Origin of the sequence: Aquilutibacter rugosus, from assembly GCF_036541335.1 — a bacterium.
GTDB classification, from domain to species: domain Bacteria; phylum Pseudomonadota; class Gammaproteobacteria; order Xanthomonadales; family Xanthomonadaceae; genus Aquilutibacter; species Aquilutibacter rugosus.
In genome coordinates, this window is the sequence record NZ_JAZHBO010000002.1 from 224,666 (window position 1) to 282,336 (window position 57,671).

Here is a 57,671-nt window from a genome sequence, read left to right on the forward strand (position 1 = left end):
TGGTGCTGCCATCGCCGATACGCTGGCTGCGCAGGGCGCGACGGTTTACGGTACAGCCACGTCGCAAAGTGGCGCCGATGCCATTACTGCCCGCTTTAAAGCCAACGGTGTGCAAGGCGAGGGTCGCGTGCTGGATGTGGGCGACGGCCCTGCCATCGAAGCGCTGATTGATGAAATCAATAAGGCCAGCGGCGGGATCTCGATCCTGGTCAACAATGCCGGTATCACGCGCGACAACTTACTGTTGCGTATGAAAGACGAGGACTGGCAGGCCATTCTCGATACCAACCTCACCAGCGTTTACCGCTCCAGCAAGGCCGTCATGCGCACCATGATGAAGGCGCGCAAAGGTCGCATTATCAATATCGCTTCGGTGATTGGTGTGACCGGTAATGCAGGTCAGTCGAACTATGCCGCGGCTAAGGCCGGCATCATTGCCTTCAGCAAATCGCTGGCTAAAGAGATCGGCTCGCGCGGCGTGACTGTTAACGTGGTGGCACCGGGCTTTATTGCGACAGACATGACCAAGGATCTGCCCGAGGACAACCGCAAGGCGATGGAAGAAACCATTGCTCTGGGGCGCCTAGGCGAGCCGGCGGATATTGCCAACGCCGTTGCGTTTCTGGCCTCGCCGGCCGCGTCGTACATTACCGGTGAGACCCTGCATGTCAATGGCGGCATGTACATGTCCTAACGAATTCCTAACGTAGTTAGGGTTCAATGGATTCAAACGAACGTTTCAATCCGGTGTGTGTAGCGAACTTGCCGGATTCCTTTAGACTATTCGCTGAAACATCCCATTTCGGGAGGAGAGAGAAAACATGAGCACTATCGAAGAACGCGTCAAGAAGATCGTCGTCGACCAACTGGGTGTCAAGGAAGAAGAAGTGACCAACACCGCTTCGTTTGTTGATGACCTGGGCGCCGACTCGCTGGATACCGTTGAACTGGTTATGGCCCTCGAAGAAGAATTCGAATGCGAAATCCCTGACGAAGAAGCCGAAAAGATCACTTCGGTGCAGGGCGCCATTGATTACATCAACGCACACGTCAAGTCGTAAGAGCTTTGATGCTGTTCAAGTCGGGGCCGCGCTTTGCGGCCCCGATTGTTTGTGCCTGCGGTAAAATCTGTCTGTAAGGAAACCTCGGAGTTCTGTATGTCTAACCGTCGCGTCGTCGTCACCGGTCTGGGTACCGTGTCGCCCCTGGGCAATGACCTTGCTTCCACCTGGCAGGGCATTCTCGATGGCCGTTCCGGCATCGGCCCCGTCACGCATTTCGACACCGAGGGTTTTACTACCAAGATTGCCGGTAAGGTAAAGGATTTCGATCCCACCCAGTGGATCAACAGTAAAGATGCCCGCAAGATGGATGAATTCATCCACTACGGTGTCGCCGCATCGATCATGGCGCTGCAGGACGCAGGGCTTGAAATTACCGATGCCAACGCTGAACGGATCGGTGCCATCATCGGCTCGGGTATCGGCGGCATTGTCGGTATCGAGGAAACCACTGGCAAATATCTCGATGGCGGTGCGCGCAAGATCTCGCCGTTCTATGTGCCTTCGACCATCATTAACATGCTGCCGGGTCAGGTGTCGCTGATCACCGGCGCCAAAGGCCCGAATTTCTCGGCCGTTTCGGCCTGTGCTACATCCAACCATTCCATCGGTATGGCCATGCGCATGATTCAGTACGGCGATGCCGATGTCATGATTGCCGGCGGTGCCGAACGCGGATCCTCGCCGACCTCCATGGGCGGCTTCTGCGCCATGAAGGCCATGTCCACCCGCAACGACGATCCGACCACCGCTTCGCGTCCCTGGGATGAGGGCCGTGACGGCTTTGTGCTCGGCGACGGTGCCGGCATTCTGATTCTCGAAGAGTACGAACACGCCAAGGCACGCGGTGCCCGTATTTACTGCGAGCTTTCCGGCTTCGGTGCTTCGGCCGACGCGTATCACATGACCGCACCATCCGAAAACGGCGAGGGTCCTGCGCGCTGCATGGCGGCTGCCATCAAGGATGCCGGTGTCTCGCCCGATCAGATCGGTTATCTCAATGCCCACGGTACTTCTACGCCGCTGGGCGATCTGGCCGAGACGCTGGCCATCAAGCGCGCCTTTGGCGATCATGCCTACAAGATGATGGTTTCGTCGACCAAGTCCAATACGGGCCACCTGTTGGGTGCTGCCGGCGGTATCGAGGCCATTTTCTCGGTCAAGGCGCTGGAAACCGGCATTATTCCGCCGACGATCAATCTGCACAATCCGTCCGAGGGCTGCGATCTGGACTACGTGCCGCTGACTCCGCGCGAGGCACAAGTCGATGTGGTGATGTCCAACGGCTTCGGCTTCGGCGGCACCAACGGCACCCTGATCTTTAAGCGCATCTGAGCGCCGACATGCTCGCGCACTGCGAGACGCTGACCCAAGACTTCGATCTGTTGCGTCTGCAGCAGTTGAATCCGCAGCGCTATCCGGTGCTGTTCGAATCGTCGGCCGTGCAGGAGCGCATCGGCCGTTACGATTTTCTGCTGGTCAGCAACGGTGAGCATTTCACGCTGGCAGCCGACGGGTTGCTGCGTGACGCTGCCGGTACCCAACAGCCCGATGCCGATTTCTTTGCGCTCCTGAACCGCCTGTACGGCGAACTGCCGGATCTGACCTTGCCCGATCCGACCTTGCCGGCCTTCACCGGTGGCTATGGCATCTACATGGCGTACGAGCTGGCGGCTCAAGTGGAGCCGATCCTGCAGTTGCCCGCTGCGCCTTCGCAGTTGCCGGTGGCCTATGCAGTGCGGGTACCGTGGCTGCTTGTGCGTGACCGTGTCGAAGGCAGTTGCCGCCTCATTGGCGACCCTCGTTGTGCCGACCTGAAAGCGCAAATCCTGCAGGATCTGCAGACCGAGCTGCCGGCCTTGCCGTCGCTGCCGACCGTTAAGGCCCTGCACGAAGACGGCGGGGAACGTTTCACGCTGTCCGTGGCACGCATTCTCGAGTACCTGCGCGCAGGCGATGTGTTCCAGGTCAATCTCTCGCGCGAATGGCTAGCGGAATTTGCCAATGCGGTGGAGCCCGCTGCACTGTTCACGCAGTTGCGTGAGCACAACCCGGCGCCATTTGCCGGCGTGTTTCATATGCCCGGCGGTGCGGTCGTCAGTGCCTCGCCAGAACGCTTAGTGAGCGTGGCCGAAGGCGTGGCCCAGACCCGCCCCATTGCTGGCACCCGCGCACGCCTTCCCGATGCCGATGACGAGGCCGTCAAACGCCAGCTCATCGAACATGCCAAAGAACGTGCCGAGCACGTCATGCTGATCGATCTCGAACGCAACGATCTGAGCCGCATTGCGACGCCCGGTTCTGTTGAGGTGGATGAGCTGATGGTGATCGAGACGTATCGGCATGTGCATCACATTGTCAGTAACGTACGGGCAACGCTGCGCGCGGATGTGCAGCCCGGCGATGTGCTCAAGGCCACATTCCCCGGCGGCACCATCACCGGTTGCCCCAAGGTTCGCTGCATGCAGATCGTGGCGGAGCTGGAGCAGCGCGGTCGCGGCGCCTATACCGGCGCCATGGGCTGGATGGGTCGCAACGACGGCATCCGTCTGGACACCAACATCTTGATCCGCAGTGCCACCGTAGAGGGCAATACCGCGCGGTTCCGTGCGGGTGCCGGCATTGTCATCGACTCGCAACCGCAGGCGGAGCTGGCCGAAACGCGCGCTAAAGCCCGTGGCATGCTGCATGCTCTGGGCGTGCGGGAACCGTAGCCGCTCTCGCTATAATGGCCTCAAGCCCCAACGCAGAGTTCCTGTGAGTCGATCCAATAATTTCAAATGGCCACTGCTGATCGCCTTGGCCGTGGTACTGGCTGCCTTTGCGTGGTTGTGGTTCGGCTTTGCCGATCGCCCCTTGCCGAATGTGCACAGAGACGATTCGATCGTGCTGGACAGCGGTGAGGGCCTGGGCAGCGTGACCGAAAAGCTCGCAGCCAAAGACCAGTTGCACGGTGCGTCCTGGCAATGGCGTTTGCTCGGCATGCAGACGGGTGCGGCCGGCAAACTCAAAGTCGGCGAGTACGAACTGGAACCCGGCATCACACCGCGTCAGCTGCTGCTCAATATGCGCGACGGCAAGATCATCGTGCACAAAGTCACGCTGGTCGAAGGCAAGACATTCCGCGACTTCCGCCGCACTCTCGACGCCAATGCCGTGTTAAAGCACAACACCAAGGGACTCGATGACGCAGCCATCATGGCCAAACTCGGTGCATCGGGCGTACATCCCGAGGGCCGCTTCCTGCCCGATACCTACGTGTTTCACCGTGGCGATACCGACCTGGATCTGATGAAGCACGCCATGACCGCCATGACTACCGCGTTGGATGAGGCATGGCAGAGCAGGGCAGCCGACGTCAATTTGAGCTCTAAGGATCAGCTGCTGACCTTGGCATCCATTGTCGAAAAGGAAACCGGTACGCCGGAAGAGCGGCCCGAGATCGCCGGCCTGTTTCTGGGCCGCTTAAAGACCGGTATGCGCCTGCAGACCGATCCGACGGTCATCTATGGCATGGGTGCCTCGTACAACGGCAATATCACCAAGGCCGATCTGCTACGCGACACGCCGTACAACACCTATACCCGTACCGGCCTGCCGCCGACTCCGATTGCCATGCCGGGCAAAGCCGCACTGCAGGCGGCCGCACAACCGGCGTCCACGGACAAGGTCTATTTCGTCGCAATCGGTGATGGCAGTGGCAAGCACTACTTTGCCAAGACCTATGCCGAACATCAGGCCAATGTCGCCAAGTACATCCGCACGCAACGCGAGACCAATGCACGTCGCGCGGCGGAGGCTAAGTAATGCTACAGACCCTGCCACGGATGATCTCGCTCGAAGGCGGTGAGGGCGCCGGCAAATCCACCGTCATTGCGCTGATCACCAAGGTACTGCGCGAACTGGGCGAATCGGTAGTGCAGACGCGCGAACCCGGCGGTACGCCGTACGCCGAAGACATTCGCCAACTGTTGCTTGCCGATCACATAGAGGCACCGGCCAAAGACGTCGAGGTCCTGCTGATGTTCGCAGCTCGCGCGCAGCACGTACGCAAGCTGATTCTGCCCTCCATAGCGCATGGCGCGTGGGTCGTGTGCGATCGGTTTACCGATGCCAGTTTCGCGTATCAGGGTGCTGCCCGCGGTATTGATCTGCAAAAGCTCGAATTGCTCAATCAGCAGTTTGTAGGCGTGCAGCCGGGCCTGACCTTATTGCTCGATGTGGATGTGCCCGTGGGCCTTGCGCGGGTCGATGCACGAGGCGACCGCGATCGCATCGAAAAAGAACCGGCCGCATTTTTTGAAGCCGTGCGCCAAGGCTATCTGACACGCGCACAAGCCGAGCCGGAACGGATCCGTGTGATCGATGCCAATCGCGATCCGCAAGTCGTTGCCGATGAGGTGCGCGAGATTGTGACCGCCTACGCCCAGCGGCATTTGTCCGCATGACACTGGCACCGTGGCAATCGTCTGTGCTGGAGCGCAGTGTTCAAGCTCTGGCCGAAGGTCGATTGGGTCATGCGCAACTGCTCGTCGGTCCGCCAACCCTAGGAACGCTGGAGACGGCTCGGGCCCTGGGTGAAATGCTGTTGTGTACCGGCGCGAGTGAGCAGGGGCTGTCGCAAGCCTGCGGTCGCTGCAAATCGTGTCTGCTGCTTGCTGCCGGTTCGCATCCTGACTGGCACGAAATCACCTTCGAAGATAACCCCCAAGGAAAGAAACGCAGCGAGATCACCGTGGATCAGTTGCGGGCATTGCGGGACAAACTGCAGTTGAGCGCCCAGCTTGGGGTTGCGGTCGTAGCAGTGATTCACCCCGCTGACGCCATGAATCACTCGGCCGCCAATACCTTGCTCAAGACACTCGAGGAGCCGCAGCCCGGGCGTTACTTGCTGCTGGTTGCAGACAGTCTGTCCCGTCTGAGTGCAACCATTCGCAGTCGCTGCCAGCGCACTGAGTTTAGACTGCCGACTTCGGTCGCATCGCTGCAATGGCTGCAGGAACAGGGTGTTGATGCGGCACGTGCCGGTTCGGCCTTGCAGGCGGCGCGCGGCAATCCGGGCCTGGCATTGGAATGGTTGCAGGACGAAGAGATTCTGCCATTGCGTGAGCAGGTGCGAACAACCCTGCAGGCGCTAGCTGTCGGCAAGGGCAAGCCCGAAGAAACAGCGGCCAAGTGGGCGGATTCGAGTCAACTGCCAATGATCCTGGAATTTGCCGCCGACTATGCGCTCGAGCAGCAACGGGCGGCCATCGCGAATGGCGAGGCTACGGTGAAATCCGCGACCACGATCGCCGACTGGTTCGATCGTGCTAATCAGACACGCAAATTACTTTCGACCACGGTACGCAAAGACCTGATGATCTACGAGCTCCTGTTGCGCTGGTCCTCCTTGTGAGAATGAATCGGCTCTCGGGTGCCGATTTCGCAATTCGCTAAGTGCCGGGAGCCGACTTCGATAATTGCGATAGACTGGTCCCAATGCTTCCGGTTCAGGTGATGCAATGCGATGGGGTGCGAACGCAGTGTGTGTCTCTTGGGGTCTATTAAAGGTGTCCGGGCGGAAGTGCAGGCGAGCAATGGCGGTCTTCCTATTGTTGACGGCCGCACCCGATTCGGCCACGCTCAATCTTGTTATAGGGATTCAGGCCAAAAATAGGTCTTGAATCCGAAACTTCCCGCACGATCCATCCGCTAGCGTGATTTCTAGCCGTCCTAGCGCAGCGCTGCAGAGTCCCAGCCGGCACGCGGTGCGAAACGGGCGCCGTAGCGCGCTTCGAGTTTCTTAAGACGAGCCAACACCGAGTCCGCACCCGTCTCGCGGATGTATTGAATCGGACCGCCACGGAACGGCGCAAAGCCCGTACCGAAGATGACGCCGGCATCCAGTAAGTCGGCATTCTCAACGACGCCATCATGCAGACACGCAACCGCCTCGTTCAATAGCGGCAGAATCAGCCGATCTTCGAGATCGGTGGGGATCGCATAGCCATCGGGCATGTCCGGTTTCACGGCCTTGCCGTCTTTCCATTCGTACAGGCCTTGGCCGTCTTTCTTGCCGCGTGCACCCATGGCCGGCGGAGTGGCCAGCGAGGCGGGAATCGGCAAGCCCAGGAACGGTGCGAGTTCGTTGCCCACGCCCGATGCCACATCGAGACCGACGGTATCAATCAGTTCAATCGGTCCCATCGGCATGCCGAAGTTCATGGCCGCCTTATCAATGACCTTGCCCGGAATGCCTTCGGCAAAGGCGGTAGCGGCTTCGAGCATGTAGGGGAACAGGACGCGGTTCACGAGGAAGCCAGGAGTACCCTTAACCGGCACGGGCAGTTTATCGATGGCCTTGCAGAAAGCTGCCAGGCGCTGCTGCGTTTCCGCGGAGACGTGTTCATCGCGCACGATTTCGACCAGCGGCATCAAGGCCACCGGGTTGAAGTAGTGCAGGCCGGCAAACTGTGCAGGGCGGGTCAGGCCTTCGCGCAATTCGGCGAGCGGAATCGAGGACGTATTGGTTGCAAGAATTGCAGTGGGTTTGAGTTGCGGTTCGACCGCGGCGTACAGACCGCGCTTGGCATCGGGGCGTTCGACAATCGCTTCGATCAGCAGATCGGCAGAGCGCACACCGTCACCGGCAAGATCGGATTGCAGACGGGCTGCCACGGCAGGGCGCTTGGATTCGTCTTTGACTTTCTTGGCGAACAGTTCGGTGGCACGCTCCTGTGCTTTATCCAATGCACCCTGATCGCGATCGTTCAAGGTCACATCAAAGCCCTTGTACGCAGCCCACGCCGCAATGTCGCCACCCATTACACCGGCGCCGACCACGTGCACGTGACGAATCCCGGAGTCACCGCCACCTTGGGCCTTGAGTCCTTCCTGCAGAAAGAACACGCGAATGAGATTGCGCGCCGTAGATGTCGAAGACAGTTTGACTACTGCTTTCTGTTCGGCTTTCAGCAAGTTGCGCGTGCTGCCGCCGGAGTTGGCCCAGGTATTGATCAGCGCATACGGCGCCGGGTAATGATCTTTGTTGGCCTTGCGAGCGACCTGACCGATCAGCGTGCCACGAAGTGCTTTACGTGCGACGGCAGTGTTGGTGGCCCAGGCCAGGGCGCGCTGTTTGAGCGGGCGTTCATAGCCCTTGAGTGCGAGCTTGGCGGCTTCATCAATCAGATTGGGTGCATCGGTCACGCGATCGACCAGACCCATGGCACGGGCGGCAGAAGCGCTGACGGTGCGACCGGTCAGCATCAGATCCATTGCAGCGGGTGCACCGATCAGGCGCGGCAAACGCACGGTGCCGCCCCAGCCGGGGACGATGCCCAGTTTGACTTCGGGCAGGCCAATGCGTGTCGAAGAATCGTTCGAGGCCACACGGTAACGGCAGGCCAGTGCCATCTCGGTACCGCCGCCCATGCTAAAGCCATGGATGGCAGCTACGGTCGGGTACTTGGCTTCGGCAAGGCGCTGAAACACGTTCTGCCCACGAGCGATGGCATCGGCGGTTGTGCCCAACTTGTCGAACTCGGCGAATTCCTTGATGTCTGCGCCGGCCACGAAACCTTTGCCCTTGCCCGAAGCGATCACGAGACCCTTAGGAGCCTCGAATTCCAGGCGTTCCAGAATGCCATCGAGCTCGACCAGCACCTCCTGGGCCAGCGTGTTGACACTGGCACCAGCGCGGTCAAAGTAGAGAACCAGGACGCCATCGGCGCGTAGCTCAGGGCGCCAGTTGCGTAGGGTAAGGCCGGCGAACCATTCAGTAGTGCTGGATGCAGCTGCCATTTAACTTCTCTCAGTTATGGTGGAAGAGTGGGTTGACTCTGATTTTTCAAGGATACCGCAAGGTATGGAACTTTTCCCTGATTCATCGGTCTTATTCAGGATTGCCCACGCTTCCGCCCTTACGCACTAATGACGAAATGGATCCCGTAACTCAAGCCACTTCCACTGACGAAGACATTGCTCTGGTTGCCCGCGCGCAAGCCGGTGATAGCGCCGCCTTCGATGTGCTGCTGCGTAAATATCAGCACCGCGTGCTGGGTGTGATCGGCCGTTATGTCAAAGACTGGTCTGAATGTCAGGATGTCGCGCAGGACGTGTTCGTGCGCGTGTATCGTGCGCTGCCGGGTTTCCGCGGCGATTCCAGTTTCAGTTCGTGGATTCACCGGATCGCGGTCAACACGGCCTTCAATCATCTCGATGCGCGCAAGCGGCGTCCGCCCGGGACCGATGTGGATTTCGCCGACGCGGAACTTTCGCACGGACTCGATGGTCATTATCTCTCGAGTGGTGAATCACCTGAGCAGGAGGCACTTCGGCAGGAGCTGGCACAAGTCCTCAATGCGCAACTGGCGCAATTGCCGCCGGATCTGCGCTCCGCTCTGATGATGCGCGAATTAGATGGCCTTAGTTACGAAGAAATTGCACAGCAAATGAATACGCCCATTGGTACCGTGCGTTCCCGCATCTTCCGAGCCCGTGAGGCGATGGATGCAGTTTTGCGTCGTCATCTGCACGGCGACTTGGCGCCGCGTGATCGTGAGTCGGGCAATCGTAAGCGGGAGCAGCTGCCATGATGACATCTACCAATTCCACTGCAGATTCCATCTCCGATCAGGAACGCCTGAGCGCCTGGCTCGATGGCGAACTCACGGGTGATGCGGCGCGGTTTTTCTCCAAGCGCGTCGCCCATGATCAGGACTTGCTCGACACCGCTCAGCGCTGGTCCTTGGCTGCCGAGCTGCTGCGTGAGTCGGCCGGCGATTCGCGTTCGGCAGCGCCGCATGGTTTTCTTGATCGCGTCCGTGTGGCCATTGATCAGGAGCGTGTACTCAGTGCCGATTCCGATGCGGTCCATGCCGAGCGCTTTACCGGTCAGCAGTTCACGCGCACTTCGTCTCGCGCCGCTGCGGTCGTCGCCGCTGCATTGCCGTCGCGTCGTTGGCGAGTTCCGGCCTCGCTGGCTGCTTCGGTCTCGGTCGTGGCAGTTGCCGCGTTGCTGATGCGGTTTGGTTTGGGCGGTACCGATTCGCCGGTGACCACCCTGGCCCTGCAGCAAGCCACGTTGCCGCAAGTCAAAGCAAATAACGCAGAGACTCGCCGTGACAACGCGCAGCGCAATCGTCGCTTGGCTACAAACAGCGGTCGTAATACCCCGCGAATCGCTGGGTTGACGGTAGATCGCCGTCTGCAGATTCCGGCGCCGCGGCGTGATGCCATGGCCGCAGCAAGTAGCGTCGCCATTGCAACGCCGGTTGTGGCCGATTCGGTCAGCACGCCACGGCGCACATTGTCGGTGCCGTTGAGTCGTGCGCTCAAGGCCAATGCGGTGGCCAGCTCCAATGATCCCTTCGGTCTGGGCAACACCACCGATGACCGTATCCTGTCGGGTAAGCCCTGGCCCTCCGCATCCGGTGCAGCGTCCGGCGTCATGAACGCATCGTTCTCGACGGCGCCTTCGCAATCTGCATCGCCATGGGGTGATCCCATGAGTCTGGGCCTTAGCGCCGGCGCTAACTGATCTTTGTTTCATTGTTCTACAGAGGATGTAACTCCATGACTGCTCCTACACGTACCACCGCATTGGCGTTGGCGCTCGCCATGATTTTGCCTGTCGCCTGCAGTGCACAGCCCTCCGAACCCATCGCCAAGCCGGCCAACGCGGCCGCTCCGCTGGTCACCGGTCTGCCGGACTTTACACGTCTGGTGCAGCAGGTCTCGCCGGCTGTGGTGAGCATCAACGCAGAGATTACGGCGCGCCCCGCGCAGCAAATGCCCAATCAGGAAGTACCCGAAATCTTCCGTCGCTTCTTTGGCGACCAGCTGCCGCCGGGGATGTTCGGTAATGCCCCGGAGAGCCGCGATCGCATGCCTTCGGCCCGTGGTGTGTCCATGGGTACCGGCTTCTTCGTCTCGCGCGACGGGTACCTGCTGACCAATGCCCACGTGGTCAATGGTGCCGGCAAGGTCACCGTTAAATTGGCAGACCGCCGTGAACTGCCGGCCAAAGTCGTTGGTGCCGATGAACGCTCGGACGTGGCACTGCTAAAGGTCGAGGGCAATGACCTGCCGTTCCTGCAGCTGGCTGATTCCGCCGGCGTCAAAGCCGGTCAGTGGGTGGTAGCCATCGGTTCACCGTTCGGTCTCGAGCAGTCGGTGACTGCGGGCGTCGTGTCGGCCGTCGGTCGCAATACGCAATTTGCAGAAAATCAGTACGTGCCGTTTATCCAGACCGATGTGGCAATTAACCGCGGCAACTCGGGCGGTCCCTTGCTCAATGTGGCCGGTCAGGTGGTCGGCATCAACTCGCAGATCTTCTCCAATAGCGGTGGCTATATGGGCGTGAGCTTTGCGATTCCGATTGATGTGGCCATGAATGCGGCCGAACAGCTGCGCAGCACCGGTCGCGTGGCGCGTGGTCAACTCGGCGTACGCATCCAGCCGCTCGATGCCGATCAGCTCGCCGCCCTGAAACTCAGCAAGGCTCAAGGCGCACTGGTCGCCGATGTCGAGCCGGGCAGTGCAGGGGCCAAGGCCGGTCTGTTGCCGCTCGATGTGATCACCGCCGTGAACGGTCAGCAAGTTGGCGATGCCGCTGCCTTGCCGGCCATCATCGGCGGCATGCGTCCGGGTGCCCAGGTCCGTCTCGATATCATCCGCGACGGCAAGCCGCGCCAGCTCAATGCCACCTTGAGCGAGCTGGTTTCGCCTGGTGAGCGTACCGGCGCCACCAATGGCGCAACCGGTTCCAAGGGGGCAACGGCGCCTTCGAGTGGGAACCGTCTGGGCGTGATCGCCGACGATCTGCCGGCCGGGTTCCGTGAGCGCAATGGGATTCCGTCCAATCAGGGTGTCGGCGTGGTTCGCGTCGTGGGGCAATCGGCGGCCGATGCGGGCCTGTCCGGCGGCGACATCGTGCTCATGGTTGGTCGTGAGAACGTCGCTTCGGTAGCGGCGCTGAACAAGGCGCTGGCGGCCTATGGCAAGGGCGAGACGGTCATGGTGCGCGTCCTTAGCCCGCGTGCTGGCAGTCGCTTTGTCGCCATCACTCTGGATTAAGCCCTGTGACGGGTGTCGGGCGCGCTGCCCGGCACCTGTCAGGGCCGGGGTAGGTGGCGGATATGCGATAATTGACCGTTTCCTAAGGCCCTTTCTGGCGCACTGACGTCAGGCTCACTCCCGCATGCAGCAAATTCGAAATTTCTCCATCATTGCCCACGTTGACCACGGTAAATCGACCTTGGCCGACCGCATCATTCAACTATGCGGGGGCCTGCAGGACCGTGAGATGGAGGCGCAGGTGCTGGACTCCAATCCAATTGAGCGCGAGCGGGGCATCACCATCAAGTCGCAATCGGTGTCGCTGCCGTACACCGCGCGCAATGGTCAGACCTACTTTCTGAACTTCATTGACACGCCGGGCCACGTCGACTTCTCCTACGAGGTCTCGCGTTCGCTGGCCGCCTGTGAGGGCGCTCTGCTTGTGGTCGATGCCGCTCAAGGTGTCGAGGCGCAATCCGTTGCCAACTGCTACACGGCAGTGGAACAGGGCCTCGAGGTGGTGCCCGTTCTCAACAAGATCGATTTGCCCACGGCCGATATCGAGCGCGCCAAGGAAGAAATCGAATCCGTTATCGGTATTGATGCCGAAGACGCCGTCGCCATTTCCGCCAAGACCGGACTGAATGTGGTCGAGGTGCTTGAGGCGATCGTGCATCGGATTCCGCCGCCGCAACCGCGCGATACCGACAAGCTGCAAGCACTGATCATTGACTCGTGGTTCGATAACTACCTGGGTGTGGTGTCGCTGGTGCGCGTCATGCAAGGGCAGATCAAACCCGGTGACAAGCTGCTGGTCATGAGCACCGGTCGTACTCATCAGGTTGATCATGTCGGCGTGTTCACGCCCAAGCGCAAGGTCCTTGATGCCCTGCGTGCCGGCGAAGTGGGTTGGGTTACGGCTTCGATCAAGGACGTGCACGGTGCACCGGTGGGCGATACGCTGACACTGGCTTCCGATCCCGCGACCTCGCCGTTGCCCGGTTTCCAGGAAATGCAGCCGCGCGTGTTCGCCGGCCTGTTCCCGGTCGATGCCGAGGATTACCCGGATCTGCGTGAGGCACTCGAAAAACTACGCCTTAACGATGCCGCGCTGCGTTTTGAGCCCGAAAGCTCCGAGGCGATGGGCTTTGGTTTCCGCTGCGGCTTCCTGGGCATGCTGCACATGGAGATCGTGCAAGAACGTCTGGAACGCGAATACAACCTCAACCTGATCACCACCGCACCGACGGTGATCTACGAGGTGCTCAAGACCGACGGCACCATTCTCCCCATGGATAACCCGGCCAAGTTACCGCCGGTCAACATGGTCGAAGAGATCCGCGAACCCATCATTCGCGCCAACATCCTGACACCGCCCGATTACGTCGGTGCCGTTATCAAGCTGTGCGAAGAAAAGCGCGGCGTCCAGGTCGGCATCACCTACATGTCCTCGCAAGTGCAGATCAGCTACGAACTGCCGATGGCCGAAGTGGTGCTCGACTTCTTCGACAAGCTCAAGTCCGTCTCGCGCGGTTACGCCTCGCTTGACTATGACTTTGTGCGATTTGAGCCGGGTCCGTTCGTCCGAGTGGATATTCTGATCAACGGCGAAAAAGTCGATGCCCTGTCCCTCATCGTGCACCGCTCGCAAGCCGACCGTCGTGGTCGGGATCTGTGCGACCGGATGAAGGATCTCATTCCGCGGCAGATGTTCGATGTCGCGATTCAGGCCGCCATCGGTGCGCAGGTGATTGCCCGTACCACCGTCAAGGCGCTGCGTAAGAACGTGCTGGCCAAGTGCTACGGCGGCGACATTACCCGTAAAAAGAAACTGCTTGAAAAGCAGAAAGAGGGTAAGAAGCGCATGAAGCAGGTCGGTCGCGTCGAAATCCCGCAGGAGGCCTTCCTGGCCGTCCTGAATATGGACAGCAAATAATTATTTAGGAACGATCTGATGATCTGGTTCGAAAAAATTCTGGTCACTGTCACGCTGCTCAGCGGTCTGATCTGGCTGCTGGACAAGCTGGTGTTGCGTAAGCAGCGCGGCGAGCCCAACGAGTTGACCGGTGAAAATCCGGAGCCGTGGTATGTGGATTACGCCAAGGCCTTCTTCCCGGTACTGCTGGTAATTCTGGTGGTCCGCAGCTTTATCGTGGAGCCGTTCAAGATTCCATCGAACTCGATGATGCCGACGTTGCTCACCGGCGATTTCATCTTCGTCAATAAATTCAAGTACGGTTTGCGTCTGCCGATCACCAACAAAAAGTTCGTGACACTGGCTGAGCCGCAGCGCGGTGACGTGGTCGTGTTCCGTCCGCCGCACAAGCCGAATGAAGACTGGATCAAGCGGGTTGTGGGTCTGCCGGGCGATCGCATTGCTTACAAGGACACGGTGCTGACGATCAACGGCAAGCCGATGGCGTATAAGGAGCTGGGTCCGTATCAGGCCTTCGGTTCCGGTATGCCGGTCAACGGCTGGGATGAAAAGATCGAGAATCTCGGAGGTGTGGAGCACCCCATCCTCGAGGCTCCCATGCCGCCGGGCGTGGACCCGGGTAATGGCGAATGGGTTGTGCCGGCCGGTCACTACTTTGTGATGGGCGATGACCGCGACAACAGCGAAGACACCCGTTTTTGGCAAGGACAGTTCCTGCCGGAGAGCAATCTGCGCGGCAAGGCCATGCGGATCTTCTTTAACTGGGATGGCGGTTTGAACACCGACCGCTTCTTTAAGGCGATTCCGTAAGGCATGGCTAACGCATTGCGCCTGGCGCATACCTTTCGCGACGGCGAGCTGTTGCAGAAGGCTTTACGTCATCGCAGTGCCGGGGCGCCGCACAACGAGCGCTTTGAATTCCTGGGTGATGCCTTGCTCAACGCGATCATTGCGCAGGAGCTGTTCAGGCGTTTTCCAAAAGCAGATGAAGGCGCCCTGACGCGCGCTCGCGCAGAACTGGTGCGGGAATCGGCTCTGGCCGGCGTGGCGCAGACCATCGATCTGGCCGGCCATCTGCAGTTGGGCCCGGGCGAATTGAAGTCCGGCGGCCACCGACGGGCCTCCATTCAGGCCGATGCCGTCGAAGCGATCATTGCAGCGGTGTTCCTGGACAGTGATATGGCGACGGCGCATGCCTTCGTGCTGCATTACTGGGAGCCGTTGCTGCAGGCGCTGCCGCCGATCTCCAAGATCGTGAAAGACCCCAAGACGCGCCTACAGGAACTGCTGCAGGGCCGCGGTCACGAGGTTCCAACCTACGAGCTGGCCGGTGAAACCGGGCCGGATCACGCGCGCGAATTCTCCGTGCGCTGCATCATCCCTCAGTTCAGTATCGAAACGCAGGGCGAGGCCTCATCGCGCCGCGCCGCCGAACAAATCGCTGCCGACATGGCGCTAACGCGCCTGCTCGAACGCCTGTAACTATAATCAGACCTATATGAATACAACTCCCTTTCGTGCCGGCCATGTGGCCGTCATTGGCCGTCCCAACGTCGGCAAGTCCACACTGACCAATGCACTGGTCGGCGCGCATGTGGCCATCGTGTCACCGCGGCCGCAGACCACTCGCCATCGTCTGATCGGTATCGCCTCGTATTCCGAGGGCCAGATCGTCATGGTCGATACCCCGGGCTTGCACCGTGATTTCGGCTCGGCCAACGCCACCGCCATGCACAAGTGGATGAATAAGGCGGCCCGTGGCGCTCTCGATGGCGTGGATGCGGCCTTGCTGGTCGTTCGCGCCGGTCAATGGGAAGAGGCCGACGAGTATGCATACCAGGCGCTGCAACGCGAAAGCCTGCCGGTGATGCTGGTGATCAACCAGGTCGATCGCATCGTCGATAAGGACCAGCTGCTGCCTTACGTGGCCGAGGTTACTAAGGATCGCGAGTTCGCCGCTGTGGCGCTCATCTCGGCGCTTAAGCGCAAAGGTCTGAAGGAGCTGACACGCGACATCCTCAAGCTGCTGCCGGAACAGGAAGCGATCTATCCGGAAGACGAAATCACCGACAAGTCGCAGCGCTTTCTGGCGGCCGAAATGGTCCGCGAGCAGGTCATGCGCCAGTTGGGTGAGGAGTTGCCGTACGCCACCACGGTCGAAATCGAATCGTTTGAAGTCGACGGCACCATGCTGCGCATCGGCGCTGTGATCTGGGTCGAACGCAACGGTCAGAAGGCCATCGTGATTGGCAAGGGTGGCGAGCGCCTTCGTGATATCGGTACGCAGGCACGTCTGCAGATGGAGCGTCTGTTTGGCACTAAGGTTTTCCTGCAGACTTGGGTTCGCGTGCGCGAAGGCTGGTCCGGTGACGAACGCGCCCTGCGGGCGTTTGGCTATCACGATTGAAGATCAGCGACGAGCCGGCCTTCGTTCTGCATGCCCGAGCGTGGCGTGAGAGCAGCCTGCTGGTCGAAGTGCTATCCGCAAACCATGGCCGCATCGGCATGGTGGCACGTGGGGTGCAGAGTCCTAACAGGCAGGCCTTAAGAGCGGCGTTGCAGCCGCTGCAGTGGCTACGGTTGGATCTGGACTGGCGCGGTGAGCTGGCGCGGCTGATTCAGGCCGAAGCGGTGGATGTCGCCCCGCGTCTCAGCGGTGATGCCGTGCTTAGCGGCTTTTATCTCAACGAGCTGACCATGCGTCTGGTTCCGCGTGGGGAGCCGCAGCCCAATCTGTTTCTGGCCTATGCGCAGACCCGTCAGCGTCTGGCCGATCCTGAGCAGTCGCTGGCTTGGACCTTACGGCGCTTTGAACGCGACCTGCTGGATGCGATCGGCGTCGGGTTTCCATGGCATCTCGATCGCGATGGTGAGCCCCTGGATCCGGCCGCACGCTACGTGGTGGATGTTGAGCAGGGCGCCATCAAAGTGTTAACAGAACGGACTGCCGAGGAGCGCCGTTTCAGTCCCTCGGGCCGGGCCTTACTCAGCTTGGCCGCCGACGAACTCCCCACCGAGGAGGATCTGCAGTCATTGCGGATTCCGATGCGCGTCCTGTTGCAGCATCACTTGGGTGCCAGAGGTCTGAAATCATGGGATATGCAGCGCTTAATGCGGCGTGGGTCGAAAGCGTCCGGTGTGCGACAATAAGAGGCCGTTTGCTACTGTAAGTGTCTGAATTTTGGCGCGTTTTGACCTGACTCCTTTTGAACTAGAAATCACCGGCATGACCCATGACGGCAAGGGCGTCGCCCGCCGTCCCGAAGGCAAAGCCGTGTTTGTCACCGGCGCGTTGCCCGGCGAGCGCATCATGGCGCAACAGACCAACAGGAATCGCAACTTTGACGAGGCCAAGTGCGTAGAAGTACTGCAGGCATCACCGGATCGAGTGGAGCCGCGTTGTCCGCATTTCGGTCTGTGCTCGGGTTGCACCTTGCAGCACCTGCGTCCTGATGCTCAGATTCTTGCCAAGCAGGAAGTGCTGTTCGACAACCTGCGCCGCATCGGCCACGTGCAGGAACAGACACGTCTGCCGCCTCTGATTGCCGATCTCTGGAACTATCGCCGTAAGGGCCGTTTCAGTGTGCGTCGCGTCGAGAAGAAGGACAAGACGCTGGTCGGCTTCCGTGAGTTGCAGGACTCGCGCTTCGTCGCGGAAATCCATACTTGCGATACCGTGCTGCCGAGCATCAGTGCTCTGATTGCACCCTTGCAGCAACTGATCGACGGCCTGCAAGGTCGCCGTGACATTCCGCAAGTCGAGTTCTGCGCCGGTGACCGCGCGTTGGCACTGACCGTGCGTCATCTGCAGCCCCTGTCGTCAGACGACCGCCAGGCCTGGATTGATTTTGCGAAGACGCATTCGGTATCCGTGTTCCTGCAAGCGGCAGGACCGACTAGTGTCACGGCCTTGTATCCCGATGAGACCGATCTGAGCTTTGATTTGCCGGCTTACAACGTTAGCCTGAAGTTCAAGCCGCTGGACTTTATCCAGGTCAATGCCCGCCTCAACGAGAAAATGATTGAGCGTGCATTGGAGCTGCTCGATCTGCAGCCCGACGACCGTGTGCTCGATCTGTTCTGCGGTCTGGGCAATTTCACCTTGCCCTTGGCCACCAAAGTCTCCGAGGTCGTTGGTGTCGAGGGCGATGCCATCCTGGTCGAAGGCGGCCGCGCCAATGCCGCTCACAACGGTCTGGAAAATGCGCACTTCCATGTCGCCAATCTGGCCGAAGACATGCGTCACCATCCGTGGATGAAACAGCGCTTCAACAAGCTGCTGTTGGATCCGCCACGTTCGGGCGCTGATTTCTGTCTGACCCAGTTGGATCTGAGTTCCTTTGATCGCATCGTCTACGTGAGCTGTCACCCCGCTTCACTGGCACGCGATGCCGGTTATCTCGTCACCGAAAAGGGCTGGAAGCTCAAGACCGCCGGTGTGATGGACATGTTCCCGCACACGGGTCACGTGGAATCCATTGCCCTGTTTGAACGGAATTAAGCATGGGCATCGAAATCGAGCGCAAATTTCTGGTGAACGGCACGGCGTGGCAAGCACGCGTTACGCGTCAGATCCGCATGGCGCAGGCCTATCTAAACGATCTGCAAATGGTCGAGTCGGGTGCCTTGCGCTCTTCGGTGCGGGTGCGGATCGAAGACGACCGTGCCTTCCTCAATATCAAATCGGCGCAGCGCGGTGCGGCTCGGCAGGAGTTCGAATATGAAATTCCCTGCAGCGATGCACGTGACTTGCTCAAGTTGTGTGTTGGTGGTGTCGTCGAAAAAACGCGTCACTGGGTAGAGCACGATGGCTTTCGCTGGGAGATTGATGAGTTCGGCGGCGACAACGCCGGACTGATCGTGGCCGAGATTGAACTGCCGAGCGAGGACACCGCCTTCGATTTGCCCGAATGGGCAGGGGTCGAAGTGACGCAGCATCTTCGTTATTACAACCTGGCCCTGGCCGAATATCCGTTTCGTCAATGGACGGAGCAGGAGCGCTCCGGTCCGCAAATTGGAGCAGTAGACGCATGCTGATTATTGGCGTCGCCGGAACCGAACTCACCGCGCAGGAGCGCGAGTGGCTGCAGCATCCCGCCTGCGGTGGTGTAATTCTGTTCGCCAGAAACTTTGCATCGCGCGATCAGGTCATTGAGCTGACGCGTGCGATTCGTGAAGCAGCGCCGCAGCCGCAACTGATCTGTGTCGATCAGGAAGGCGGACGCGTACAGCGCTTCCGCGAGGGCTTTAGTGCACTGCCACCGCTCGAAGTGTTTGCCACACGCCCCGACGATACAGAGGCAGCGGCCAACCACGCTTGGCTGATGGCATCTGAGATTCGTGCGCTTGGCATGGATTTGAGTTTTGCACCGGTGTTGGATTTGGGACGTGGCAATCGCGCTATCGGCAATCGCGCGTTTTCAGCCGATCCGCAGGTCATTGCACGCCTCGGCACTGCATATATCAAAGGCCTGCACCGCGCTGACATGGCCGCAACAATCAAGCACTTTCCGGGTCACGGTTCCGTGCTTGAAGATACGCACTTCGATACCGCCGTCGATTCGCGCACGTACCGGGAGATTCGTGAACTGGACATGGTGCCGTTCGCGGAGGCGATTCGAAACGGTGCCGATGCTGTCATGATGGCGCACGTGATCTATCCGCAAGTCTCCGAAGATCCGGCGGGCTACAGCGTCCACTGGATCCGCGACATTCTGCGCGGGGAGCTTGGCTTTAAGGGCGTCGTGTTTTCCGATGACATCGGCATGGCTGCCGCGCATTCCACGGGCGGGGTCGCATCGCGCATCCACGCGCATCTCGATGCCGGTTGCGATGTCGTCCTGGTCTGCCATCCCGAACTGGTACCCGAGGCGCTCACGGCCATGCAAGGCCGTACCCTGCAGCCCGAAGTCCTGCAACCCTTGCTGCGATCGGCCGAGCCGCACTGGCATGATCTCACCGCATCCAAGTCCTATCAGGACATCCGCCAACTAGTGGAATCACTGGCATGAACAATCAGCACCCCTTGCGCGATGCTTTACCCCGTTCGGAAATCGTCGTGGATCGCGACACCATTCACGCCGGCATTCAGCGCATCGCCGAACAGATCGTCAATGACTATCAGGACGAAGTGCCAATCATGCTGACGGTTCTGCATGGCGGTCTGCCGTTTGCGGCCTTTCTGTCGATGGCCGTTGGTGATCTGGGCCTCGATATGCGCTTCGACTATGTGCATGCCACCCGTTATCGCGGTGAAACCCGCGGCAGCGATCTTGTGTGGAAGGCCAAGCCGACCGCCGACGTGGCCGGCCGTCGTGTCTTACTGACCGATGACATTCTCGATGAGGGTCTGACCTTGCTGGCCGTGCGCGACTGGCTGCTGGAGCAGGGCGCCAAGGATGTTCGCATTGCCGCATTGTCGGTCAAGAACCACGATCGCGCCGTGCCCGGTCTCAAGGCCGACTACATTGCTGTCGAAGTGCCGGATCGCTACGTATTCGGTTTCGGCATGGATTACTATGAGCAGGGCCGGAATTTGCCGGACATCTGGGCACTGAAGGACTGAGCGCATGAGCGACGATTCGATCCAATTGGCCGTGATTGGCGGCACCGGTATTTACGGTCTGGCCGAGCTGATTGATATGAGCACGGAGCTGCCGCTGACCGATTTCGGCGATCCCTCGGGTCCCGTTCGAGTCGGTCGCCTGCGTGAGGGCGGCGCTCGCATCGCCTTTATGGCTCGCCATGGCGAAGCGCATTCGGTGCCGCCGCACCGCATTAATTACCGTGCCAACCTGGCAGCCCTGAAGTCACTGGGCGTGCAGCGCGTGCTGGCGCTCAACACCGTAGGTGGCATTACCGAGGACTACGGTCCCGGCGTGCTCGGTTGTCCGCACGATCTGATTGATTACACCTGGGGTCGCATCTCCACCATCTGCGAAGAGCCCGGCAGCGAAGTCATCCACGTGGATTTTGGCGAACCGTATTGCCGCTCCTTGCGCCAAGCCGTACTGCAAGCCTCCATGCGCGCAGGCATCAGTGTGATCGATGGCGGCGTCTACGGTGCGACACAGGGCCCGCGACTGGAAACTCGTGCCGAGATCGCCCGCATGCGTCGCGACGGCTGTGATCTGGTCGGTATGACCGGCATGCCCGAGGCCGGTATTGCCCGCGAATTGGGCCTGAATTATGCCTGTTTGGCCATCGTGGCCAATTGGGCAGCCGGTGCCGGTCCGGATCCGGATGAGGTCATCACGCTTGATGACGTACTCGCCAATGTCGCCGCCGCCACGGCCGATGTTGCCAAGATCCTGCACGAACTGACGGCCCGCTAATCCGGACCGTCTGTAGGCGAGCCCTTACTTATTAGGACTCCATCGCCATGAACTGCAGGGCGGCCAAATCGGCGTAGAGCCCGCCTTCGGCCAGCAGCGAGTCATGCGTACCGATGGCCGTAATGGTGCCCTGATCCATCACCACAATGCGATCCGAGTTGCGTACCGTTGCGAGACGGTGCGCAATCACCAGCGATGTGCGATTAGCCATCAGGTGTTCCAGCGCCTCCTGTACCGCACGTTCGCTCTGCGCGTCCAGCGCACTGGTGGCCTCGTCGAGCAGCAGGATCGGCGCGTTCTTCAGAATCGCACGCGCGATGGCTACGCGTTGCTGCTGACCACCCGACAGACGTGCACCCCGTTCGCCTAGCAGGGTGTTGAAGCCCTCGGGCAGCGCTTGGATAAACTCGAGCGCATTGGCGGCGCGAGCGGCGGCGATCACTTCGTCATCGCCGGCATCCAGACGGCCGTAGCGGATATTGTCCATCACCGAAGCCGCAAACAGACTCGGGGACTGCGGCACCAACGCGATGTTCTCGCGCAGCGACTGCAGACTCACCTGACGGATGTCCGTGCCATCGACCGCGATGCTGCCGTCGGTCGGATCATAAAAACGCATCAGCAGATTGAGCACCGTGGTCTTGCCCGCACCCGACGGACCAACCAAAGCCACGCGTTCGCCGGGTTGAATATGCAAATTAAACCCGTGGATGGCCGGACGGTCACAGCGATTGGCGTACTCGAACCGGACATCGCGGAACTGCAGTTCACCGCGCACGGATTCCGGTCGTGCATTGCCCGTATCCTGCACGGCAGCCGGTGTTTCCAGCAGCTCCGATATACGGCTCATGCCACCGCCGGCCTTCTGCAGTTCGTTCCAGACTTCGGCCAGTGCGCCGACCGAACCGGCACCGATGATGGCGTAGAACAGGAACTGCGCCAGCGTGCCGCCCGACATGTGTCCTTGGGTGACGTCATTGGCGCCAAGCCACAGCAGCGCAATGATGGAGCAGAACACCAGCAGCATCACCAGTGCCGTCACCAGCGACTGTGTGGTGATGCGCTTGCGTGCGGTACGTACCGCCAAGTCCATGGACTGCGTGTAGCGACCGCGCTCGTAGTCCTCGCGCGTATTGGACTGCACGGTGGCGACGCCCTGTAGAGTTTCGGTGGCCAGCGAGTTGGCATCGCCAATGCGATCCTGACTCCGGCGCGAGGCTTTGGCCAAGGTCCGACCGGCGAACACGATTGGCAGCACCGCCAGCGGAATGCCGATCAGGGTGTACGCAGCGAGACGCGGACTGGTGACGAACAGCATGGCCAGCGAACCGAACACGGTGACCAACGAGCGAAGCGCAACCGAGATGGTCGAGCCAATGACACTGCGCAACAGCTCCGCGTCGGCCGTAAGCCGCGAGATCAGATCGCCACTGCGATGCCGGTCATGAAAGGCCAGATCCATGCCGATCAGATGCGAATACAGTTGCTTGCGCAAATCGCCGACGGTGCGCTCACCAAGCAGGGAAATGAAATAGAAGCGAATGGCTGTACCGATTGCCATGATGATCGCCACCGCAACTGCAAACACAAAAGCCTTGTTGGTATGCGCCATCGAAGCGCCGAGCCCCTGATCAATAATGCGTCGTGCGGCAATCGGCAATGTCAGCGTGGCGGAGCTGGTCACGCCCAACGCCAGCAGCCAACCGATCAGCAATCCTTTGTGTCGCGACAGCAAGGGGGTGACCCCTCGCAGACTGCGAAACACTTCCGAGCGGCTCAGTTTTGAGGATTTGTCTACTTCAGTCATCGTCATTCCAGATCAGTTGACCGCGCGTCGCATCGGTCAGGGCAGTGTGCAAACTAGCGTGACGGTCTTCGGGGACGTCCACATGCCAGAGAACGCCCTGCGGTTGCCACTGCTCGTCGCGCTTGTGCGCACTATGTTGTTCCAGTAAGGCATGAGCCGGTCCCAAAAACTCGAAACCCAACTCCAGCCGAAAGCTCTTGCGTAAAACAATGGGGTCGCGAGCGGCCAATCGCAAGCACTCGGCCGCCGTGCCGCCATAGGCCCGCACCAGACCGCCGACACCTAACTTGGTACCGCCATACCAGCGGATCACCAGACAGACGACGCGATCCAGTCCTTGGCCCTCAATGGCCGACAGGATCGGACGCCCCGCGCTTCCGCCCGGTTCCCCATCGTCATTAAAGCGGTACAGCCCGCCGATCTTATACGCCCAGCAGTTATGCGTAGCGTCGGCAACTTGCACAGCGCGCAGCCATTCAAGTGCGTCTTCTGGAGACGTCACACAGACGGCAATCGCCAGAAATCGGCTACCTTTAATCTCCTGTTCGAAGCGGGCCTCGGCGCTTAGGGTTTCCGCCATCAGTCACGCATCAGCAACAGGCGCGGTCGCGTCATCTCACGGATCGCATAAGGCACGCCCTCGAGCCCGCAGCCGGAGCCTTTCACACCGCCGTAAGGCATGTGATCAACGCGAATGCTGGGCACGTCGCCGATCACCACACCGCCGACATCCAGTGCGTTCCAGGCCTGCATGGCATGGTCACGTCGGGCCGTGAAGACGCCGGCCTGTAAACCGTAGTCGGATGCATTGACGGTCTGTAGCGCTTGCGTGAAATCGGAGAAGGACTCGATGCACACCAGCGGGCCGAACACTTCCTCACGCCATGCGAGCTGATCGTGCGGCACGTTCTCGAGCAAATGAGCCGGCAGCATGCGGCCGTTGCGATCACCGCCGGCCAGCAAACCGGCGCCGGCCTTACGGGCGGCGCGGATCCAGGATTCCACGCGCTCGGCGGCCTGCTCATCTATCATCGGACCAATGGTCACGGTGGTGAACTTCGGGTTGCCCATCTTGAGCGATTTCACTTTGGCCCGCAGTCGCCGACGCACTTCGGGATAGATGGATTCGTGCACCAGCAGGCGTTGCACGCTGATACAACTCTGACCGCTTTGGTAGTAGCCGCCAAAGGCCAAACGTTCGACGAGCGAATCCGTATCAATGCCCGGGTCCGCATCGACAATACAGGCAGCATTACCACCCAGCTCCAGCGTTACGGCTTTGCGGCCGGCCTTGGCCTTGAGTGACCAGCCGATCTGGCCACCGGTAAAACTCAACATCTCAATGCGCTCATCTTCGACCAGGGCTTGGGCCTCATCGACCGGGCAGGGCAGGACCGAGAACGCGCCCTTGGGCAAATCCGTGGCAGCCAGCACTTCGGCAATAATCAGTGCGCCGACCGGCGTCTTGTCCGATGGCTTGAGCACAAACGGACAGCCGGCCGCAATCGCAGGTGCCACCTTGTGGGCAACCAGATTGAGCGGGAAATTGAACGGCGTGATAAAGCTCAGTACGCCCAGCGGTACGCGTCGCGCAAACGCAGTCAGGCCCATGGCGCGCGGCGAGACCTGCATGTCCATCTGTCCGCCGTTGATGCGCGTGGCTTCACCTGCGGCGATCCGAAATGTATCAATCAGGCGATCCACTTCGACGCGTGCGTCTTTTATCGGCTTGCCCGCCTCGATGCAGAGGGCTTGCGCGAGTTCCTCGTGGCGGCGCTCAAACGCACTCACACACTGCAGCAGTATCTCAGCTCGTTGGTACGAAGGCAGTGCTGCCATCGCAGGTTTAGCGGCTACCGCTGCAGCAATCGCACGATCTACCAGCTTGGCATCGGCCATTGAGACCTGACAGACGGTGTCGCCGGAGTACTTATCTGTGACCGCTAGCCGGGCTTTTGTTTGTACCGGACGACCGGCCAGATACAGGGGGTAGGTTCGTTTCATTCTTGAGTCTCCGGTAACGTGTCCGTGACGGTTGCGAGCAGCTCGCCGCTACGCAGTGAAATGCGCAGCGCATCGCCGCGCGCCACTGTTTGCGCTGACTGCACCACATGGTCATTGGAATCACGAACGACGGCGTAACCGCGTTCCAGGGTCTGCAATGGATTGACGCTGTTCAGTGCGCGCCCGAGCCCGTTGAGCTGCGAGCTGCGTAGACTCAGGCGATGATCCATGCCCGATTGCAGTCGCTGCATCAGCACGCGAAAGCGATCCTGTGTCTTGGCCAGTTGCGCCTGCGGATGTTGCGCACTTAATCGCAGCTGTGCACGATCAAGGCGTTGCGCCATGGTCTGCCAGCGACGCTGCAGCAAGTGCTCCATGCGTGCCTGCAGGCCATTGAGCTGGCGCCCCAGGTCCGCGCGCTCGGGAACTAACAGCTCCGCTGCAGCCGAAGGCGTCGGGCCGCGCAAGTCGGCCGCAAACTCAGCCAGGGAGAAATCGGTCTCGTGACCGACGGCGACTACAGTCGGCGTGTTCATGGCGGCGACGGCGCGGACCACAGGTTCCTCGTTAAAGGCCCACAAATCCTCGAGCGAGCCGCCGCCGCGTGTCAGCAGCACCACATCGTGCCGTCCCGCCGCATCTACGGCCTGCAACGCGCGCACAATTTGCGGAGCGGCCTGATCGCCTTGCACCAGCACCGGGACCACATCGACATCAACCAGATGGAAACGGCGCCCCAGCACGCTCAGCACGTCGCGGATGGCAGCCCCGGTCGGCGAGGTAATGACCGCAATCCGTCGCGGCATGGCGGGGATCGCACGCTGACGATCGGTGTCGAACAGGCCTTCGGCAGTGAGCTTGGCTTTCAGCTCCTCGAAGGCCTGATGCAGATCGCCGGTACCGGCCAGGGCCAGCGAGTCCGCGATCAGCTGATAGCTACCGGTGGCCTCATACAGCGAAATGCGGCCGCGGGCGACGACTTTGAGCCCGTTTTGGGGTGCAAACTTCAGGCGTGCGGCACTGGATTTGAACAGCGCGCTGCGGATCTGGGCACGCTCATCTTTCAGGGTGAAATAGTAGTGGCCCGACGAAGCGCGGGTCAGGCCGCTAATTTCCGCCTCGACTGAAACCACGCCAATGGCATCCTCAAGCAGGTCCTTGGCCAGCCGGTTGAGCTGGGTCGGAGTGAGAACGGCATCGGAATTAGCGGAGTTTGGTGTCATAACAAGTCACATCCTGGAAATCCGCAAACGGTACAATGAGCGGATGACGGAATCTCCTATTATCCCACTGCCGGACCTCCCTGAACTGGGCGCCTTACCCCGTAAATCCACCTTTGCCGTGCAAGTTGGCAATGTCCTCGTTGGCGGCGGCCGGCCGGTCGTGGTTCAGTCCATGACCAATACCGACACCACCGATGTCAAAGGCACTGCCGATCAGATCGCGCAGTTGTGGCGCGCAGGCAGTGAAATGGTTCGCATCACGGTCAACACGGTCGAGGCCGCTCAGGCCGTGCCGCAAATCGCCGAGCGCCTGGCTATGATGAATGTCGATGTGCCGATCATCGGTGACTTCCACTACAACGGCCATCAGTTGCTGACCGCCGTGCCGGAGTGCGCACAGGCGCTGGCCAAGTACCGCATCAATCCCGGTAACGTGGGTTTCGGCAAGAAAAAGGACACGCAATTTGCGACCCTGATCGAGAAAGCAATTGAATACGGCAAGCCGGTTCGCATCGGCGCCAACTGGGGTTCGCTGGATCAGGCGCTAGCGCAAGTTCTGATGGATGAGAACGCCGCCTCCGCCAACCCCAAAGATGCCGGTGCAGTTCTGCGCGAGGCGCTGATTCGCTCGGCACTCGATAGCGCCTACAAAGCGGTAGAAATCGGCCTGCCTAAAGATCGCATCATTCTGAGCGCCAAAGTCAGCGGTGTGCAGGAACTGATTGCGGTGTACCGTGAACTGGCAACACGCAGTGATTTTGCGCTGCATCTGGGCCTGACCGAAGCCGGTATCGGCTCCAAGGGCATCGTCGCCTCGAGCGCCGCGCTCGCGGTTCTGCTGCAGGAAGGCATTGGCGATACCATCCGCATCTCCCTGACTCCCGAACCGGGGCAGTCACGCACGGCCGAAGTTATCGTCGCGCAGGAGCTTCTGCAAACGATGGGATTGCGCGCATTCACGCCCATGGTCACCGCATGCCCCGGCTGTGGTCGGACCACCAGCACCTTCTTCCAGGAATTGGCGCAAAAGGTGCAGCAGCACGTGCGCGACAAAATGCCGGAATGGCGCATCACGCATCCCGGTGCAGAAAATCTGACGCTGGCCGTGATGGGTTGTGTGGTCAACGGACCGGGCGAATCCCGTCATGCCGACATCGGCATCTCGCTCCCGGGTACCGGTGAGGCACCGACAGCACCGGTCTTTGAAAATGGCGAAAAGACCGTGACGTTGCGTGGCGAGGCCATTGCCGATGAGTTCGTTGAACTGATTGACCGTTACGTCGAACGACGCTGGTCGCCGCAGGCATAAAAGGTCTAAAAAAGAGACGCAACGTTGCCGTTGCGTCTGTCAATTACGTGGCTGCGGGATTACAGCGATCCGCCGCCGAGTGCCTGATACAGCTTGATGCGATTGATCTGCGCCAGCAGCTGCGTGGAGATCAAAGCGCTTTGCGCCTGATACAGCGAACGCTGGGCATCGAGCACGCTGAGATAGCCATCGTAACCGTGGCGATAGCGGATGTTAGTTAGCTCATGCGTACGCGCAACAGCACGAACGAGATTGGTTTGCGCTGATACTTGCTGCTCTTGCGTACGGAGCAGGTCGAGACCGTCAGCCACTTCGCGGAAGCCCGATTGAATCGCCTTTTCGTAGCTGGCCAGCGCCAGGTCCTGGTCGGCCTTGGACACGGCATATTGGCCTTGCAGCGCACCGCCGTTGAAGATCGGCAGCGAGATTTGCGGAACAAAGTTCCATAGGAACTTGCCGGACACCAGATCGCTCAGCTCCGTCCCACCCACACCGGCGCTACCGGTCAGCGAAATGCTCGGGAAGAACGCAGCACGAGCCGCCGCGACATTGGCATGCGCAGCGCGCAAGCCGTACTCGGCTGCCATGATGTCAGGACGACGCAGCAGCGCAGTAGACGATAAACCGGCCGGAATCGGCGGGGCCACCACCAGGTTGCTGCTCCAGCCGCCTTGAATCGAGTCGGCCGCCACCGGTTCGCCGACGAGCAATGTCAGTAGGTTTTCATCTTGCTCGACCTGGCCGCGATATTGCGCCTGCGAGTTACGCGCAGATTCGACTTGCGAGCGCGCCTGCGCCAGCTCCAGACCGCTGGCCACCCCGACCGTATGACGCTTGTCCACCAGATCCAAGGTGCCCTGATTGGCCTTAAGCGTTGAAGTCGCCAGTGCCAGCTGGGCGCGGTCTGCGAGCGTGGTCAGGTACAGTTGTGCGATTTGCGATACCAAGGCTGACTTGGCGGAACGTGCATTCTGCTCCTGCGACAGCAGCGACTCCTGCGCTGCAGCCGACTGGTTCCGCAACTTGCCGAACAAATCGAGCTCGTAAGCGGCATTGGCACCGGTCTGATAGGTGTCATCACCGGGGCCGATCGAAGCCTGTGAACCCACATTGACCGAAGGCACCAACGGCGAACGGGCGATGCGGACTTGGGCACGCGCCTTCTCGACGTTGATGACCGCCATGCGCAGATCGCGGTTGTTGCGCAGAGCGCGATCAATGAGATCGCGCAGCTGCGGGTCCGCGAAGTAGGTGGACCACGGCAGATCAGCGGCCAGGCCGATCACTGCATTGTCACCGGGAACCGCCGCGAACGAGGACGGAACCACAGCTTGTACAGTGGCCTCACCGGTAGCCGGCGGGGCTTGGCGTTGAGGCGCCAAGCCGGCGCAGGCCGTCAGGGACAGACTCAGCGCCACTGCGAGTGATAAGGACTTACGCATTGGGGGTCTCCTGCGTCTTGCCAGCGGGATGAGGTTTGCGTGCATTGATCAGTTTCTCAATGACCACAAAGAACAGCGGCACAAAGAAAATACCCAGGAACGTACCGACGATCATGCCGCCGAGCACCCCGGTGCCGATGGCGCGCTGCGCACCCGAACCCGCACCGGATGCCATTGCCAGAGGCAGTACGCCCAGACCAAACGCCATGGACGTCATCAGGATCGGACGCAGGCGGTCACGAATTGCGTGAAGCGTCGCTTCAATCAGTTCCATGCCTTCCTCGTAGTACGTCTTGGCGAATTCCACGATCAGAATGGCATTCTTGGAGGTCAGGCCAACGGTGGTCAGCATCGCCACCTGGAAGTACACGTCGCGGCTCATGCCAAACATTGTGTTGCCCAAGGCAGCGCCGAGAATACCGAGCGGAGCAACCAGCAGCACCGCAGTCGGCACGGCCCAGCTTTCATACAGCGCCGCCAGGCAGAGGAACACGATCAGCAGCGACAGGATGTACAGCATGGTAGTTTGCGAACCGGCTTGACGTTCCTGATACGACAGGCCCGTCCAGTCCACCGTAAAGCCTTGCGGCAACTTGGTTGCCATGGCCTCAATTTCGGCCATCGCGTCACCTGACGAAACACCCGGCGCACCCTGGCCTTGAATACCCATGGCGCCGACACCGTTAAAACGGTCCAGACCTTGCGGGCCGAACTCCCAGCGCGTCGTGGCGAAGGCAGAGAAGGGAACCATTTGCCCCAGGTTGTTCTTGACCTTCCAGAGGGCAAAGTTATCCGGCGACATGCGGAACGGTGCATCGGCCTGCATGTAGACGCGCTTAACCCGACCGCGATCAATAAAGTCATCGAGATAAGCACCACCCCAGGCAGTACTCAGTGTTGCGTTGATCTGATCCATCGTCAGATTGAGCGCGCCCACACGTTGCGGATCAATATCCACCCGCAGGGTTGGCGCATCTTCGGAACTGCTCGGTCGTACACCGGTTAGCTTTTTGTTCTGCATCGCCATGCCCAGCAGCATGTTACGAGCTTCGAGCAATTTGGCATGGCCGGAACCGTTGTTGTCCTTGAGATAGAACTCAAAGCCGGACGACGTGCCCAGCTCCGGCATCGCCGGCGGGGCCATCACGTAAGCTTGTGCATCGGTGACGGTGCCCATCAGGCTCATCATGCCGCGCATGGCAACGCCCTGGGCGCTGTTGTCCTTACCGTGCCGTTCACTCCAATCCTTAAGTCGCACGAAGGCCATACCGTTGTTCTGGCCGGAACCCATAAAGCTGAAGCCCTGCACCGTGAACAGCGATCGTACGGTTCCGGATTCCTTTTCCAGGAAGAAGTCCTCGACCTCTGTAAGCGCGTGCAAGGTGCGCTCCTGCGTAGCACCCGGTGGCGCCGTGATCATGCCAAACAGCATGCCCTGATCTTCGTCGGGGAGGAAGGAGCTGGGCAAGCGCACGAACAGCACCACCATGGCGAGCACCAGTGCGGCGTAGATCGCCAGGTAGCGACCCGGGAAACGCAGAATGCGCGCGACCAGCGTCTGGTATTTCTTGTTCGTCTGGTCGAACTTGTTATTGAACCAAGTAAAGAACTTGCCGTGGCCGTGATGCTCGCCCTTTTTAACGGGCAGCAGAATGTTGGCGCACAGGGCAGGCGTCAGCACGATGGCGATCAGCACCGACAGAGCCATGGCCGACACAATCGTGGCCGAGAACTGACGATAGATGATGCCGGTCGAGCCATCCATAAAGGCCATGGGCACGAACACTGCCGACAGGACGATACCGATACCGACCAGTGCACCGGTGATCTGATGCATGGACTTGCGGGTTGCCTCCAGTGGCGAGAGGCCCTCGTCGGTCATCAGTCGCTCGACGTTTTCCACCACCACGATGGCATCGTCGACCAGCAGGCCGATCGCGAGAACCATGGCGAACATGGTCAGCATGTTGATGGTGAACCCAAGTGCCAGCAGCACACCGAATGTACCCATCAGAACGACAGGAATCGCAATCGTCGGGATCAGCGTGGCGCGGAAGTTCTGCATGAACAGATACATCACGAAGAACACCAGCACGATGGCTTCGAGCAGGGTCTTAATCACGTTCTTGATCGAGACCTTAACGAACGGGGTGGTGTCAAATGCGACTTCGGTTTTCAGACCTTTCGGGAAGTGCGGCTGAAGCTGAGCGATGGCGGCGTTGACGCCTTCGGCCGTGTCGAGTGCGTTAGCACCCGTAGCCAGATTGATCGCGATACCCGATGCGTTCTTGCCGTTGTAGCGTGAGACGAAACCGTAGCTTTCGGCGCCGAGTTCGATGCGGGCCACATCGCCCAGACGCAGAATCGAACCGTCGTTGCCGCTGCGGACAATGATGTTACGGAACTGCTCGGGAGTCTGTAGACGGTCCTGCGCCGTGATCGGTGCGTAGATCTGCGTGCCCTGTACCGCCGGAGTTTCACCCAGTTGGCCCAGAGCAATTTGTGCATTCTGCGCTCTTACAGCTACAGCCACTTCGGACGGCGAGAGTTGGAAGGTATCGAGTTTGTTAGGGTCCAACCAGATCCGCATAGCGTACTTGGCGCCGAACAGCTGCACGTTACCTACGCCCGGCACGCGAGCCAGCTGATCGACCACTGACGCGGCCAGATAGTCACCGATGTCCGTTGGGTTCATCGAACCGTCTTCGGAGTAGAACGCCAGCACCATCAGGAAGCTGTCGCCGGATTTTGTCACCGAGATACCTTGGCGTTGCACTTCCTGCGGCAGCAGCGGTGTGACGCTCTGCAGTTTGTTCTGGACCTGGACTTGAGCCGTGTCCGGATTGGTACCGGTCTTGAAGGTCAGGTTCAGACTGGCGGAACCGCTGGACGTGGATGCGGAGTTGAAATACAGCAAACCGTCGAGGCCTTTGAGGTTTTGCTCGATGATCTGGACCACCGAGTCCTCAACCACCTTGGCGGAAGCGCCCGGGTAAACTGCATTGACGCTGACTGTGGGCGGCGCCACATTGGGGTACATGGAGATTGGCAGGCGCAGCACGGACAGGGTGCCGACCAGCAGGATAATGAGCGCAATCACCCATGCCAGGATGGGGCGCTCAATAAAGAATTTAGACATTAGGTCAGGCTCCGGTCAGTGCGCTGCCGGCGCGGCGGCAGCCGGCTTATCGGCGCGAGGTTGCACCGGTGCCTTTGCGACGTAGGGACGGGCATTGACCGTGGCGCCGGGCTGCACTTTTTGCTGGCCTTCCATGATCACGCGATCGCCATCTTTGAGGCCGCTTTCAACCAACCAGCCATTGTCCATGGAGCTCGAGACGACGATCGGACGCGACTCGACCTTATTGTCCTTGCCAACCACCATGACTGAAGTGCCGCCCTTGGCATCACGCGAGACTGCCATTTGCGGAACGACGATGGCATTGTCACGCTCGGACGAACCGACGATGGCACGGACATACATACCCGGCAGCAGCAGGTTGTTCGGATTCGGCACTACGATGCGGGTGGTGTAGCTACCGGTACTCGGATCCACCAGAGTCGAACTGAAGGCCAGACGACCGGCCTGCGGATATTCGCTGCCATCTTCGAGCACAATCTTGACCGGCACCGAACTGGCCGTATGGCCCTGTCCATCGGCGATGGCTTTGCGGGTGCGCAAGTATTCCGAGCTGCTCTGCGTCACGTCAATATAGACCGGATCGAGCGATTGAATGGTTGCCAGTACGGTGGCTTGGCCGGCAGTAACTAGGGCCCCTGCAGTGACGGACGAGGCGCCAATCACGCCGGAGATCGGTGCCGTGATGCGGGCGCGGCCCAACTGCACCTGTGAGCCACTCAAGATCGCCTGTTGCGCACGGACGGCAGCAACGGCCTGATTGTAGGCAGCTTGGGCGTTGTCATTTTCCTGCTTGCTGATGGCATCCATCTTGACCAGCTGCGCGGCACGCGCGGCGGTGGATTGTGCCGAGGCGGCCGTGGCTTCGGCAGCGGCGAGTTGTGCTCGAGCAGAGGCCGTGTCGGCGCGGTACTGCGAATCATCGAGCTGATACAGCGCTTGGCCGGCGCGAACATATCCGCCTTCGGTAAACAGGCGGCGTTGGATAATGCCGGAGACCTGCGGGCGCACTTCGGACATTTGGGATGCGACAACGCGACCTGGCAGCTCGGACTCAATAACCTGTCGGCCGCTTTGAATGGTGACGACGGTGACAGCAGCGGGAGGCATTTGGCCTGCGCCTGCGCCTGCGGCAGCGGCAGCATCCTTATCCTTGCATGCAGTGACGGACAGGACAGCAACCAAGGCAAGTGCCAGAGCTGCCGGACGGATGGAAGTATGCGTACGCATGTGGATTTCCGGCTCCAGAATCGAAGCTACCAGTTTACCAGTTTACCAGCGAACGGTGGCGTATCGTGTGCTACAAGACAGGGGTGGACTTACCCGAATCCGCCATCGGGCACGTATTCAGGTGACCGGTGTCACGGACTGCGAGGGTTTGTCCGAACGCGCCTGGCGGGCCAAGGTGGCTTCGCGATGGGCAATGTAGGCGTTTGCGCCAAGAATGATGGCGGCACCGAGCAGGGTGTAGCCATCGACCTGTTCTGCGAACCACATCCAGCCGAACAAGGTCACCAACGGCAACTGCAGGAAGCTGATGGGAGACAAGGCCGAGACTTCGCCTAATTGCATTGCGCGAGTCCACAGCAATTGACCGCCCGTGCCGAACAGTCCAAGCGCCGCGATCTGGAGCCAGGTGACACCGCTTGGCCATTGCCATTCGGGCAGTGCCGGCCACAGCGACATGCCAACCCAGAACAAGTAGGTGTAGAACACCACGGTGTAGGGATCGTCGATCTTAGTCAGCTGCTTGAGTTGAATCGAAACCGCGGCGTTGAGCAGTGCGGCCATCACGGCAACCAAAGCGCCGATCTCGAACGCATGAGAGAACGGCCTGACCAGAATCAGCACACCGATAAAGCCCGCGATCACCGCCATCCAGCGGCGGATGCGAACCACTTCGCCAAGGAATAGGGCGGCCGCAATCGTAACGAACAGGGCCGAAGAGTACGATATCGAAACCGCTTGCGCTAAGGGCAAGTGCGCGATGGACCAGAAGATGCAGTACATCGAGAGGATGCCGACAGCGCACCGGATAAAGTACTTGCCAAGCTGCGAGGTGCGCGGAACCTGACGGTGAACCCGCAGCACAAACGGAATCGCCACCAGAAAGCCGGCAAGATTACGCCAGAAGGCCGTCTCCAGGACCGGTAGCGATTGCGAGACCAGACGCACCGCAATTGTCATCAGTGCAAAGCACATCGCCGAGGCGACCATGAGCCCGGCCGCCTTGCTCAGATCCGGTTTGGGTGCATCGCTCATGAGACGACGCGAGGCTCGGGTTCGATACGAATGCCAAAGCGCTGCTCCACGCTGTCCATAATGCGCTGAGCCAAGTTCATGATGTCGGCCCCGCTGGCATTGCCGTAGTTCACCAGCACCAGTGCATGGCCGGGTGCGACACCGGCATCGCCATCGCGATGGCCCTTCCAGCCGGACTGATCAATTAGCCATGCTGCGCTGAGCTTGCGGGTCGCATCACTGGAACCGCGAAATACAGGCATTTGCGGATATTGCGCGACCAGTGCATCGGCCACCTGAAGCGGCACGATCGGATTCTTAAAGAAGCTGCCCGCATTACCCAACACCGTCGGGTCGGGGAGTTTGGCTTTGCGGATGGCAACTACTGCATCGGCAATCTGCTGCGGAGTCGGAGTAAGAGTCGCTGCATCTGGCAGGGCATCGCGCAAGCCGGCGTAATCCAACCGCGGCTCGCCGCGGCGATACAGATTGAAAGTCACATCGGTAATAACAAAGCGACTCAGATCCTGCTTGAACAACGAGTCCCGATATGCAAACTCGCAATCCGCATTGCTCAGGTGATACCACTCGCCGGTCCGCGGCTCAAACGCGTGCACGGATTCGATGGCACTGTTGACCTCGACACCGTACGCGCCGATGTTCTGAATCGGGCAGGCACCAACGGTGCCCGGGATGTAGGCCAGATTCTCGAGCCCGAACAGGCCTTGCGCCACGCTGTCCATGACGAGCTCGTGCCAGATCTTGCCGGCGCCGACGCGCCATTGCACGCGATCCCCGTCATCACTGATCAGTTCGATGTCGGCATTGCGAAAGCGAACCAGCGGCATCCTGGGGTCGGCGGCCAATACGATATTGGAGCCGCTGCCGACTACCAACGGCGCGGTATCAAAGCGTGCCCACAGTGCGGGCACCGCAACGGGATCCCGAACCTCAAACAGTTCGGCAGCGCGCGCCGCAATACCCATGGTGTTGAGCTGACGCAGCTCGACATCTTCTAGGCGTTCAATGGCACTCATGCGGTGCGGGCTCCGGCGATGGCATGGACACTTTCAGCAATCAGTTCCGGTCCACGGTACACCAGTCCGCTGTACAGTTGCACGGCCTGTGCGCCCATTTGCATTTTCTGTGCGGCGTGCTCACCTTGCGTAATGCCGCCAACGCCGATCACAGGTAGTTGATCGCCGATACGGCTCAGCAATGCCTGTAGCGTCGCATTGGCCTTGGGTAGCAGGGGGGCACCGGACAAACCGCCGGCCTCGTTGCGCAGTGGCTCGGAGTCGGGCAGGGGTCGATCGATCGTGGTGTTGGTGGCGATCACGCCATCGACCACATCGGCGGCGAGCACTTGCGCAATCGAGTCGAGGTCCGAGTCATTAAGATCGGGTGCGATCTTGACGAACATCGGGACGCGGCGAGACGTGTTGAGTCGCAACTGCATATCACGCAGGCGAGACAGCAGCTCCTTGAGCGCATCCTGTTCCTGCAGTGCACGCAGGCCCACCGTGTTGGGTGACGAGATATTGACGGTCACGTAGTCGGCATGTGCATGGACACGTTCAAGGCAATGCAGATAATCATCGGCTGCGCGCTCATTATCGGTGTCCTTGTTCTTGCCGATATTGATGCCCAGCTGGCCCGTGCGGTTGCGCGCACGCTCTACGTTACGAACGAGCGCATCCACGCCGTCATTATTGAAACCAAAGCGATTAATCACCGCCATCTCGTCTTTCAGGCGGAACAGTCGCGGTTTGGGGTTGCCGGCCTGGGGACGTGGAGTGACCGTGCCCACTTCGACAAAGGAAAAACCCAGAGCGAAGAGGGCGTCAATGTATTCGCCGTTCTTGTCGAGACCGGCGGCAAGACCAACCGGGTGGCGCAGGGGCAGTCCGGCCAGGGTGGTTGGCAGATCGGGCGCGCGCGGCACCATCAAACGCGAGAGGCCGGCGCGATAGCCGGCCTCCATGAATTGCAGCGTGCGGTGATGGGCCCGCTCGGCATCCATCGCAAACAGCAGCGGGCGCAGCAACGCGTACATTACAGATCGAACTTGATGCCTTGAGCCAGCGGCAAGGAGTCAGAGTAATTGATGGTGTTGGTTTGACGACGCATGTAGGTGCGCCATGCATCGGAACCCGATTCGCGACCGCCACCCGTTTCCTTTTCACCGCCGAAGGCGCCGCCGATTTCCGCACCCGAGGTGCCGATGTTGACGTTGGCGATACCGCAGTCCGAACCCCAGGCCGCCAGGAACTGCTCGGCATTCTTGAGGTTGGTGGTAAAGATGGCCGACGACAGACCTTGGGGCACATCGTTCTGCTTGGCGATAGCATCTTCGAGTTCGGTATAGCGCATCACGTACAGAATCGGTGCAAAGGTTTCCATCTGTACGACATCGGCCTTGTTATCCAGACCCGTGATGATGGTCGGCAATACGAAGTTGCCCTTGCCCTCGCGTGCGGCACCGCCGGTTTCGACCTTGCCGCCGGCAGCCTTCGCCCGTTCAATGGTATCCAGGAATGCATCGACGCCGTCGCGCGAATTCAGCGGACCCATCAGGTTGGCCGGATCGGTCGGATCGCCGATCTTGCCTTCGACCTGCCGGTAAGCGGTGATCAGTTTGGCCAGCACATCGTCATAGATCGAGTCGTGCACGAACAGACGTCGCGTAGTGGTGCAACGTTGGCCGGCAGTACCGACCGCGCCGAACACGATGGCAGGAATCGCCAGCTTCAGATCGGCCGACGGATCAACGATGATCGCGTTGTTGCCGCCCAGTTCGAGCAGCGAACGCCCCATGCGACGAGCGACGCGCTCACCGACCATGCGGCCCACCTTGGTCGAACCCGTGAACGAGACCAGCGCCACGCGCTTGTCATCTACAAAGGATTGCGCCAAATCGGTGCCGGCATCGTTAAACAGGAAGAAAATGTCGGGGAAACCGGCATCGCGCAGGGCATCGTTGCAGATGCGGGTCGCAGCGATCGCCGATAGCGGGGTCTTGGGCGAGGGCTTCCAGATGGTGATGTTGCCGCACGCAGCAGCCAGGAAGGCATTCCACGCCCACACGGCAACCGGGAAGTTAAAGGCGCTGATCACGCCGACGATACCCAACGGATGCCACTGTTCGTACATGCGGTGACCGGGACGTTCGGAATGCATGGTCAGGCCGTACAGCTGACGCGACAGGCCGACGGCAAAATCGCCGATGTCGATCATTTCCTGCACTTCGCCGTCGCCTTCCGGCTTGGACTTGCCCATTTCCAGAGCAACCAGCGAGCCCAGTGCATCCTTGTTTGCGCGCAATGCTTCGGCGCACAGACGCACGGCTTCACCGCGACGCGGGGCTGGGATCTTACGCCAGACCTTAAAGGCTTCCGTGGCGCGTTCCATGATGGTGTCGTAATCCGCCTGCGAGCTCGAATGCACGCGGGCCAGTACCTCACCGGTGGTCGGGTTGACCGGTTCCAGCACGCCGGCATCGGAGACGGAGGACCATTCGCCCTTGCCCAAATAAGTGCCCGATTCCGTGGCGTTCAAGTTCAGGGCTTGCAGTACAGGATGCATCAACTCTCTCCGATTAATGGCGACCCCGAGACGATTCGAACGTCCGACCTGCCCCTTAGGAGGGGGCCGCTCTATCCAGCTGAGCTACGGGGCCATATAGCTCGCTAGTTTAACAAATCGCGTTTACAGCTAAGTCGCACGAAGGCAATGCCGGCTACTCACTTTCACTGCAACCAAAACAGTAAGCAGCACAGCCGAGCAAAACCGTGTACAATGGTCGGTTACCGCGCTGAGCCAGCATCTTCTGGTCCCGTTTCTACTGTTCAGTAGCTTGATTCTTACCAATTCAGCGCCCCTCGAGCCTTTCGTTTGATTTCACCACCGCCATCCCGGTTGTGGTGATGGGCTCAACACGCTAGATATGGAGATAGATCTTGAATACTGATTTTTCGGCGCTCGAACTGGCGCCCGCTTTGCTGCAATCGCTCGCAGAGAACGGCTTTACCGTCCCTACACCAATCCAAGCCCAGGCCATTCCTTTGGTTCTGCAGGGCCGCGATGTGATGGGCGGCGCCCAGACCGGTACCGGCAAGACCGCTGCATTCGGTTTGCCTGTCCTGCACCGCCTGCTCGAGTCGGTTGACCTGACCCAACGTAACCGCAAGCCGCAGGTACTGATCCTGGTGCCGACGCGCGAACTCGCCGTGCAAGTCCACGACAACCTGATGACCTATGCCAAGCACACCAAGCTACGCATGGCCGTTCTGTTCGGTGGTGCCGGCATGATCCCGCAGGAGCAAGCACTGCGTCGCGGTGTTGATGTGCTGGTCGCTACGCCGGGTCGCCTCATTGATCACATGGAACGTGGCACGGCCCAACTTGGCGAAGTGCGCATCGTCGTCCTCGACGAAGCCGATCGCATGCTTGACATGGGCTTCCTGCCTTCGATGAAGCGCGTGCTTGGTCGCATCCGCAAGTCGCGTCAGACGCTGCTGTTCTCGGCCACGTTTGAAACGCGCATCAAGCAATTAGCACTGGAATTCATGATTGATCCGGTGCAGGTGCAGGTGGCGGCGCAGAACACGATCGCTGAAACGATTGCGCACAAGGCCCATCCGGTCAATGCCGCGCAAAAGCGCGACCTGCTGGTTGAACTGCTGGCACGTCGCTTTAAGGATCAGGCCATCGTGTTTGCCAAGACCAAGCATGGCTGCAACCGTCTTGCCGAATACCTCGAAGAAGCCGGCCTGCCGGCACTCGCCATCCACGGCAACAAGTCGCAGGCTCAGCGCCAAAAGGCACTGAACGAATTCAAGGCCGGCAAGGTTCGCCTGCTGGTTGCTACCGATGTGGCAGCCCGCGGTCTTGATATTCCGAACCTGCCGCTGGTGATCAATTACGATCTGCCGACCGTGGCCGAAGATTACGTCCATCGCATCGGTCGTACCGGCCGCAATGGCTCCACCGGCGAAGCGCTGTCGCTGCTCGCGCCGGAAGAGGGCGGTCTGCTGCGTCAGATCCAGGAAGTGCTGAAGGCACCGGTGGAAATGGAAATCGTGCCGGGCTTTGAACCCTCGCGTCCGGTCCAGTTGAATGCTCCGATTCCTAAGCAGCCGCAACGCCAAGGCCGCGCTGCACGTCCAAAGCACGCCACTGCCGGCAAGCAACGCAAGCCGCAAGGTCACACTGCGCAGCCGCGCAAGGGCGGCGGCAATACCGGCAGCAGGAATCGTCGCGGTTCCGGCAGCGGCTTCAGCAAATCCTGAAACAGTAAGTAGACCGAGCGCGGCATGCCGCGCTCGCAGTCTTACATGCGGAACACGCCGAAGTCCGTCTTTGGCGGAATCGGCGCATTCATTGCAGCCGCCAAGCCCAGACCCAGCACACGACGCGTATCGGCGGGATCAATGATGCCGTCGTCCCACAGACGTGCAGACGCGTAGTACGGGTTGCCCTGATCTTCGTACTGCGCGCGCACTGGTGCCCTGAATGTCTCTTCGTCTTCGGCCGACCAGGTGCCGCCGCGCGCCTCGATGGCGTCGCGCTTAACCGTAGCCAGCACCGACGAAGCCTGTTCGCCGCCCATCACCGAGATGCGCGCATTCGGCCACATCCACAGGAAACGCCCACCGTAAGCCCGGCCGCACATCGCGTAGTTGCCGGCGCCGAACGAGCCACCGATCACAACAGTGAATTTGGGTACTACCGAGCAGGCCACTGCCGTCACCATCTTGGCGCCATCTTTGGCGATGCCGGCGTTTTCATACTTGCGACCGACCATAAAGCCGGTGATGTTCTGCAGGAACACCAGCGGAATGCCGCGCTGATTGCACAGCTCGATAAAATGCGCGCCCTTGAGTGCGCTCTCACCGAACAGAATGCCGTTATTGGCAATGATGCCGACCGGATAGCCATGAAGATGCGCAAAGCCGGTAATCAGTGTCTTGCCGTAGCGTGCTTTAAATTCCTGGAATTCCGAGCCGTCGACAATGCGTGCAATCACTTCGCGCGCATCAAACGGCTTGCGGGTGTCCTTGGGCACAATGCCGTACAGCTCCTCAGCGGGATACAGCGGTTCGACCGACTCGCGCTTGACCACCGGCACCTGCCGCCGGCGGTTAAAGGTCGCTACAACGTCACGGGCAATCTGCAGCGCATGGTGATCATCCTGCGCGAAGTGATCCGCGACACCGGACACCGACGTGTGCACGTCAGCACCGCCCAAGTCTTCGGCGTTGACGACTTCACCGGTTGCGGCCTTGACCAACGGCGGACCGCCGAGAAAGATCGTGCCTTGCTCTTTGACGATGATGGACTCATCGCACATGGCCGGCACATAGGCACCACCCGCAGTCGAAGAACCCATCACCACCGCCACTTGCGGAATGTTCTGCGCTGACAGACGCGCCTGGTTGTAGAAAATACGACCGAAGTGTTCGCGGTCCGGGAACACCTCGTCCTGCAATGGCAGGAAGGCACCGCCGGAATCGACCAGATAAATGCAGGGCAGGCGATTCTCATCGGCAATGGCTTGCGCGCGCAGATGCTTTTTCACCGTCATGGGGAAATACGTGCCGCCCTTGATCGTCGCATCGTTGGCGACAATCATCACCTCGAGACCGTTAACACGACCGATACCGGTGACGACACCGGCGCCGGGAGCTGCGCCATCGTACATGCCCTCGGCCGCGAGCGGCGCAATCTCCAGGAACGGAGATCCCGGATCGAGCAGGGCATTGATGCGATCACGCACCAGCAACTTGCCGCGCTCCGTATGCTTGGCGCGTGCTTTGTCTCCGCCCCCCAATGCAACGCGCTCCATGCGCTCACGCAGTTCCGCCACTAGTCCGCGATGATAGTCCGAGTTTTCGGCAAAGTCGGCGCCGCGGAGATCAAGTGACGAATGCAGTACGGGCATGAGTTAGAGGCCGCTGATTAAAAAAGTGCCTTAAAAATAGCACAAAACAGAAAAACCCGCCCTTAAGGGCGGGTTTCTCAGATTACAAACCGCGCGAAGATTACTTCTTAGCTTCGGCTTCGACTTCAGCGGCGGCTTCTTGAGTTGCTTGAGCAGCGTCAGCCGTTGCGTCCTTAGCGGCAGCAGTGGCGTCGGCAGCAGCAGCTTGCGTAGCAGCGACAGCTTGGTCAGCGGCAGCAGCGGTGGTAGCAGCTGCGTCAGCGGCGTTGTTTTCGATCACGTCGCCGGTAGCTTGGGCGGCGTCAGCGATTTGCGACTTGGCAGCTTCTTCCGAAGCTTGGGTTTCAGCCGACTTGTTGCAAGCGGTCAGGGCAACGGCAACGGTCAGAGCCGCGGCGATCAGTTTGATGTTCATTGTGAACGTCCTTGAAAATTAGAGAAAAAAAAGCCCTGAAGTGCGGAGCACAACAGGGCCGAGGAAATTACTTCTTGGCTTCTTCAGCGGCCTTGTCGGCAGCGGCAGCAGCGTCAGCAGCCGAAGCGGCAGCCGAATCAGCGGCGGCGTCAGCAGCACCTGCGGCAGCAGCGGCAGCGTCGGTGGTGACAGTTGCAGCGGCGTCAACGGTAGCGGCAGCGGCGTCACCGGCGGCAGCAGCAGCGGTGGTGGCCGAATCGGTAGCTGCAGCAGCAGCGTCGGTAGCGGCCGAGGCAGCGGCAGCAGCCGAGTCAGCAGCGTTGGCAGCCGAATCTTCGGCCTTGTTGGAGCAGGCGGCCAGAGCCAGAGCGGCGGCCAGAGCAGCGATAGCGAGCTTTGCGTTCATGAGTTTGGATTCTCTAGAAAAATTACGAAGAAAAAACAATGTTGAAAGCCAGTCGCGCTTGGTGGTCCCCATTAACTCCTGGTGACACCAATTTATCACGCCGTCTGAATGTTTTGTGCAAATGCGAATAAAAAAAGACCACCGCCGAAGCGATGGTCTTTATTGCTTGACTTAAAGCCAAACAGAAGTGATTAGAGGGCCGAAGCCCGCTGATTACTTCTTAGCGGCTTCTTCAGCAGCGTCCTTGGCTTGTTCAGCCGAGGCAGCAGCTTGGTCAGCAGCGTCGGCAGCAGCGTCAGCAGCGCCGGCAGTCGGAGCGGCAGCAGCGTCGGTAGCCGAGGTTGCAGCAGCGTCAGCGGCTTGAGCAGCGGCGTCAGCGGCTTGAGCAGCAGCGTCAGCACCGGCAGCGCCGGCAGCAGCAGCGGCGTCAGCAGCGGTCGAAGCTTCAGCAGCAGCGGCCGAAGCGTCAGCAGCGGCGTCGTTGGCTTGTTCTTGGTTCGAGCAAGCAGCCAGGGCCAAACCCAGGGCCATAGCCAGCAGAGCCTTGTTCAAAGTCATTGTGTTTTCCTCGTCAAATACAAAAAAGACACGCACAATTGCGTACCGTTGTTAATGATGACAACAGCAAAATTACTGTCAAGCTATATTTATGTAAAATTTTAAAAAAACTGCCGTCGTTCTGTGCGGCGGGTCACACTAATTCGACTGCGACCGCTGTTGCCTCGCCACCGCCGATGCACAGTGACGCGATACCGCGCTTTAGACCACGCGCTTGCAGTGCATGCACCAAGGTCACCAGCAGTCGGGCACCGCTGGCTCCAATCGGGTGTCCGAGGGCCACGGCACCGCCGTTGACGTTGACCTTTTCCGTGTCCAGACCCAGGTCCTTGATGGCCGCCATGCTGACACAGCTAAACGCTTCGTTGATCTCGAACAAGTCGACCGATTCGACAGTCCAGCCGGCCTTGTCGAGCACCTTGCGGATGGCATTGATCGGCGCCGTGGTGAATTGCGCAGGCTCTTGCGAGTGCGTGGCGTGCGCAACCACATTAGCCAGCGGCTTGGCACCGAGTTCAGCAGCAGTGTCGGAACCCATCAGCACGAGCGCCGCAGCGCCATCGGAGATCTTGGATGAAGAGGCTGCAGTGAGCACACCATCTTTATCGAACGCGGCGCGCAGCGAAGGGATCTTGGACGTATCAATCTTGCCGGGCTCCTCGTCGGTTGCGACCACCACATCGCCCTTACGGCCGCTGACCGTTACGGCTGCAATTTCAGCCGTAAACGCATCTTGGGCGATGGCGGCCTGCGCACGCTCCACGCTACGGGCGCTGTAAGCGTCCAGCTCTTCGCGCGACAGGCTGTAGTCCTTGCAGGTGGCATCACCGAACACACCCATGGCATTGCCATCGTAGGGGTTGGTTAGGCCATCCCATGCCATGTGATCGAGCATGGTGGCATTGCCGTAACGGGTGCCGGTGCGGGAGTTGTTGAGCAGATGCGGTGCGTTGGTCATGGACTCCATACCACCGGCGACGACGACCTTGGCCGAACCGGCCTTGATCAGATCGGTGCCGAGCATTACGGCCTTCATGCCGGAGCCGCAGACCTTGTTGATGGTGGTGCAGCCGGCCGAAGTGGGAATCTCAGCGCCCAGGGCCGCCTGACGCGCAGGTGCTTGGCCCAGACCGGCGGGCAGCACGCAGCCCATGATCACCTCGTCCACCTGATCGGCGCTGACACATGCGGATTCGAGAGCGGCACGCATTGCAGTGGCACCCAGAACCGGAGTTGGCACCCCGGTGAACTGACCGAGGAACGAGCCAATAGCCGTACGTTTAGCGCCAACGATCACAACTTGCGTCATGGAAACAACTCCGAAATCTGAATAAAAAAGAAGGCCAAACCGGCGCAATTTGCGCGGCCGGCAGAGACTTTCGATTATGCGCCCCGCGTGGAATCGGCGCAAATACACGGTCGGATACACAGCTAAGCAGGCTTAGTTGTCAGGAGCATGGCGATTGCATTACAAAGGAAGTGTGACCGACGCCGAGATGCGCGGTTGGGTCCCCCGTTTGCAGGTGCATGTCATGAAATTTCGTAATCCGTCCCGTCGTACTGTCGGCCGCCTGACTCTGGTCTCGGCGCTCGCGGCTGCATTGTCAGCCTGCGGCGGCGGTGGTGGAGGTGGCGGCAACGTCATCATCAATCCGCCGCCAACCACGACGCCGACCGTTCCGGCGCCTGTCGTCGGTACTGTAAATCCCGTGCTGGCAGTCGCCTACGACGTGACCAACGTCGCCGCCGCTCGCGCAGCAGGTTATACCGGCGCTGGTGTGACGATCGGGGTCGTTGACTCCGGTGTCACCCGGAACAATCCGGCCTTGTATCCGCGTGTCATTGCCAACCTCAACTACATCAGCAGCAGCAATGATCTGAGCGTAGACGACAAGGTCGGACACGGTACCGCGGTGTCCTTGAGCATGGCGGGCTTGCCGTGGGGCAACTGGCCGGGTGGTGTGGCCACCGGCTCCAACATCGTGTCGGCTCGCATTATCCAGGACGAGCGACCGACCGACGACGGTTCGGGCCAAGGCAACGAGGTCAGCGGCGCATTAGGGCTCGCTTCGATTCACGACGATCTCATCGCGCGTGGGTCTCGCATCATGAATAACTCATGGGGCGGTTTGTACTGGACCAACTTGAATGCGACCGCGCCGATTGCGTCCGAGTATCGCCGCTTCATCATCAACAATGACGGGATGGTGGTGTTTGCAACGGGTAACGAAAGCCGTGCGACGCCGACCGACATGTCCTCATTACCCAGTAAGCCAGGCCCCGATGGCAGCATGCCCGCCGCCGATCTGGAGCGCGGCTGGCTGGCTGTGGCGGCGCTTGCTTCAGGTAAGGTGGCGGGCACCGATACCTACATGACCAAGGAGCAGGTACTGGCTGATCCTTCGCTGGCGTCGTACTCCAATGCCTGCGGTGTGGCGATGCGTTATTGCTTAGTGGCACCTGGCGATGTGGTCGTGCCGGGCAAAGACGATCCGTACAACGCACCGCAGTACTGGCGCTATAGCGGGACCTCGCTGGCAGCGCCGCAGGTATCGGGTGCGGCGGCGCTGGTCTGGCAGGCATTTCCTTGGTTCAGCAATGATCAGGTACGGCAAACCATTTTGGGCACGGCGCGTGATCTTGGTGCAGCCGGTATTGATGCCGTGTTCGGTAACGGCTTGCTCGATGTCGGTAAAGCGATCAAAGGGCCATCGCGCCTGGACTTCGGTACGTTCACTGCCAACAACTCGGTGACGGCAACATTTGCCAATGACTTGAGTGGCGCCGGCGGCTTGACCAAGAACGGCACGGGCGTACTGAACCTGACGGGCACCAACACCTACACCGGTCTCACGCAAATCAACGCCGGTTCTCTGTCTTTACATAACAACGGTGTCGGCGGCAGTCTGGTCAATACGTCCACGCTCAACCTGCTTGGCGCCGGTGGCCATCGCGTCGGGGGCGATTATTCGCAAACCTCCAATGCCATGTTGTCGTATCTGATCGGCGCCCCTTTAATGGTCGAAGGCCGTGCCACGCTCGCAGGCACTCTCAACGTAGCCGGCAAAGTCACGGGTTACACCAGCAAATCGCAGGAAACCGTGGTCAATGCCAAGGGCGGTCTGACCGGCCAATTCGGCGCACTAACGCAATCGCCGGGCGTGTTCCTGCAAGGTGCGCTCTCGTACGATCCGAACAACGCGTTTCTGAACATTACCTCCTTGAGCGTGTCGGCAACGGCGCAGGCACTTGGCTTCACTCCGGCGGCCGTAGCAGGCGGCGATCGCGTGCAGGGCACCTTTGATGGCATGGACGGTGGCACGGTGCCCGGCAGCGGTTTCGTGTCCGGTGGCGGCGCCATCCAACGCGTGAGCAGCAACAGTGCGGCCGAGTTTTCGCTGGCCTCACTCAACGGCGAACTGCTGACCTCCGATCTCGCGTTTGTACGCATGGCCATTGATGGCTCGCAACGTCGTCTGGATCGCCGTCTCGATGCGCTGACGGACACTTCGGCGCGTACCGGTAGCTGGAGTTCTCGCGGCGGCGGTACCTTGTCCGCGATGAGCGGCATGGGCTTAAACAGCAATGGCTGGCGTTTGGGACAGGACTGGCGCCTTGGCGCTAAGGGGCTGCTGGGTGTCGCCTTGGCCGAGGAACGCGGCTCAGCCTTCAGCACCATGCGCACCGACCGTTCGCGCTCACGCAACGTCGATGCCTCGCTGTACGGTCTGTGGTCGCTGCCCGGTGACTGGTTCCTGTCCGGCACCGTTGGCATGGGTCAACTTGATCAGACCGGCAATCGTCTGGTCGCACTCGGCGATTACGGGTTCGAAGTGGCCAACGGTCTCACCGACCGCTACCACCGTTCATCTGCACAGTTAGGCAAGCGTTGGCAGCTCGGCGAGACATCGAGCTATCTGACGCCGTATGCAGGCATCCAGCAGCTCTCCCTGACGCGTGGTAGCTTTGCCGAGCAGGGTGCCTTGGGCTTTGGCCTGCAAGCTCCCGGCAGCCGCATGGCGGCCACGCACGCCATGATGGGCTTGCGTCTGTCCTCACGTTGGGGCGCAGACAACGACTGGTCGCTGTTCGGCTATGCAGAACATCAGCGCCTGCTGTCGTCGTCCGGCGTGGATCGCATGGCCTCGTTTACCGGCTTTGATTTGGCCTCGCCGATCATGGGCTATTCGCTGGCACCGTCCGCACAAGTGCTGGGTGGTGGTCTCAGTCATCGCGGTTTCTCGCTCACGTTCGATGGCCGTCGCGAGCAGGGCGCGCCGTACAAGCAGGCGGCAGTGTCGTATCGCCGCGGCTTCTGATCGCAGGCGTTGCTGTAAAAAAGGAGCCGGCATGCCGGCTCCTTTTTTCGTTGCGTCTCGCGATTAGCAGCGGTCAGCTATTGCCGTTGAACAACTCGCGACCGATCAGCATGCGGCGGATTTCGTTGGTGCCGGCGCCGATCTCGTAGAGCTTGGCATCACGCAGCAGACGACCGGTGTCGAACTCGTTGATATAGCCGTTGCCGCCAAGTGCCTGGATCGCTTCGAGCGTGACCTGTACGGCCGATTCCGATGCATGCAGCAAGCACGAGGCCGCATCCACGCGCGATTTGTAACCGGCGTCGTAATCGCGTGCGACCTGATATGCGAACGCGCGAGAGGACTGCATACGCGTATACATATCGGCAATCTTGCCTTGCATCAGACCGAAGGTGCCAATGGCCGCATCGAATTGCTTGCGCTCGCGGACATAAGGCAGGGCAATGTCCATGGCCTTTTGCATCAGGCCCAGCGGACCGCCGGACAGGACCAGACGTTCGGTGTTGAGACCGGACATCAGTACTTTGACGCCCTGATTGACCTCGCCGAGTACATTGGCGGCCGGGATTTCGCAGTTTTCGAACACCAGTTCGCAGGTGTTGGAGCCGCGCATGCCGAACTTGTCGAGTTTTTGCGCCGTGGAAAAGCCCGCCATGCCACGTTCGACGATGAACGCCGTCATGCACTTGGAGCCGGCCTCACGACCTGCAGTGCGCATGTACACGATGAGTACGTCGGCTTCGGGGCCGTTGGTGATCCACATCTTGTTGCCGTTGGCAATCCAGACCTGGCGTTCGGCATTGAACTCGGCACGGCAGGACATCGAGCCGACGACGTCGGAACCCGCGCCCGGCTCACTCATCGCCAGTGCGCCCTTGTGTTCACCCGTGCAGAGCTTGGGCAAGTACTTGGCACACTGCTCCGGCGTGCCGTTGGCGGCCAGATTATTGACGCAAAGGTTCGAGTGCGCACCGTAGGACAGACCGACCGAGCCCGAGGCGCGGGAGATTTCTTCCATAGCGACCAGGTGCGCGAGATAACCCATTTCGCTGCCGCCGTATTCGGCGGGGATGGTCATGCCGAGCAGGCCCATTTCACCGAGTTTCGGCCACAGATCCTGCGGGAACTCGTTGGCTTCATCAATGGCACCGGCGCGCGGTGCAATCTCGGCATCGGCAAAGCGGCGAACCGCTTCGCGCAGGGCGTCGATGTCTTCGCCTAGAGGAAAGCTCCGCATGGTTTAGTGACCTCCGCGGATACGGCCCTTGAAGCGAGCTTCACCAACGCGTTGCGGCAGCTTGAGCTTACCGATGGCGGCAATGCGCTCATCACCCAGACGGTCGGCAGCGGCGTAAGTCGGGATGCCGTCGCGATCCGCAATTTCATAGATGCGGGTGAGGTTGTGGTAAATCGTACGCATCATGCGCATTGCACGTTCGCGGTTGTAGCCTTCGAGTTCCAGTGCCACGTTCATGACACCGCCGGCGTTGACCGCGTAATCGGGTGCATACAGAATGCCGCGCTCTTCCAGTTCCTTGCCGATGGCATTGTTGGACAGCTGATTGTTGGCAGCGCCGCAGATGACCTTGGCCTTGAGGCGGGGCAGAGTCAGTTCATTGACCGTGCCGCCCAGCGCGCAGGGCGAGTACACATCGGCGGGCACATCGTAAATTTCGTCGAGACTGACAGCCTCGGCACCGTATTCGTCAACGGCTTTATCAACCAGAGCCTGATTGATATCCGTCACCCAGATCTTGGCGCCGCGTTCCTTGAGGAGCTTGACGTATTCCATGCCGACGTGGCCTAGACCTTGAACGGCGTACTTGTACTTGCCGACTTCTTCATCGCCGTACTTGCGGTTTAAGGTCGCCATCAGGCCTTGCAGCGTGCCGTAAGCAGTGAACGGCGAGGGATCACCCGAACCGCCGTGCACTTGGTGCACGCCGGTGACGTATTCGGTTTCCTGATAGACGTATTCCATGTCGTTGACATCAATGCCAACGTCTTCGGCGGTGATGTAACGGCCGCCCAGGCTATCAACGAACTGACCGAATGCGCGGAACAGGGCTTCGGACTTGTCCTTGGCGGGATCGCCGATGATCACGGCCTTACCGCCACCGATATTCAAACCGGCAACTGCATTCTTGTACGTCATACCGCGGCTCAGACGCAGGACGTCATTGAGCGCTTCGGCTTCGGACTGGTAGGGCCACATGCGTGTACCGCCCAGTGCCGGACCCAGCACGGTGCTATGGATGGCAATGATCGCCTTTAAGCCGGCATCCTTGTTGTGGCAAAAGACAACCTGCTCGTGACCGGTGGTGTCCAGCGTTTCAAAGATCATGATCTCTCCGCGCAACGCGCTTTCGGGTGACAAAGAACGCCCATTTTACCCGCATCCGCCAAGGAAAGCCCCACCTCGAGACTGCCGCACCGCAACAATGGATGGGCGTATGGAGGGCGCGGTGGAGCCATCCGCTACAATAAAAAGTTATCCCGACCCGAGTCCGTTCGTCCCGTGAATAGCCAGATCCAAGCCCCCGAGACCCAAGTCGAATCCACGCCGCTGCGCTTTGTGACAGCCGCCAGCCTATTCGACGGGCACGATGCAGCGATCAACATCATGCGCCGTCTGATCCAGGCTCAAGGCGCGGAAGTCATTCACCTCGGTCACAACCGGAGCGTCGAGGACGTGGTCCGTGCAGCTCTGCAGGAGGACGCCGACGGTATTGCGCTGAGCAGCTATCAGGGCGGTCACGTCGAGTACTTCAAGTACATGGTCGACATGCTGCGCGAAAACGGTGCAGGTCACATCAAGATCTTCGGCGGCGGTGGCGGCACCATCACGCCCGAGGAAATCCGCGAACTGCAGGACTACGGCGTCGAGCGTATCTATCACCCGAACGATGGCATGCACATGGGTCTGGTGCAGATGATCGAGGACGTGGTCGAGCGCGCAGCCGATGGTCGTGTCGGTACGGATGCAACAGCACGTGCCAGCATTGATGATGAACTCAGCATCGGCAAACTGCTGTCTACCATCGAGGAAGGCACTCTTGACGATGCCACGCTGAGCAAGTTGCGTAAAGAATGGTCGCTGGCCGGTGGCAAGACGCCGGTGATCGGGATTACCGGTACCGGTGGTGCAGGTAAGTCCAGCGTCACCGACGAACTGTTAAACCGCTTCCTGGCGGCATTCCCGGAAATGCGCATTGCCGTAATCTCCGTGGACCCGACGCGTCGTCGCACCGGTGGTGCATTGCTCGGCGACCGCATCCGCATGAACTCTCTGCGCTCCAAGCGCGTCTTTATGCGTTCGATGGCAACCCGTCGTCAACATTCGGCAACCAACACAGTGCTGGTCGACTGCATCGGCGCCCTCAAGGGGCTGGGCTTTGATCTGGTGATCGTCGAGACGGCCGGTATCGGTCAGAGCGACAGCGAGATCGTCGATCTGGTCGATTTCCCCATGTATGTCATGACCAGTGATTTCGGCGCGCCGAGTCAGCTGGAAAAAATCGACATGCTCGATTTTGCCGAGCTGGTCGTACTCAACAAGTTCGACAAGCGCGGCGCCGAGGATGCCTTGCGCGATATTCGCAAGCAGTGGAAACGCAACCGTGTCGCCTTCAACATCAAAGACGAAGACGTTCCGGTCTATCCGAGCATCGCTTCGCAGTTCAACGATCCCGGCCTGAGCTGGATGTTCGCTAATCTGTGCCGCCTGCTGCAGGACAAGTTGACCGCCGACGGCGCACCGCCGTTCACCACTGCACATTGTGATTTCAAACCGGCAATCAACACCGAGCTCAAGGAACCCAAGGCCACCGTACTGATTCCGGGCAGCCGCGTGCGTTATCTGGCAGAGATTGCCGAGCAGGGCCGCGGCATCAACCGTCGCATTGAATCGCAGCGCGATGTTGCCAGCCGTGCGCAGTCGTATCACGAATCCCTACAACATCTCGATGATCCGCAGCTGCCGCGTGCGCTCGATCTGTATCCGGCCGATCAGCTGCATGCGGGTGGCGATGTCGATCGCACGATGGCCCTGTTGCGCCAACGCTATAACGATGCAGTGACCTCACTCGACAAGGAAGCCTGGCAGCTGCTGCGCGAGTGGCCGGGCCGTGTCGAATCGGTGACCTCCGAGTACAACGAATACAAGGTCCGCGACAAGCTCATCCGCGTGGACAACTATCGCGAGTCGCTGTCGCATAGCAAGATTCCTAAGATCGCGGTGCCGCATTTCAAGGACTGGGGCGAGCTGCTGTATTTCCTGCAAAAGGAAAATCTGCCGGGCGCGTACCCGTACACCGGTGGTGTGTACCCGTACCGTCGCACCGGTGAGGATCCCATCCGCATGTTTGCGGGTGAGGGCACCCCCGAGCGCACCAACCGCCGCTTCCACTATCTGAGTGCAGGGTTGCCGGCTGCGCGTCTGTCGACCGCGTTCGATAGCGTGACTCTGTATGGCGAAGACCCGGCCATCCGTCCCGACATTTTCGGCAAGATCGGCAACAGCGGTGTCAACATCGCCTCGCTCGATGACATGAAAAAGCTCTACAGCGGCTTTGATCTATGCCAGCCGACGACGTCGGTGTCGATGACGATCAACGGTCCGGCGCCGATCATCCTGGCGATGTTCATGAACACGGCCGTGGATCAGCAAGTCGAACTCTATCTGCGCGAAGACGAGCAACGTTGGGCCGATGCGCAACGCAAGATCGATATATGGTTCGAAGGCCGTGAACGTCCGAGTTACTCCGGGGAGCTGCCGGCCGGTAACAACGGTTTGGGCTTGGGCTTGCTGGGCATCAGCGGTGATCAGCTGGTCGATGCCGAAACCTATGCAGCAATCAAGGCACGCACGCTCAAGACCGTGCGCGGCACGGTGCAGGCCGACATCCTCAAGGAAGATCAGGCGCAAAACACCTGTATTTTCAGCACGGAATTCGCGCTACGCATGATGGGCGATATCCAGCAGTTCTTTGTGGACAAGGGCGTCCGCAATTTCTACTCGGTGTCCATTAGCGGCTATCACATTGCCGAAGCCGGCGCGAACCCGATTTCGCAATTGGCCTTTACGTTGTCGAACGGTTTCACGATCGTCGAGTACTACCTGGCTCGCGGCATGAAGATTGATGACTTTGCGCCGAACCTGTCGTTCTTCTTCAGTAACGGTATGGATCCGGAGTACACGGTGATCGGCCGCGTCGCGCGCCGAATCTGGGCGCGTGCCATGCGCGAGCGTTACGGCGCCGATGCACGTTCGCAGATGATGAAGTACCACATCCAAACATCCGGCCGTTCGTTGCACGCGCAGGAGATCCAGTTCAACGACATTCGCACGACGTTGCAGGCGCTGTACGCACTGTTCGACAACTGCAATTCGCTGCACACCAACGCCTACGATGAGGCGATCACCACGCCGACCGAGGAATCGGTCCGTCGCGCAGTGGCCATCCAGATGATCATCAACAAGGAGTTGGGTCTGAACTTTAACGAGAACCCCTGGCAGGGCTCGTTCATCGTCGACCAGCTCACCGATCTGGTCGAGGAGGCCGTCTACAAAGAGTTCGATGCGATCTCCGAGCGTGGTGGCGTTCTGGGTGCAATGGATACTATGTATCAGCGCGGCAAGATTCAGGAAGAATCGCTGTACTACGAGCACAAAAAGCATGACGGTTCGTTGCCGCTAGTCGGCGTCAACACCTTCCTGCCCAAGGAGCACGGTGGCGACATCGTCACCGAGATCGAACTGATCCGTTCCACCGACTCAGAGAAGCAGCAGCAAATCGCACACGTCGCCGGCTTCCAGTCCAACCGCAACGGCCTGGCCGATGGCGGTCTGCGCTTCCTGCAAATTACTGCGCTGGAACGCCGCAATCTGTTCGAGCAGCTGATGGAAGCCGTCAAGACCCACTCGCTGGGTCAGATCTCGCATGCGCTCTACGAGGTTGGCGGCGAATACCGCCGGAATATGTAATTCATTGATGGGAGTGGGCTGTTTAACCTCAGCCCATTATGGGTTTAGTCCAGTCCGGTCGAAGAGGTAATTCGCCATGCAATACACCATAGAAGTCGAAATGGAAGAAGATGGCCGCTGGATGGCGGAAGTCGTCGAGATCCCCGGCGTCATGGCGTATGGCGCCACACAGGACGAGGCTGTCAAGAAGACAGAGTCGCTAGCGCTTCGAGTCATTGCTGAGCGCATTTAGAATTTCTAGACATACCGGTCATTCGTCGAGTGATCTCTAACTGGCATTGATCCGCCGACAAAATCAGACTGTCGATAGGTTTCACTCACGCACACAAATGTGATACTGAAACAGTATTTTGGGGTGGGCAATCGTCAGGATTCGTATGCGATAGTAGTTGATGTGGCTGAGATAATGAATCGATAATTCGCGATCACGAACGACCAGTCCCCGCGATACAAGGCGATCAAGCCGGTCCTCAAAGGACAGCGCTGGTTTTGTGAATCTCATTCGTAAACCCAGAGTACGAAAAAGCCCGCCAATTTGAGGATATCGATCGGGATCGACATAGCCTTGGCGGGCATTGTTAATTCTATTTTATCGCAAATGATTGGGGAAAATAGTAAGGGGATACTGAATGTTCAGTAGGAAACTTTTGAAAATGTCTCACATGGTGTGGCGTACGGCGGACAGCGTAATATAAATATCGTTGCGTTTGCAGTGAGTCGGGCGTGGGAATGGGAGAATGGGATGCCTTCGACGTATTTGATAGTTTGCTTGGACATGACGGTCAGCGAGCCGGCGCACGTCCGAGATCGATGGCCTTCTCAGTTGCACGGTTATAATGGTCGAATGTATTCTTTGATTATTTTCGCATTGGCGCTGCCGTTGGCGTGCGAGTGTCGCACATGAATTTCCGGTGCCACGCGGGCGGATCTGGAGGCTGAGTCACCATGCGGCTGTGGAGCCTTCATCCCCGCTATCTTGACCGCCAGGGCCTGACAGCGCTGTGGCGCGAGGCGCTGCTGGCGAGACACGTGCTGCGCGGTCTGACACGCGGCTATAGGCATCATCCGCAGTTGCAGCGGTTTCAGTCCCATGCGCAGCCCCGCAGGGCCATCAGTTTTTACCTCTCGGAGATCCACGCCGAGGCGCTGTTGCGCGGTTACCGGTTCGACCGATCCAAGATTGGCCCCGTTACCGCGGTTGAAGCGATCCCAGTCACGGACGGCCAAATGGCATATGAGTGGGAGCATCTAACCCGCAAATTGGCCGGCCGTTCGCCGGCAGTCCACGAACAGTGGCTCGGCGAGGACATTCCGTCGCCGCACCCGTTGTTCTATGTCGTGCCAGGGTCGGTCGAGCCATGGGAGCGGCTGTAGTGTGCGCGCAAGATAGAAGTCGAGTTGGAAGAGGATGGCCGCCGGATTGCGGAAGTCGTTCAGATCCCCGGCGTCATGGCGTATGGCGCGACCCAGGACGAAGCTGTCAAGAAGACAGAGTCGCTAGCGCTTCGAGTTATTGCTGAGCGAATTTAGAATTTCCAAACATACTGGGCTCACGCCAAGTGATCTCTGACTGTCACTAATCCCTTGCTCCAGTAACATCGGTGTATCTGAAGGTCTGCCGGGAATACTGCCGGGATAGGCAACATAGGGGGCGGTACCAAGTCGCCTGAAACGTCGGCACCGGAACTTTTTCGCAAGCTGTCGCGTCTACTGATGAACAGTCACAAAAGGATGGATCAATGGTGAGATGGACCGGGGTAGTACTGGTGGGCTCGGCCCTGTGGTGGGGCGGCGTGGCGCTGGGGCAGGAGCGGGCGGCCGGGCATGGCTTCGTCACGGGCGTGAGCGCGGATTCCGCTCCGCAGGGCGCGGACGTGCTGGAGAACATCGTGAAGTTGGGCACGGTGACTGTGCAGGGCAGACAACCGGGACCGCGATTGTGGCGGGTGACCAAAGGCGATCACACGTTATGGGTGCTGGCCACGTTGAGTCCGTTGCCCAATGGCCTCGAATGGGACTCCACGGCGGTAGTCGAGCGGGTCAAGGCCTCGCAGGCGGTGTTGTGGTTGCCTTCGTTCTCCATGGGGGTTGATGCCGGGTTTATCAGCAAGGTCTACCTGGGCTACAAGTTCCTGCAGGTCACAAAGAACCCCGATGGCAAAACTCTGAAGGAGGTCCTGCCGGCGGCCACCTATGCGCGCTGGGCCGCAGTGAAACCGCAATTGCTCGGACGCAACAGCGGGAGAGAACGTTTCCGGCCGATCGTGGCGGCGGAGGGGCTGTACGGCGCGGCGTTGAAAAAGCTCGGCCTGAGTGAATCCAAAAACGTGCTCGACACGGTACGGGCGACGGCAAAGGAAAACAAGATACCGCTGGTGGTGCCGGAGTTGAGCGTCAAGGCCAAGGAGCCTAAAAAACTGCTGGCCTTGGCCAGCCGGATCACCCTCAACGGCGAGATCGAATGTTTAAATGCGACACTGGATACGCTGCAGAACGATCTGCCCGTGATTCGCTCCAATGCATTGGCGTGGGCGCAGGGCAATGTCGGCGGAATCCATGTCGAGCGGCTGCGGCATCGCAATCAGGTTTGTCAGGATGTGTTTTTTGGCTCGGAGCTCATGCGGGCGGTTGGCGTGTCCGATGTTGAGTCGCAAGTGCGGACGATCTGGTTGAATAAGGCGACTGAAGCACTCGCCGAAAACCGCACCACGTTTGCGGTGCTGCCGTTTTCCAATATCAGCGGCCCGCGCAGTTACTTAAAGGCGCTGGAGAACAGCGGATACACGGTAATCGCACCGCAGTAAGCCCGTGAGTCCTGCATCATAGTCAAATGGCGACAAGCAAGCAGCAGCAACGCGCCGGGTAGCGGTGGCGCTCCCAATGGGGCTTCTTTTCACTGACGCCGGATTGATGGTATAGCAGGTGTTATAACGCTTTCCGGATGCCCGGCATGAAACTCAAAATCACCACCGTCGGCAATTCGTCGGGGCTGATTCTGCCTAAAGACGTCCTGTCACGGCTACGTCTGCAAAAAGGCGACTAGGTCCATCTTCTCGAAACGCCCGATGGCTTTCGCATTACTACTTACGATCCCGAGTTCGCCGCCAAGATGGATGTGGTCGAGGATGTCATGCGCCGTCGGCGCAATCTGCTGCACGAGTTGGCCAAGTAAGTAGAAACAGCCATGATGATCCGGATCGATCTGCAGCTGATCCTGGCTATTCTTGATCGTCAGCTCTCAGAACATGGTGGTGGCGCGGGTATTCGCGACGCCGGGCTTCTGGAATCGGCGCTGGAGCTCCCAATCCATCTGGCATCTTTGGGTGATCCGCCCCCGGATCTCGCGCAATCGGCCGCGAGTCTGATTTTTGGGCTGTCACGAAACCATCCGTTTATTGACGGTAATAAACGCACCTCCGCAGTGGCCGTTGAAGTGTTCATCGTCCTCAACGGTGGACAGTTGCGAGCTGAAGACGCTGAGTTGTACGCCATCTTTGTCGCACTTGCCGCCGGCGATCTGGATGAGAATGGGCTGGCAGAGTGGCTGCGTTCCCGCATCAGTCTGGCTAGCGGTGTTCGCGTCCAGGAGGCTGTGGTGGAGTGCGGCTAACTGCAAGGTGCAGGCGTAGAATAGGGGGCATGGAACGCTTTTACCCGATTGGCACGCCGGGCGTGCCCTGGACCGACGCCGAGAAACAGCAATGGCGCGCGGCGCAAATCCGTCATCGCAGCTACGGTGACGAGGTGGTCTCGCAGATCGAGGAGCTCAAGAATGAGTTTGATGTCTCCACGTACGGCGAACTCGATTACGGCCCGGATCAGCGATATCAGCTGTTTGCCATTCGCAGCCGCCATTGGGACGACAGCCTGCCTGTCATGCTAGTGACCGGTGGTGTGCACGGCTACGAAACTAGTGGCGTGCAGGGCGCACTTCAGTTTGTGCGGGAGCACGGTCCTGCCTATCATGGCCACGCCAATCTGCTGGTGGCACCTTGCGTGAGCCCCTGGGGCTATGAGCGCATCCTGCGCTGGAATGCGCTGGCGTTGGATCCCAATCGCAACTTTGTGCCAAACAGTCCGGCCCCTGAGTCGGCAGCCTTGCTGAAACTGGTGAAGCCATACAAGGGCCGCATCGTCATGCATATCGACTTGCACGAGACCACCGACTCCGATGAGAGCGAGTTTCGTCCGGCGTTGGCCGCACGCGACGGCAAACCCTTCGAACCGGGGGAGATTCCTGACGGTTTCTACCTGGTCGACGATACTGCCAATCCGCAGCCGGCTTTCCAGCAGGCAATTATTGAGTCGGTCGCCAAGGTCACGCACATCGCGCCGGCCGATGCGAACAATGAAATCATCGGCTCGCCGGTTATTGCGCCGGGTGTGATCGAGTACGCACTCAAGGAACTTGGCCTGTGTGCCGGTATCAGCGATGCACGCTACACCACCACGACGGAGGTCTATCCCGATTCGCCGCGCGCTACGCCGGAGCAGTGCAATGCCGC

General features: G+C 59.8%; 49 protein-coding genes and 1 tRNA gene (2 of these 50 running past the window's edge). 30 read left to right on the plus strand and 20 right to left on the minus strand.

Translation table 11 applies throughout. From position 1 onward, the window contains the following. From fabG to holB, 7 genes are all read left to right on the plus strand, one after another. A protein-coding gene (gene fabG / locus V3390_RS06315) for a 3-oxoacyl-ACP reductase FabG (protein WP_331703830.1) crosses the window boundary here: on the plus strand, window positions 1–694 show its 3' portion. It extends 56 nt beyond the left edge of the window; 694 of the gene's 750 nt are visible here — the last part of the coding sequence; its start codon lies beyond the left edge, outside the window; its stop codon occupies window positions 692–694. Between the two features lie 127 nt (window positions 695–821). Next, entirely contained in the window at window positions 822–1,061 is a 240-nt protein-coding gene (gene acpP, locus V3390_RS06320; RefSeq protein WP_331689993.1) for an acyl carrier protein, read from the plus strand. A 96-nt stretch (window positions 1,062–1,157) separates the two neighbouring features. Then, a complete protein-coding gene (gene fabF, locus V3390_RS06325; protein ID WP_331703832.1) occupies window positions 1,158–2,396 on the plus strand; it encodes a beta-ketoacyl-ACP synthase II in 1,239 nt (412 codons plus the stop codon). Window positions 2,397–2,404: 8 nt separating this feature from the next. Beyond that, window positions 2,405–3,775 carry an aminodeoxychorismate synthase component I gene (locus V3390_RS06330; RefSeq protein ID WP_331703833.1) on the plus strand — a complete coding sequence of 457 codons (1,371 nt, stop codon included), beginning with the start codon at window positions 2,405–2,407 and terminating at the stop codon, window positions 3,773–3,775. A gap of 43 nt (window positions 3,776–3,818) precedes the next feature. Then, window positions 3,819–4,868, plus strand: coding sequence for an endolytic transglycosylase MltG (gene mltG, locus V3390_RS06335; protein ID WP_331703834.1), 1,050 nt, complete (start codon window positions 3,819–3,821; stop codon window positions 4,866–4,868). Beyond that, window positions 4,868–5,509, plus strand: coding sequence for a dTMP kinase (tmk, locus tag V3390_RS06340; RefSeq protein ID WP_331703835.1), 642 nt, complete (start codon window positions 4,868–4,870; stop codon window positions 5,507–5,509). The genes mltG and tmk overlap by 1 nt, the downstream gene beginning before the upstream one ends. Beyond that, the gene (gene holB / locus V3390_RS06345; protein ID WP_331703836.1) at window positions 5,506–6,459 is read left to right on the plus strand and encodes a DNA polymerase III subunit delta'; all 954 of its coding nucleotides are present in this window, start codon (window positions 5,506–5,508) and stop codon (window positions 6,457–6,459) included. Before tmk ends, holB begins: the two co-directional genes overlap by 4 nt. 317 nt (window positions 6,460–6,776) lie before the next feature. Here holB and V3390_RS06350 read toward each other — a convergent pair whose 3' ends face one another. Beyond that, window positions 6,777–8,846, minus strand: a complete 2,070-nt coding sequence (locus tag V3390_RS06350) for a 3-hydroxyacyl-CoA dehydrogenase NAD-binding domain-containing protein (RefSeq protein WP_331703838.1) — start codon at window positions 8,844–8,846, stop codon at window positions 6,777–6,779. A gap of 137 nt (window positions 8,847–8,983) precedes the next feature. Here V3390_RS06350 and rpoE point away from each other — a divergent pair, with 137 nt between their 5' ends. From rpoE to V3390_RS06415, 13 genes are all read left to right on the plus strand, one after another. Further along, complete coding sequence (rpoE, locus tag V3390_RS06355) at window positions 8,984–9,640, plus strand: RNA polymerase sigma factor RpoE (protein ID WP_331690343.1); 657 nt, start codon at window positions 8,984–8,986, stop codon at window positions 9,638–9,640. After that, window positions 9,637–10,584 carry a sigma-E factor negative regulatory protein gene (locus V3390_RS06360; protein ID WP_331690344.1) on the plus strand — a complete coding sequence of 316 codons (948 nt, stop codon included), beginning with the start codon at window positions 9,637–9,639 and terminating at the stop codon, window positions 10,582–10,584. Before rpoE ends, V3390_RS06360 begins: the two co-directional genes overlap by 4 nt. A gap of 35 nt (window positions 10,585–10,619) precedes the next feature. Then, window positions 10,620–12,122 (plus strand): Do family serine endopeptidase, encoded by a 1,503-nt coding sequence (locus V3390_RS06365; protein ID WP_331703840.1) that lies wholly within the window; start codon window positions 10,620–10,622, stop codon window positions 12,120–12,122. Window positions 12,123–12,246: 124 nt separating this feature from the next. Next, window positions 12,247–14,040 carry a translation elongation factor 4 gene (lepA, locus tag V3390_RS06370; protein WP_331703842.1) on the plus strand — a complete coding sequence of 598 codons (1,794 nt, stop codon included), beginning with the start codon at window positions 12,247–12,249 and terminating at the stop codon, window positions 14,038–14,040. Between the two features lie 18 nt (window positions 14,041–14,058). Then, window positions 14,059–14,850 (plus strand): signal peptidase I, encoded by a 792-nt coding sequence (gene lepB / locus V3390_RS06375; RefSeq protein WP_331703843.1) that lies wholly within the window; start codon window positions 14,059–14,061, stop codon window positions 14,848–14,850. Window positions 14,851–14,853: 3 nt separating this feature from the next. Then, window positions 14,854–15,522, plus strand: a complete 669-nt coding sequence (gene rnc / locus V3390_RS06380; protein ID WP_331690348.1) for a ribonuclease III — start codon at window positions 14,854–14,856, stop codon at window positions 15,520–15,522. Window positions 15,523–15,538: 16 nt separating this feature from the next. Beyond that, window positions 15,539–16,447 (plus strand): GTPase Era, encoded by a 909-nt coding sequence (gene era / locus V3390_RS06385; RefSeq protein WP_331703845.1) that lies wholly within the window; start codon window positions 15,539–15,541, stop codon window positions 16,445–16,447. Then, window positions 16,444–17,190, plus strand: a complete 747-nt coding sequence (recO, locus tag V3390_RS06390) for a DNA repair protein RecO (protein WP_331690350.1) — start codon at window positions 16,444–16,446, stop codon at window positions 17,188–17,190. Before era ends, recO begins: the two co-directional genes overlap by 4 nt. 31 nt (window positions 17,191–17,221) lie before the next feature. Further along, window positions 17,222–18,541, plus strand: a complete 1,320-nt coding sequence (gene rlmD / locus V3390_RS06395) for a 23S rRNA (uracil(1939)-C(5))-methyltransferase RlmD (RefSeq protein ID WP_331703846.1) — start codon at window positions 17,222–17,224, stop codon at window positions 18,539–18,541. A gap of 2 nt (window positions 18,542–18,543) precedes the next feature. Next, window positions 18,544–19,077, plus strand: coding sequence for a CYTH domain-containing protein (locus V3390_RS06400; protein ID WP_331703847.1), 534 nt, complete (start codon window positions 18,544–18,546; stop codon window positions 19,075–19,077). Then, a complete protein-coding gene (nagZ, locus tag V3390_RS06405; RefSeq protein WP_331703849.1) occupies window positions 19,071–20,051 on the plus strand; it encodes a beta-N-acetylhexosaminidase in 981 nt (326 codons plus the stop codon). The genes V3390_RS06400 and nagZ overlap by 7 nt, the downstream gene beginning before the upstream one ends. Then, a complete protein-coding gene (locus V3390_RS06410; RefSeq protein WP_331703850.1) occupies window positions 20,048–20,605 on the plus strand; it encodes a hypoxanthine-guanine phosphoribosyltransferase in 558 nt (185 codons plus the stop codon). The genes nagZ and V3390_RS06410 overlap by 4 nt, the downstream gene beginning before the upstream one ends. Window positions 20,606–20,609: 4 nt before the next feature. Further along, the gene (locus tag V3390_RS06415) at window positions 20,610–21,374 is read left to right on the plus strand and encodes an S-methyl-5'-thioinosine phosphorylase (RefSeq protein ID WP_331703852.1); all 765 of its coding nucleotides are present in this window, start codon (window positions 20,610–20,612) and stop codon (window positions 21,372–21,374) included. A gap of 31 nt (window positions 21,375–21,405) precedes the next feature. Here the strand turns inward: V3390_RS06415 and V3390_RS06420 are convergent, their stop codons facing one another. The 4 genes from V3390_RS06420 to xseA are packed head-to-tail and all read right to left on the minus strand — an operon-like array spanning window position 21,406 to window position 26,408. Then, window positions 21,406–23,181 (minus strand): ABC transporter transmembrane domain-containing protein, encoded by a 1,776-nt coding sequence (locus tag V3390_RS06420; protein WP_331703853.1) that lies wholly within the window; start codon window positions 23,179–23,181, stop codon window positions 21,406–21,408. Beyond that, the gene (locus tag V3390_RS06425; RefSeq protein WP_331690357.1) at window positions 23,174–23,761 is read right to left on the minus strand and encodes an IMPACT family protein; all 588 of its coding nucleotides are present in this window, start codon (window positions 23,759–23,761) and stop codon (window positions 23,174–23,176) included. The genes V3390_RS06420 and V3390_RS06425 overlap by 8 nt, the downstream gene beginning before the upstream one ends. Further along, window positions 23,761–25,185: an aldehyde dehydrogenase family protein gene (locus V3390_RS06430; RefSeq protein WP_331703855.1), complete on the minus strand. Its 1,425-nt coding sequence runs from the start codon at window positions 25,183–25,185 to the stop codon at window positions 23,761–23,763. Before V3390_RS06430 ends, V3390_RS06425 begins: the two co-directional genes overlap by 1 nt. Beyond that, window positions 25,182–26,408 (minus strand): exodeoxyribonuclease VII large subunit, encoded by a 1,227-nt coding sequence (gene xseA, locus V3390_RS06435; RefSeq protein ID WP_331703856.1) that lies wholly within the window; start codon window positions 26,406–26,408, stop codon window positions 25,182–25,184. Before xseA ends, V3390_RS06430 begins: the two co-directional genes overlap by 4 nt. A gap of 43 nt (window positions 26,409–26,451) precedes the next feature. Here xseA and ispG point away from each other — a divergent pair, with 43 nt between their 5' ends. After that, window positions 26,452–27,717: a flavodoxin-dependent (E)-4-hydroxy-3-methylbut-2-enyl-diphosphate synthase gene (gene ispG / locus V3390_RS06440; RefSeq protein ID WP_331690360.1), complete on the plus strand. Its 1,266-nt coding sequence runs from the start codon at window positions 26,452–26,454 to the stop codon at window positions 27,715–27,717. A gap of 59 nt (window positions 27,718–27,776) precedes the next feature. On the opposite strand, the gene V3390_RS06445 is transcribed toward ispG, so the two are convergent. From V3390_RS06445 to V3390_RS06480, 8 genes are all read right to left on the minus strand, one after another. After that, entirely contained in the window at window positions 27,777–29,159 is a 1,383-nt protein-coding gene (locus tag V3390_RS06445) for an efflux transporter outer membrane subunit (RefSeq protein ID WP_331703857.1), read from the minus strand. Next, the gene (locus tag V3390_RS06450) at window positions 29,152–32,298 is read right to left on the minus strand and encodes an efflux RND transporter permease subunit (protein WP_331703858.1); all 3,147 of its coding nucleotides are present in this window, start codon (window positions 32,296–32,298) and stop codon (window positions 29,152–29,154) included. The genes V3390_RS06445 and V3390_RS06450 overlap by 8 nt, the downstream gene beginning before the upstream one ends. Window positions 32,299–32,313: 15 nt before the next feature. Then, the gene (locus tag V3390_RS06455; protein ID WP_331703859.1) at window positions 32,314–33,528 is read right to left on the minus strand and encodes an efflux RND transporter periplasmic adaptor subunit; all 1,215 of its coding nucleotides are present in this window, start codon (window positions 33,526–33,528) and stop codon (window positions 32,314–32,316) included. A gap of 117 nt (window positions 33,529–33,645) precedes the next feature. Further along, window positions 33,646–34,560 (minus strand): DMT family transporter, encoded by a 915-nt coding sequence (locus V3390_RS06460; protein WP_331703861.1) that lies wholly within the window; start codon window positions 34,558–34,560, stop codon window positions 33,646–33,648. After that, window positions 34,557–35,576, minus strand: coding sequence for a UDP-N-acetylmuramate dehydrogenase (gene murB, locus V3390_RS06465; protein ID WP_331703862.1), 1,020 nt, complete (start codon window positions 35,574–35,576; stop codon window positions 34,557–34,559). The genes V3390_RS06460 and murB overlap by 4 nt, the downstream gene beginning before the upstream one ends. Next, a complete protein-coding gene (locus tag V3390_RS06470) occupies window positions 35,573–36,595 on the minus strand; it encodes a quinone-dependent dihydroorotate dehydrogenase (RefSeq protein WP_331703863.1) in 1,023 nt (340 codons plus the stop codon). The genes murB and V3390_RS06470 overlap by 4 nt, the downstream gene beginning before the upstream one ends. After that, complete coding sequence (amaB, locus tag V3390_RS06475; RefSeq protein WP_425493024.1) at window positions 36,595–38,124, minus strand: L-piperidine-6-carboxylate dehydrogenase; 1,530 nt, start codon at window positions 38,122–38,124, stop codon at window positions 36,595–36,597. The genes V3390_RS06470 and amaB overlap by 1 nt, the downstream gene beginning before the upstream one ends. Before the next feature lie 17 nt (window positions 38,125–38,141). Then, a tRNA-Arg gene (locus V3390_RS06480) sits at window positions 38,142–38,218 on the minus strand. Window positions 38,219–38,498: 280 nt separating this feature from the next. Here V3390_RS06480 and V3390_RS06485 point away from each other — a divergent pair. Then, window positions 38,499–39,830, plus strand: a complete 1,332-nt coding sequence (locus V3390_RS06485) for a DEAD/DEAH box helicase (RefSeq protein ID WP_331703865.1) — start codon at window positions 38,499–38,501, stop codon at window positions 39,828–39,830. Between the two features lie 41 nt (window positions 39,831–39,871). Here the strand turns inward: V3390_RS06485 and V3390_RS06490 are convergent, their stop codons facing one another. The 5 genes from V3390_RS06490 to V3390_RS06510 form a co-directional block, all read right to left on the minus strand. Next, window positions 39,872–41,482, minus strand: a complete 1,611-nt coding sequence (locus V3390_RS06490) for a carboxyl transferase domain-containing protein (RefSeq protein WP_331703866.1) — start codon at window positions 41,480–41,482, stop codon at window positions 39,872–39,874. A gap of 100 nt (window positions 41,483–41,582) precedes the next feature. Further along, a complete protein-coding gene (locus tag V3390_RS06495; RefSeq protein ID WP_331703867.1) occupies window positions 41,583–41,897 on the minus strand; it encodes a hypothetical protein in 315 nt (104 codons plus the stop codon). 67 nt (window positions 41,898–41,964) lie between these two features. Further along, window positions 41,965–42,303: a hypothetical protein gene (locus V3390_RS06500; protein ID WP_331703868.1), complete on the minus strand. Its 339-nt coding sequence runs from the start codon at window positions 42,301–42,303 to the stop codon at window positions 41,965–41,967. 213 nt (window positions 42,304–42,516) lie between these two features. After that, a complete protein-coding gene (locus V3390_RS06505; protein ID WP_331703869.1) occupies window positions 42,517–42,861 on the minus strand; it encodes a hypothetical protein in 345 nt (114 codons plus the stop codon). 133 nt (window positions 42,862–42,994) lie between these two features. Continuing rightward, window positions 42,995–44,170 carry a thiolase family protein gene (locus tag V3390_RS06510; RefSeq protein WP_331703870.1) on the minus strand — a complete coding sequence of 392 codons (1,176 nt, stop codon included), beginning with the start codon at window positions 44,168–44,170 and terminating at the stop codon, window positions 42,995–42,997. 223 nt (window positions 44,171–44,393) lie between these two features. Between V3390_RS06510 and V3390_RS06515 the strand changes: the two genes are divergently transcribed. Next, window positions 44,394–47,180: a S8 family serine peptidase gene (locus V3390_RS06515; protein WP_331703871.1), complete on the plus strand. Its 2,787-nt coding sequence runs from the start codon at window positions 44,394–44,396 to the stop codon at window positions 47,178–47,180. A 73-nt stretch (window positions 47,181–47,253) separates the two neighbouring features. On the opposite strand, the gene V3390_RS06520 is transcribed toward V3390_RS06515, so the two are convergent. Next, the gene (locus V3390_RS06520; RefSeq protein WP_331703872.1) at window positions 47,254–48,417 is read right to left on the minus strand and encodes an isovaleryl-CoA dehydrogenase; all 1,164 of its coding nucleotides are present in this window, start codon (window positions 48,415–48,417) and stop codon (window positions 47,254–47,256) included. 3 nt (window positions 48,418–48,420) lie between these two features. Next, complete coding sequence (locus V3390_RS06525) at window positions 48,421–49,524, minus strand: Glu/Leu/Phe/Val dehydrogenase dimerization domain-containing protein (RefSeq protein ID WP_331703873.1); 1,104 nt, start codon at window positions 49,522–49,524, stop codon at window positions 48,421–48,423. 279 nt (window positions 49,525–49,803) lie between these two features. On the opposite strand from V3390_RS06525, the gene V3390_RS06530 reads away from it, so the two are divergent. The 7 genes from V3390_RS06530 to V3390_RS06560 all read left to right on the plus strand — a co-directional run. Continuing rightward, window positions 49,804–53,166 (plus strand): methylmalonyl-CoA mutase family protein, encoded by a 3,363-nt coding sequence (locus tag V3390_RS06530; protein WP_425493045.1) that lies wholly within the window; start codon window positions 49,804–49,806, stop codon window positions 53,164–53,166. Between the two features lie 76 nt (window positions 53,167–53,242). Then, complete coding sequence (locus V3390_RS06535; protein WP_331688535.1) at window positions 53,243–53,398, plus strand: type II toxin-antitoxin system HicB family antitoxin; 156 nt, start codon at window positions 53,243–53,245, stop codon at window positions 53,396–53,398. Window positions 53,399–54,111: 713 nt separating this feature from the next. Continuing rightward, complete coding sequence (locus V3390_RS06540) at window positions 54,112–54,540, plus strand: pyrimidine dimer DNA glycosylase/endonuclease V (RefSeq protein ID WP_331703875.1); 429 nt, start codon at window positions 54,112–54,114, stop codon at window positions 54,538–54,540. A gap of 365 nt (window positions 54,541–54,905) precedes the next feature. Next, entirely contained in the window at window positions 54,906–55,970 is a 1,065-nt protein-coding gene (locus tag V3390_RS06545; RefSeq protein WP_331703876.1) for a TraB/GumN family protein, read from the plus strand. Between the two features lie 146 nt (window positions 55,971–56,116). Next, window positions 56,117–56,209: an AbrB/MazE/SpoVT family DNA-binding domain-containing protein gene (locus V3390_RS10235; protein WP_425493025.1), complete on the plus strand. Its 93-nt coding sequence runs from the start codon at window positions 56,117–56,119 to the stop codon at window positions 56,207–56,209. A 141-nt stretch (window positions 56,210–56,350) separates the two neighbouring features. Beyond that, complete coding sequence (locus V3390_RS06555; RefSeq protein WP_331703877.1) at window positions 56,351–56,776, plus strand: type II toxin-antitoxin system death-on-curing family toxin; 426 nt, start codon at window positions 56,351–56,353, stop codon at window positions 56,774–56,776. Window positions 56,777–56,805: 29 nt separating this feature from the next. After that, on the plus strand, window positions 56,806–57,671 hold the 5' portion of the coding sequence (locus tag V3390_RS06560; RefSeq protein WP_331703878.1) for a M14 family metallopeptidase. It continues 52 nt past the right edge of the window; only the first 866 of its 918 coding nucleotides appear in the window; the start codon lies at window positions 56,806–56,808; the stop codon falls past the right edge of the window.

What these genes read in the sequence shown, in the direction of transcription:
- acpP (WP_331689993.1), top strand. Translation starts at nt 822, where the DNA reads ATGAGCACTATCGAAGAACGCGTCAAGAAGATCGTCGTCGACCAACTG.
- fabF (WP_331703832.1), top strand. Translation starts at nt 1,158, where the DNA reads ATGTCTAACCGTCGCGTCGTCGTCACCGGTCTGGGTACCGTGTCGCCC.
- V3390_RS06330 (WP_331703833.1), top strand. Translation starts at nt 2,405, where the DNA reads ATGCTCGCGCACTGCGAGACGCTGACCCAAGACTTCGATCTGTTGCGT.
- tmk (WP_331703835.1), top strand. Translation starts at nt 4,868, where the DNA reads ATGCTACAGACCCTGCCACGGATGATCTCGCTCGAAGGCGGTGAGGGC.
- holB (WP_331703836.1), top strand. Translation starts at nt 5,506, where the DNA reads ATGACACTGGCACCGTGGCAATCGTCTGTGCTGGAGCGCAGTGTTCAA.
- V3390_RS06350 (WP_331703838.1), bottom strand. Translation starts at nt 8,846, where the DNA reads ATGGCAGCTGCATCCAGCACTACTGAATGGTTCGCCGGCCTTACCCTA.
- rpoE (WP_331690343.1), top strand. Translation starts at nt 8,984, where the DNA reads ATGGATCCCGTAACTCAAGCCACTTCCACTGACGAAGACATTGCTCTG.
- V3390_RS06360 (WP_331690344.1), top strand. Translation starts at nt 9,637, where the DNA reads ATGATGACATCTACCAATTCCACTGCAGATTCCATCTCCGATCAGGAA.
- V3390_RS06365 (WP_331703840.1), top strand. Translation starts at nt 10,620, where the DNA reads ATGACTGCTCCTACACGTACCACCGCATTGGCGTTGGCGCTCGCCATG.
- lepA (WP_331703842.1), top strand. Translation starts at nt 12,247, where the DNA reads ATGCAGCAAATTCGAAATTTCTCCATCATTGCCCACGTTGACCACGGT.
- lepB (WP_331703843.1), top strand. Translation starts at nt 14,059, where the DNA reads ATGATCTGGTTCGAAAAAATTCTGGTCACTGTCACGCTGCTCAGCGGT.
- rnc (WP_331690348.1), top strand. Translation starts at nt 14,854, where the DNA reads ATGGCTAACGCATTGCGCCTGGCGCATACCTTTCGCGACGGCGAGCTG.
- era (WP_331703845.1), top strand. Translation starts at nt 15,539, where the DNA reads ATGAATACAACTCCCTTTCGTGCCGGCCATGTGGCCGTCATTGGCCGT.
- V3390_RS06400 (WP_331703847.1), top strand. Translation starts at nt 18,544, where the DNA reads ATGGGCATCGAAATCGAGCGCAAATTTCTGGTGAACGGCACGGCGTGG.
- nagZ (WP_331703849.1), top strand. Translation starts at nt 19,071, where the DNA reads ATGCTGATTATTGGCGTCGCCGGAACCGAACTCACCGCGCAGGAGCGC.
- V3390_RS06410 (WP_331703850.1), top strand. Translation starts at nt 20,048, where the DNA reads ATGAACAATCAGCACCCCTTGCGCGATGCTTTACCCCGTTCGGAAATC.
- V3390_RS06415 (WP_331703852.1), top strand. Translation starts at nt 20,610, where the DNA reads ATGAGCGACGATTCGATCCAATTGGCCGTGATTGGCGGCACCGGTATT.
- V3390_RS06420 (WP_331703853.1), bottom strand. Translation starts at nt 23,181, where the DNA reads ATGACTGAAGTAGACAAATCCTCAAAACTGAGCCGCTCGGAAGTGTTT.
- V3390_RS06425 (WP_331690357.1), bottom strand. Translation starts at nt 23,761, where the DNA reads ATGGCGGAAACCCTAAGCGCCGAGGCCCGCTTCGAACAGGAGATTAAA.
- V3390_RS06430 (WP_331703855.1), bottom strand. Translation starts at nt 25,185, where the DNA reads ATGAAACGAACCTACCCCCTGTATCTGGCCGGTCGTCCGGTACAAACA.
- xseA (WP_331703856.1), bottom strand. Translation starts at nt 26,408, where the DNA reads ATGACACCAAACTCCGCTAATTCCGATGCCGTTCTCACTCCGACCCAG.
- ispG (WP_331690360.1), top strand. Translation starts at nt 26,452, where the DNA reads ATGACGGAATCTCCTATTATCCCACTGCCGGACCTCCCTGAACTGGGC.
- V3390_RS06445 (WP_331703857.1), bottom strand. Translation starts at nt 29,159, where the DNA reads ATGCGTAAGTCCTTATCACTCGCAGTGGCGCTGAGTCTGTCCCTGACG.
- V3390_RS06450 (WP_331703858.1), bottom strand. Translation starts at nt 32,298, where the DNA reads ATGTCTAAATTCTTTATTGAGCGCCCCATCCTGGCATGGGTGATTGCG.
- V3390_RS06455 (WP_331703859.1), bottom strand. Translation starts at nt 33,528, where the DNA reads ATGCGTACGCATACTTCCATCCGTCCGGCAGCTCTGGCACTTGCCTTG.
- V3390_RS06460 (WP_331703861.1), bottom strand. Translation starts at nt 34,560, where the DNA reads ATGAGCGATGCACCCAAACCGGATCTGAGCAAGGCGGCCGGGCTCATG.
- murB (WP_331703862.1), bottom strand. Translation starts at nt 35,576, where the DNA reads ATGAGTGCCATTGAACGCCTAGAAGATGTCGAGCTGCGTCAGCTCAAC.
- V3390_RS06470 (WP_331703863.1), bottom strand. Translation starts at nt 36,595, where the DNA reads ATGTACGCGTTGCTGCGCCCGCTGCTGTTTGCGATGGATGCCGAGCGG.
- amaB (WP_425493024.1), bottom strand. Translation starts at nt 38,124, where the DNA reads ATGCATCCTGTACTGCAAGCCCTGAACTTGAACGCCACGGAATCGGGC.
- V3390_RS06490 (WP_331703866.1), bottom strand. Translation starts at nt 41,482, where the DNA reads ATGCCCGTACTGCATTCGTCACTTGATCTCCGCGGCGCCGACTTTGCC.
- V3390_RS06495 (WP_331703867.1), bottom strand. Translation starts at nt 41,897, where the DNA reads ATGAACATCAAACTGATCGCCGCGGCTCTGACCGTTGCCGTTGCCCTG.
- V3390_RS06500 (WP_331703868.1), bottom strand. Translation starts at nt 42,303, where the DNA reads ATGAACGCAAAGCTCGCTATCGCTGCTCTGGCCGCCGCTCTGGCTCTG.
- V3390_RS06505 (WP_331703869.1), bottom strand. Translation starts at nt 42,861, where the DNA reads ATGACTTTGAACAAGGCTCTGCTGGCTATGGCCCTGGGTTTGGCCCTG.
- V3390_RS06510 (WP_331703870.1), bottom strand. Translation starts at nt 44,170, where the DNA reads ATGACGCAAGTTGTGATCGTTGGCGCTAAACGTACGGCTATTGGCTCG.
- V3390_RS06515 (WP_331703871.1), top strand. Translation starts at nt 44,394, where the DNA reads ATGAAATTTCGTAATCCGTCCCGTCGTACTGTCGGCCGCCTGACTCTG.
- V3390_RS06520 (WP_331703872.1), bottom strand. Translation starts at nt 48,417, where the DNA reads ATGCGGAGCTTTCCTCTAGGCGAAGACATCGACGCCCTGCGCGAAGCG.
- V3390_RS06525 (WP_331703873.1), bottom strand. Translation starts at nt 49,524, where the DNA reads ATGATCTTTGAAACGCTGGACACCACCGGTCACGAGCAGGTTGTCTTT.
- V3390_RS06530 (WP_425493045.1), top strand. Translation starts at nt 49,804, where the DNA reads ATGCGCCGTCTGATCCAGGCTCAAGGCGCGGAAGTCATTCACCTCGGT.
- V3390_RS06535 (WP_331688535.1), top strand. Translation starts at nt 53,243, where the DNA reads ATGCAATACACCATAGAAGTCGAAATGGAAGAAGATGGCCGCTGGATG.
- V3390_RS06540 (WP_331703875.1), top strand. Translation starts at nt 54,112, where the DNA reads ATGCGGCTGTGGAGCCTTCATCCCCGCTATCTTGACCGCCAGGGCCTG.
- V3390_RS06545 (WP_331703876.1), top strand. Translation starts at nt 54,906, where the DNA reads ATGGTGAGATGGACCGGGGTAGTACTGGTGGGCTCGGCCCTGTGGTGG.
- V3390_RS10235 (WP_425493025.1), top strand. Translation starts at nt 56,117, where the DNA reads ATGAAACTCAAAATCACCACCGTCGGCAATTCGTCGGGGCTGATTCTG.
- V3390_RS06555 (WP_331703877.1), top strand. Translation starts at nt 56,351, where the DNA reads ATGATGATCCGGATCGATCTGCAGCTGATCCTGGCTATTCTTGATCGT.